Here is a 57,671-nt window from a genome sequence, read left to right on the forward strand (position 1 = left end):
GGTACGTCTGCCCGTCGCCTTCCGGGCATACGGCTGTCAGTTGGGAGGTCGGGCTCTTTTGCGGGAGCCCTACGCGACGGGCATGACGTACCGGCACGGCCCCGCCCCCAGGTTGAGTCGCGACCGCGGGGGCGCCCCGTCAGGGGCGCGGGGAACTGCGCGACAAGCCCCCACCGGGCTTGCACTCTTCGCACCGGGCCGAGGCACCCCTTCGGGGTTAGGGGGTCTGGGGGCGCAGCCCCCTGGGATGGGACGGGTAGGGGCGGCGGGGGCGAGGAAAAGGTTGGTTATGGCTGATTGCGGTGGCGGGCCGCTCGGGCGATGGTGACGACGGCCTTTTCCAGGGCGTACTCGGGGTCGTCGCCGCCCCCCTTGACACCGGCGTCGGCGTCCGCGACCGCGCGGAGGGCGACCGCGACACCGTCCGGGGTCCAGCCCCGCATCTGCTGGCGGACCCGGTCGATCTTCCAGGGCGGCATACCCAGCTCACGGGCGAGGTCGGCGGGACGCCCCCCGCGCGCGGAGGAGAGCTTGCCGATGGCCCGTACACCCTGCGCCAGCGCACTGGTGATCAGCACGGGGGCGACGCCGGTCGACAGGGACCACCGCAGGGCTTCGAGCGCTTCCGCCGCCCGCCCCTCGACGGCCCGGTCGGCCACCGTGAAGCTGGAGGCCTCGGCCCGCCCGGTGTAGTAGCGCCCGACGACGGCCTCGTCGATCGTCCCCTCGACGTCCGCGACGAGCTGGGTCACGGCGGACGCCAGCTCCCGCAGATCGCTTCCGATCGAGTCGACGAGGGCCTGGCACGCCTCCGGTGTGGCCGACCGCCCCAGCGCACGGAACTCGCTGCGCACGAAGGCCAGCCGGTCCGCCGGCTTGGTCATCTTGGGACAGGCGACCTCTCGCGCCCCCACCTTGCGCGCGGCGTCGAGAAGGCCCTTGCCCTTGGCCCCGCCCGCGTGCAGGAGCACCAGCGTGATCTCCTCGGCGGGAGCGCCCAGGTACCCCCTCACGTCCTTGATCGTGTCGGCCGACAGATCCTGCGCGTTGCGCACGATGACGACCTTGCGCTCGGCGAAGAGCGACGGACTCGTCAACTCGGCCAGCGTGCCCGGCTGCAACTGGTCCGACGTGAGGTCCCGTACGTCCGTGTCCGCGTCGGCGGCCCGCGCGGCGGCCACCACCTCCTGCACGGCTCGGTCGAGCAGGAGGTCCTCCTGCCCCACGGCGATCGTGAGGGGGGCGAGCGGGTTGTCGTGTGCAGAGTTCCTGGCCATCGCGGTCAAGCATCCCACGCACCACTGACAACGGGCTCCGGCCGGTGATCGACCGGAGGGCGGGGGGCGCGGGGGCGGGCGGGGGACGGTTACGGCTCGTGGCTCACGGCTCTTGGCTCACGGTTCCTCGCGCCAGCCGTCCCACTCGCCCGCGAACTCGTCCAGTTGCCCGGCGTCGAGCCGGCCGTCCGCGTCCCGCAGTACCAGCAGCCACTGCGCGTCCTCGGCGTCGTCCTCACCAGCCAGGGCGTCCCGTACGAGCTGCGGCTCCTCGTCGAGCCTGAACCGCTCCCCGAGCGCCTGTGCCGCCTCCTCGGCGGCATCGCGGTCGGGCAGCACCAGCACATGTCTCACGTCACTCACGGGGACATTTTCCGGTACGCGTGCGGCATCTTGAACCAGGGCCGGGGGGGCGGGGTCGGGGTCGGCCGACCGGCGATCCCCGGTCAGCTCTTGGGTACGACCTGCACATCCAGGGCGACCCGGATGCTGGGGCCGACCACGGCGATGCCTCGCGCGAGCATCGTCTGCCAGCTCACCGTGAAGTCGTCGCGGCGCAGTTCGGTGGTGGCCCGGCAGGCCGCCCGCACCTCGCCCTCCATACCGTTGCCGACCCCGAGATACTCCGTGTCGAGCGTGACCGTACGCGTCACCCCGTGCAGCGTCAGCGCCCCGGTGACCGCCCACCGGTTGCCGCCCTTGTACACGAACCGGTCGCTGTAGAACTCCAGCGTCGGAAACCGGTCCACGTCCAGAAAGTCCCCGGACCTCAGGTGATCGTCCCGCATCTTCACGTTGGTGTCGATGGACGAGGCGTCGATGATCACGTGCATGGCCGACTGCTCCATGCGCTCGGCCATGCGCATCACACCCGCGAAGGTGTTGAACCGCCCATGCACCTTGGCCAGCCCGATGTGCCGCGCGGTGAACCCGATCGAGGAGTGCGTCGGCTCGATCTCCCAGTCCCCCGGCCCGGGCAGCGCGGGCGGCCGGGAGACGTGCAGGGTCACATCGCCGAGCGAGACCACCATGCTCTCGGTGACCGTGGCGTCCGCCCGGTAGGGGGCGTAGCCCTCGGCCGACACCGCGATCCGGTACTCACCTGCGGGAACCGTCGCTATGAAGGACCCGAACGGGTCCAGTCCCCCGCCGACCACCTTGCGTCCCGAGGCGTCCATGACCGCGAACTCCGCGTGCGGCACCGGCTGCCGGACCGGATCAAGCACCCGGCAGCTGAGCACTCCGGCCCCGGCGGGCATCGGTACAGCGGCGAGACCACCCGCCCGTCGCGCCCGGTTCGTACGGTTTCCCAGCCACCTGCCGAGCATCTGCGACACACCCTCGCGCGACCTGAACGACGTGAATTCACCTGTTGTCGAGGAGGCATTCGACCACTGATGCGACTTTCGAGGCAAGACTCGACCACATAGCGGGAATCCGGCACATGTGCTGGGACTATGCATGAGTACCCCGAATTAGCCGTTCCGCTTATGTCCTCCACTCAAGCACTCACTTTCCTCACTACCGGGACGCGCTCCAGCACGATCCCGAACCTCTCCCGGTACGCCTCCAGAACCTCCTCGTCCATGGCCAGATCCGACGCCGTCTTCTCGCCGTCCGGGCTGGTGACCGTGAGCGTGCGTCCGCTGAGCGTGATCCGCCCGCCGTCTTCGGTGACCCGCGAACAGACCAGCGACTGTGTGAAGTGCGACACAGGGGAGGTGCTGTGCCACCAGGCTCCGGCCGCGAAGTCGCCGAGCACCCGGGGCCGGCTCTCCAGCCGGTACTGGGACCGGCCGTTGCGCACCACTTCGAGGTCCCCGAACAGCCCCGCGCTGCCCTGCACTCCGGCCGGATCCGCCCCGGCCACGATCACCCGGAACGCACCGCCCGGATCCGCCTGCTCGCCCCGCTCCTCGATGGCCAGCGGGTAGTGGCTGTGCGCCCCGAACCCGACATCGACCAGCCAGTCGCCTCCGTCCACCGTCCGCACCCGCAGCGCGAGATGGTCGTACGGAATCCCCAGCCGCTCCTCCTCCCCGTACACCCGCGCCGCGAGCAGCGTCACATCGAAGCCCAGCGCCCCGAGCAACGCCCCGAACGCCCCGTTCAGTTCGTAGCAGAAGCCGCCCCTCCGGGCGCCCACCACCTTGTCCACGAGCCGTTCCTCCTCCAGCACGATCTTCTCGCCGAGGTGGATCGACAGGTTCTCGAACGGCACGGTCAGCAGATGCCGCAGCTGGAGTTCGCGGAGTACGTCGGCAGTGGGCCAGGCGGGGTGGGCGGCGCCGATTCGGCGGAGGTAGGCATCGGCCTGTGCGGGTTTCATGACCTCAGTCTCGCGCGACCTGCAGCCGATCCCCCCATCCGGCAACCGCGACCGCTCCTCCCTCGTCCGTACGCAGCACCTCCGCGCCCCCTGCCCGCAGCGCCGCCAGCGTGCTCGGTGCCGGGTGTCCATAGGGGTTGTCGGCACCGCAACTGATCAACGCGAGGCGTGGCGCCACCCGGCGTATGAGCTCCGGGTCCTGGTAGGCCGACCCGTGATGGGCGACCTTGAGAACGTCCACGGCACCCAGTCCTGCCCCGGCCGGTGATCTCAGCAGCGCCTGCTGTGCGGGCGGTTCGAGGTCTCCGAGCATCAGCAGCGTCAGCCCGGCCGACCGCACCAGCAGCGTGACGCTCGCGTCGTTCGCGCCCTCGGGTCCCGGGGCCGGGCGCGGTGGCGGCCACAGCACCTGCCAGTCGAGCGCACCCGTACGGCGCCGCTCCCCCGCCACCGCCGGTGTCACCGGGATGCGGCGGGCCGCGGCCTGCCGGTGGACGGACTCCACCTGGTCCAGCGGCTCCGCGAAGCCCGTCGTCTCGATCGCGCCCACCGAACGCCCCCGCAGCACGCCCGGCAGGCCCGCCACATGGTCCGCGTGAAAGTGGGTCAGCACGACGAGCGGGATGCGTGTGATGCCGAGCGCGCGCAGACAGCGGTCCACCAGTATCGGGTCGGGTCCCGCGTCGACCACCACACCGGTGCCGTCGCCCGCCGCGAGCACCGTCGCGTCCCCCTGCCCCACATCGCACATCGCGACTCTCCAGCCGGGCGGCGGCCACCCGGTGATCACCCGCGTGAGGGGAGGCGGCTGCACCAGCACGAGCAGAAGCAGCACTCCGCAGGCAGCGCTCAGCCAGGGGTGCCTCAGGAGCCTCCGGAAGACGAGCAGGGCCACGGCGATGGCGCACGCGAGCAGCAGCGCGCCCGTCCAGCTGCCCGGCCAGTCCACTCCCCCGCCGGGCAGGGCCGCCCCCGTGCGGGCGATGTCCGCGATCCATCCGGCGGGCCAACTCGCGCACCACGCCAGCGCCTTGGCGACCGGCATCGCCCACGGAGCCGTGGCCAGCGTCGCGAAGCCCAGCACCGTGGCCGGCGCGACCGCGAACTCCACCAGCAGGTTGCACGGCACCGCCACCAGGCTCACCCGGGCCGAGAGGACGGCGACGACAGGCGCGCACACCGCCTGCGCGGCACCCGCGGCCGCCAGTGCCTCGGCCAGTCGGGGCGGCACTCCGCGTCTCCGGAGCGCGGCGCTCCACCTCGGAGACAGCGTGAGCAGGGCACCGGTCGCGAGCACGGAGAGCAGGAAGCCGTAGCTCCGGGCCAGCCAGGGGTCGTACAGCACCAGCACCAGCACCGCGGTGGCCAGCGCCGGGATCAGGGACCTGCGGCGGCCGGTGGCGATGGCCAGCAGCGCGATCGCTCCGCAGGCCGCGGCTCGCAGCACGCTGGGGTCCGGCCTGCACACGATCACGAAGCCGAGCGTGAGCACACCGCCGAGCAGGGCCGTCACCCGTAGCGGAATGCCGAGCCGGGGCGCGAGTCCGCGTCGCTCGGCGTGCTGGGCCCGGCCGGCCGGCCCGATGAGCAGGGCGAGGACGATCGTGAAGTTGGCGCCGCTCACCGCCAGGATGTGGGTGAGATCGGTCGCCCTGAACGCCTCGTCCAGCTCCGGCGTGATCCGTGAGGTGTCCCCGACCACCAGTCCCGGCAACAGCGACCGCGCGTCCGGCTCCAGCCCGTCGGTCGCCGCCCGCAGCCCGGCCCGCAGCTTCCCGGCGAACCGCTGCGTACTCGACGGCTCCTCGACCACCTTCGGCGGCCCGCCGCCGCGCACGCGCAGCACCGCCGCGATCCGGTCGCCGTCCCCGAGCGGGGGCACGACCCGTGCCGTCACCCGCAGCCGGGTGGAGGGGAGGAGGGAGAGCCAGGGAGAGCCCTCTCGTTCACGAGCCGCCCGCGGGCCCGCGTCCACGATCAGCAGTACCGGTGTTCGCGTCTCCGTCGCCGTCCCGTCCGGCTTGTCGACACGGCGGACCTCGGCGTTGAGCAGGATGGCTGTCGGGGCCGCGTGGTCGCCTCTGATCCGGGGGCGGGTGAGGCGCGGGTCCGAGGTGACCTCGGCTTCGGCGGTCACCTCGGCATACTGACGCGCCAACTCCGGGACCGGGCCCCGGCGCAGGTCCGCACCGTGCAGGCCTCCGGAGGCAGCCGCCGCCGCGACGCAGAGCAGCACGGCGGCGACGGAGGCATTCGGCCACGACCACCACAGGCCCCGCCACCCGCCACCACGGCCCAGCCCCGATCGCCGCCCGGGCCCAGGCCCAGACTCCGGCTCCGGCTCCGGCTCCGGCTCCGGCTCCGGCTCCCCACGCGTACGGCTCCGACGGGTGAGCAGCAACGCTCCGGCCACGACCGCGCAGGTGATCGCCAACCCGGTGACCCACCCCGGCGGCGCGTCCAATGTCAGTGCCGCGGTCGCCCACGCCGCCAACGCCGGTGGCACCAGCCGCAGATCCGTCGGCCCCTCCTGCCGAGGGTGTGCGGCACCGAGCGGATTGCCGGCGGCGACGTGCACGGCCGGGCGACGGTCGTGAGTGGCGGCGAGCCGGTGCTGGGCCACGACGGGTGCCGAGAAGGCCCGCGGCGCCCCCGGCACCGCCGCACCCCGAATCTCCGGGCCCGTCATGGCCGTACGAGATTCTGCAGATCCGCGAAACGGCGGTCGCCGATACCGTTCACCTCGCGGAGCTCGTCGACCGAGCGGAAGCCGCCGTGCTGGGTGCGGTAGTCGATGATGTGCTGGGCGAGGACGGGGCCGACGCCGGGCAGCGTGTCGAGCTGTTCCAGGGTGGCCGTGTTGAGGCCGACCGGAGCGGCCGCGGCACCGGCGGCGGCTCCACCGGCCGCGACACCGGGGCCTGCCGCCGCGCCCGGACCCACCGCGCCCGGTGGCGCACCGACCACCACCTGCTCGCCGTCGACCAGCAGCCGCGCGCGGTTGAGGCCGTCGGTGGCCGTGCCGGGACGGACCCCGCCGGCCGCCCGCAGCGCGTCGGCGACCCGCGAACCGGCCGGCAGCCGATGGACACCGGGCTCGCGCACCTTGCCGCCGACGTCCACCACGATCGCGGCGCCGGCCGCGCCCGCGGGGTCCTGCGCGGCGGCCGAGGCTCCCGGCGCCGCGTCCGGCCGGCCCGCGCCTTCCTCCCCATACGGAACCGCGGCCCGCACCACTTCCGGCGCTCGCACGGGCTGGGTCCGTCCCGACCAGAAGTGCTGCACGGCGAAGACCGCCGCGACAAGGAGCACCACCGTGAGCGCGACCGCGCTCCTGCGCTCCAGCCCGCACCTGGACTGCAGCCACAAAGGCATCCGCTCCCGGGCGGCATGCCCGGCCCGCTCCCGCCATGCGGCGGTGTCCCGGGGCGCGTCTTCACCCACCTCCGGTTCCGGGCTTGCGATCACAGCCGGGCCGGCGTCACTCCACCCGGGAGCGGACATCGGTTCATCCAGCGCCCTCGGCGGCCCATGCCTCGACTCACCGCGCTCTCTTGCCCGTTCGGCGAAGAGTGCCTCCGCGCGCAGGCGCAGCGCCTCTGCCGAGGCTGCTCGGCGACGGGCCCTGCTCCGGTAGGGCTGGTGACGGCGGTGTCGCGTACGGCTGTCGGAGACCGGGCTCCGGCCGGGCCCGCTGGTGGCTGTCGCTGTCCGTGAAGGTGAAGGTGATCGAAGTGCCATGCGACGAGAATCGGGCATCCCGGCCCGCCGCGATGATCTTGCTCAATTCCCGGGGATTACTGCCCAGTTGTGGATAACTCCGTCACCCGTACGGTGAACGAACAGGCGCACTCGCACCAGCGCCGGCACCGGCTCCGGCACCCCTCACCGGGGAGAGACAACCGCCCCGAGCAACCCGGGCCCGGTGTGCGCCCCGATCACCGCCCCGACCTCGCTCACATGCAGATCCGCCAGCCCCGGCACCCGGAGCCGCAACCGTTCCGCGAGTGCCGCCGCCCGCTCGGGCGCGGCAAGATGGTGAACCGCGATGTCGACCTGCGCGCTGCCTGCCCGGTCGGCCACGATCTCCTCAAGGCGGGCGATGGCCTTGGTGGCCGTCCGTACCTTCTCCAGGAGTTCGATCCGCCCGCCGTCCAGCTGCAGCAGCGGTTTCACGGCCAGCGCGGATCCGAACAACGCCTGCGCCGCCCCGATCCGGCCGCCCCGGCGCAGATAGTCGAGCGTGTCGACGTAGAAGTACGCGTATGTACCGGCGGCCCGCTTCTCCGCCGCGGTGACCGCCTCGTCGACCGTGCCGCCCGCCTCCGCGGACTCGGCCGCGGCCAGCGCGCAGAAGCCGAGGGCCATGGCGACCATCCCGGTGTCCACGACCCGCACGGGAACCGGAGCCTCACGGGCGGCGAGGACCGCCGCGTCGTACGTACCCGAGAACTCCGCGGACAGGTGGAGCGAGACGATGCCGGTGGCCCCGGACTCGGCGACCCTGCGGTAGGTCTCGGCGAAAACCTCGGGGCTGGGCCGGGAGGTGGTGACGGACCGTCGCTTCTGCAGCGCCTGGGCCAGCGACCGGGCCGAGATCTCGGTGCCCTCTTCTAGCGCCCGGTCACCGATGACCACGGTCAGGGGCACCGCGGTGATGCCGTGGCGCTCCATCGTCCGCGGCGGCAGGTAGGCCGTTGAATCGGTGACGATCGCGACATGGCGGGACATGAGCTGGAGATTACCCGTCGGGGCGCGCGGGCGGCAGCCCGGCCCCTCTCGCCTCCGGCCGGACGACCGGGATCAGGTCAACCGGATGAGGTCAGCCGGCTCAGGTCGTGCTCTCGGGGCGGGGCTTCTTCTCCCAGGGGTACGTGGGCCGTTGCCTCGCCGGATTGATCGCGGGCCGGGCGGGCTCCTCGGCCGTGCGGGCCCCCGGGCTCTCCGGCCAGGTCTGCTGGTCGGCGGCAGCCGTGGCCGGTGCCTCCGGCCACGGCGGCGGGGTCTCCGCGCGCTCGGGGGACGGCTCCGTCGTCCAGTGCCGCAGTGCGCCCGCCTCCATGTCGATCTGCGTGCTCAGCGAGTCCAGGTCGTCGCTCACGAAACGCTGGGCTCGGTCGCGTGCCGCCCAGCGCAGTGCGTCGGCCGACTTGGTTATCTGCTCCGTGCGCTCCCGCAGCGCCGGCAGCCGCTCGGCGAGGCGGGCCCGGTCCGGCTCGCGCTCCAGCCGCTTCAGTTCGTCGTCCAGCTCGTGGCCGTGCGCGCTGAGCCGCTTGAAGAGTGCGAGGGACTCCTTCAGCGACTCGTCCTCGGCCACGCCCGCCTGCAGCGCGTCCTGGGTGGCCCGCATCGACGTGCGCAAGGAAAGCCGCAGTTGGGCGAGCTGGCCCTGCGGTCCCGGCTGGGCGACACTCTTCGCCCTGAGCGTGGAGTCCTCCACCGTGCGGCGGGCCTGGTCGACGGTGCGGTTCACCCCGCGCTTGGCGGCGCCGACCACCTTCACCGTCGCGTACGCGCCCAGGACCACGAACAGGACGAAGATCAACGCCACGATTGCGACCACGGCTTCCATGACGATCCTCTCGGGTCCTGCATCCAGTGCCTGGCGACTCTCCACGGTAAACGGAAAAGGCAGGCCGAGGGTTCCAGCAGAACCCCCAACCTGCCCGTAGGGGACTTCCCCGAGCCGGGCAACCGCACCGCCCGGCCCGGGGAAACGCCTACGCGGGAACGATGTTCACCAGCTTCGGCGCCCGCACGATCACCTTGCGGATGCCCGCCCCGTCCAGCGCGGCGACCACCTTCTCGTCGGCCAGCGCCACCTTCTCCAGCTCCTCGTCCGAGATCGCCGGGGAGACCTCCAGGCGCGCCTTGACCTTGCCCTTGACCTGCACGACGCAGGTCACGGTCTCGTCCACGACGTACGCGGGGTCGGCGACCGGGAAGTCCCGGTGGACTACCGAGTCGGTGTGGCCCAGCCTGCGCCACAGTTCCTCGGCGATGTGCGGGGCCAGCGGCGCCACCAGCAGCACCAGGGAGTCGGCGACCGAGCGCGGCAGCGGTCCGCCCGCCTTGGTCAGGTGGTTGTTCAGCTCGGTGACCTTGGCGATGGCGGTGTTGAACCGCATGCCCTCCAGGTCCTGGCGCACCCCGTCGATCGCCTTGTGCAGGGCGCGCAGCGTGTCCGCGTCGATGTCGGCATCCGCGGTGTCGACGACGGTGACCTCACCGGTGCTCTCGTCGACGACGTTGCGCCACAGCCGCTGCAGCAGCCGGAACTGGCCCACCACCGCGCGCGTGTCCCACGGCCGCGACACGTCCAGGGGGCCCATCGCCATCTCGTACAGGCGCAGCGTGTCCGCGCCGTACTCGGCGAAGATCTCGTCCGGAGTGACCGCGTTCTTCAGGGACTTGCCCATCTTGCCCAGCAGCCGGGAGACCTTCTCGCCCTGGTGGTAGTACGCGCCGTCGCGCTCCTCCACCTCGGCGGCCGGGACCGCGATGCCGCGGCTGTCGCGGTACACGAAGGCCTGGATCATGCCCTGGTTGTACAGCTTGTGGAACGGCTCGGCCGACGAGATGTGCCCCAGGTCGAACAGGACCTTCGACCAGAAGCGGGCGTACAGCAGGTGCAGCACGGCGTGCTCGGCGCCGCCGACGTACAGGTCGACGCCGCCGGTCGGCTGCCCCTCGCGCGGGCCCATCCAGTACTGCTCGACCTCCGGGTCGACCAGCTTCTCGGAGTTGTGCGGGTCCAGGTAGCGCAGTTCGTACCAGCAGGAACCGGCCCAGTTGGGCATGGTGTTGGTCTCGCGGCGGTACTTCTGCGGGCCCCGGCCGTCGCCCAGGTCCAGGGTGACGTCGACCCAGTCCGCGTTGCGGGACAGCGGGGTCTCCGGGGACGTGTTCGCGTCGTCCGGGTCGAAGGTGCGCGGCGAGTAGTCCTCGACCTCCGGCAGCTCCAGGGGCAGCATCGACTCGGGCAGCGGGTGGGCGACGCCGTCCTCGTCGTAGACGATCGGGAAGGGCTCGCCCCAGTAGCGCTGCCGGCTGAACAGCCAGTCGCGCAGCCGGAAGTTGACGGTGCCCGCGCCGATGCCCTTGCGGGCCAGCCACTCGGTGATGCGCGCCTTGGCCTCGACGACGCCCAGGCCGTCCAGGGACACCTCGTCGCCCGAGGAGTTGACCAGCTTCGCGTCGTACGAGGCGAACGCGTCGTCCCAGGTGGTGGTGTCCGTTCCGCGGTCGTCCGAGGGCTCGACGACGCACCGCATCGGCAGCTCGAAGGCGCGCGCGAAGGCGAAGTCACGCGTGTCGTGCGCCGGGACGGCCATGATCGCGCCGGTGCCGTAGCCCATCAGTACGTAGTCGGCGATGAAGACCGGGATCCGCTCGCCGGAGACCGGGTTGGTCGCGTACACGCCGGTGAAGACGCCGGTCTTGTCCTTGGCCTCGGCCTGCCGCTCGACGTCGGACTTCGAGGCGGCCTGGGCGCGGTAGGCGGCGACGGCCTCGCCGGGGGTGGCGTGGCCGCCGGTCCACACGTCGTGTGTGCCCTCGGGCCAGGCGGCCGGGGTGAACTTCTCGACCAGCGGGTGTTCGGGCGCCAGCACCATGTAGGTCGCGCCGAACAGGGTGTCCTGGCGCGTGGTGAAGACCGTGATCGCTTCGCCGTCGACCGGGAAGTCGACGCGGGCGCCCTCGGAGCGGCCGATCCAGTTGCGCTGCTGCAGCTTGATGGCCTCGGGCCAGTCCAGCGCGTCCAGGTCGTCCAGCAGCCGGTCGGCGTACGCGGTGATGCGCATGTTCCACTGGCGCAGCTTGGCCTTGAAGACGGGGAAGTTGCCGCGCTCGGAGCGGCCGTCCGCGGTCACCTCCTCGTTCGCCAGGACGGTGCCCAGGCCGGGGCACCAGTTGACGGGCGCGTCGGAGGCGTACGCCAGGCGGAACTCACTCAGGACGTCGGCGCGCTCGGCGGCGGTCAGGGCACCCCACACGCGCGCGTGCCCGACGACACCCGGTACGGCTCGCTCGCCGCTCTCGAACTGGGCGACCAGCTCGGCGATCGGGCGGGCCCTGTCAGCCTCGTCGTCGTACCAGGAGTTGAAGATCTGCAGGAAGATCCACTGGGTCCACTTGTAGTACTCCGGGTCGATCGTCGCGAACGACCGGCGGTTGTCGTGGCCCAGGCCCAGCCGGCGCAGCTGGACCTTCATGTTCTCCATGTTGGCCTCGGTGGACGCACGCGGGTGCGTGCCGGTCTGCACGGCGTACTGCTCGGCGGGCAGGCCGAAGGCGTCGAAGCCCAGGGTGTGCAGGACGTTGTGGCCGGTCATGCGCTGGTACCGGGCGTACACATCGGTGGCGATGTAGCCCAGCGGGTGGCCGACGTGCAGGCCCGCACCGGACGGGTACGGGAACATGTCCATGATGAACTTCTTGGGCTTGGCGGCCAGCTCGGGGTCGCCGGCCAGGTCGCCCTTGGGGTTGGGCGCCGCGTAGGTGCCGTCGGCGTCCCAGAAGTCCTGCCAGCGTGCCTCGATCTGCTCGGCCATGGCAGCCGTGTAGCGGTGCGGCGCGGCCACCTCGGAGGCGGCAGCGGTATTCGTCTCGCTCATGATCCTCAAAGCTCCATAGATCGTCTCTGCCAGCGGCTCAGAAATGAAAAAACCCCTCGCACAGGAGGGGGCGCCGCGCCGATTCCGGCCACGGATTCATCGGTGGCCGGGATTGATCAGCGCGGCTCGCTAAGCAGAAGGCGTACGGCACGCATGGCGTCAGGGTACCGCAGCGACCGAGCGGGCCGCGACGCGCTTTCGGCTACGCTGCGGCACTGCGTGTCACGCTCGCGCCGGGTCGACAAAACTTGAACAAAGGTCAAAGGTTACTTCGCGTAAGGGCCACTAAGGGACATCACAACTCCCTCGTTGCCCTTTGATAACAACGCAATAACTCAAACCTCGTACCCTCCGGTATGGCTCGACCTAGAGTGCGGCAGCGGGACCGCTTTCCCGAACTGTTCGGAGTTGCCCCAATGAACTCTCGCCGCAACAACAGCACGCTCCCCCAACCGGGCCGCTCGGTCCGGGGCGGAGTGACGGCTGCCGCATTGCTGCTCATACCCCTGGTCGTCGTGATCGGAGGTGACGGATTCCGCGAATTCCTCAACTTCGGCGCGGGCGTCCTGTCCCTCGTCTCCCTCACCTGCTCGGTGCTCTGGGGGCTCATCGCCTCCGACCAGATCTTCCTCAACGCGCGCCAGCGACTGATCGCCCAGGCCGTGCACAGGGCGACAGCGGTGAGCTCGGTGGGCTTCCTTCTGCTGCACATCACGGTCAAGATCGCGCTCGACCACACGACGCTGGTCGGGGCCCTGATCCCCTTCGGCCTCGGCGTCAGCGGCCCCGAAGGGCTCATCGGCTTCGGCTCCCTGGCCGCCCTCCTGATGATCTTCACCGCCCTCACCGGCGCGCTGCGCAGCGCGTTCGCGTCCCCCGTACAGGTCGCCGCGCGCTGGCGCGCGGTGCACATGCTGGCCTACCCCGCCTGGTGCTTCGCACTCGTCCACGGCCTCTTCTCGGGACGCGAGGCGGCGCCGATCTTCGTGATCCTGTACGGCCTGGCCCTGGTCGCCGTCATGGGCGCGCTGGCCCTGCGGGCGGCGCCCCTGCCGTTCAAGCGGCAGGTCGCCAAGCGGGTCCTGGGCCTGCTCGACAGCGGGAACAGGCAGCCTCGCGAGGACTCGGAGGCACGCCGTGCCACCGGAGACGCCCGGTTGCCGGGCAGCGGTGGCCGGCCGGGCTTCCCCGACCCGATGGTTCCCCAGCAGCGGTCCTCGTCCCCGTCGGCGCCGCTGTACGAGTCCCCGCGGCGCGGCGCCCTCCAGGACTCAGCGTCCTTCACGGACACCGGATCCTTCACAGACACCGGGTCCCTCACGGACACCGGCGGCTTCGCGGCCGCGTACCGGGCCGTTTCCGGCGCCCCGCGCACACCCGATCCCTCGATGCCCGACCCGACCGAGCGCATTCAGTTCCCGATGGACGCGCAGCCCACGGAGACGATGCCGCGCGTCGACGGCAACGGGGCAGGCCGCTGGCCGACCCCCTCCCCGCCCCTGTACGAAGCCCCGCCGCGCCCCGCCGAGACACCGAACTACGACACGGGCTCCTACAGCACCGTGTCCTACGACACTCCCGCCGCCAACGCCTCGTACGGCGGGAGTGACTTGTACAACACCGGTGAGACGAACGACCCCCTCGGTACGTACAACCCGAATGACACGTACGACAGCGGTCCCGCCACTGAAACGCTGCCCGGTTCCTTCGAGGCACCAAGCAACGGCGAACCCTGGAACGCGCCTTCCGGAGGCTTTTAGTGAACGAGGCCCTTCCCGACGTCCCCGAAGTCCGAGTGGTGGGCCTTCCCCAGCTCACCTCCGGATTCGATCTCGTCGAGAGACTCGACCTGCCCATGCACCTGAAGGTGCACGGGCCGCTCGAACCGATGGGCGGAGAGCAGCTCGCCCAGCTCTCCGAGCGGATCTCTCTGAAGGGCCGTGGTGGCGCGGGCTTCCCGTTCCACAAAAAGCTGCGCTCGGTGGCCGAGGCGGCCATCCGTCGCGGCGTACGGCCCGTGGTCGTCGTCAACGGGAGCGAGGACGAGCCGGCCTGCCGCAAGGACACGGTGATGATCAACCGTGCCCCGCATCTGATCCTGGACGGGGCCCTGCTGGTCGCCGAGGCCCTCGGTGCCCGCACGCTGGTCGTCGGTGTGACCCGCGAGTCCACGCAGCGGTCGATGGAGGCGGCGCTCTCCGAGCGCGGGCTGACCAACCGGCGCGGGGCGACCATCCGCGCGCGCGTGCAGCGCAACCCGGTCCGGATGGTGACCGGCGCGGCGGCCTCACTGGTCCGCTCCATCGACGGCGGTCCCGCGATCCCGCCGGGCCGTAAGACCAGCGCGTCGCAGAACGGTGTCGGCGGCGCGCCCACCCTGCTGTCGAACGCCGAGACGTTCGCGCAGCTGGCGATCGCCGCGCGCATCGGCGCCGAGCGCTACGGCAACACCGGTCTGTACGACGAGCCCGGCACCGTCATGCTCACCGTCTCCGGAGCGGTCGCCCGCCCGATGGTGATCGAGGCCCCCACCGGCGTACCGCTGCGCTACATCCTGCAGCTCGCCGGCGCCCCGCCGATGCCGCAGGGCGTGCTGACCGGCGGCTACCACGGCAAGTGGCTGGACGCGGCGACGGTCAACGAGGCGATCGTCTCGCGCAACTCCCTGGACGCGGTGGGCGGGGCGCTCGGCGCGGGCGCGATCCTGCCGATCAGCACGGCGACCTGCCCGCTGGGCGAGTCACTGCGGGTGGCCCAGTGGCTGGCCGAGGAGAGCGCGGGCCAGTGCGGTCCCTGCTACCTCGGGCTGCCCGCCGCCGCGCGCGGCATGGAGGACATCCTCAACGGCGGTGGTCCGGCCGCTCTGGAGGCGCTGAAGCAGGTCGCCAACGCCGTGAAGCGGCGCGGTGCCTGCTCCCACCCGGACGGCTCCGCGATGTTCCTTGAGTCGACCATCAAGGCGTTCACGGACGACCTGGCCGCGCACGTCCTCGGCAACGGCTGCGGCAGGCCCGTGGAGGGCGTTCTGCCGCTCTTCGAGGGCGGTCAGCTCCCGACCGGTATCCCGGGCGGCCAGCCGGCGCTGGAGCAGGGTCCGAGCCGCCAGAAGATCTACGTCGACTGGACGCTGTGCCGCGGGCACGGCCTGTGCGCGGACATCCTCCCGGAGGTCTTCGAACTGGGCGCCGACGGCTTCCCGACCGTCGCGCAGGCGAACGTGCCCCGGTACGCGGAGGCGAAGGCGCTGCGCGCCGTACGCCGCTGCCCGGCGCTCGCCCTGCGCCTAGAGGAGGACACCCGCGGGGCCGCACCGCGGCAGAACCTGCCCGCCGTGCGCGAGGGTGGCGGCGGCGGTCGCCGCGCTCTGGGCCGCGGCCGCTGAGCGGCTGACACGGACGGCCCGGGAGACCGGGCCGCCGATGTCCCCGCACGAAGTCGGTTCAACTCGGTTCGACACCGAACTCAACGCGGAAGGCGGGCCATCCTGTTCGGATGGCCCGCCTTCATCTGCTGTGGAGCTAAGGAGATTTGAACTCCTGACCCCCTGCATGCCATGCAGGTGCTCTACCAACTGAGCTATAGCCCCTCGCGGTGTTCCACCGGGTCTCCCCGGCGGCGACGCCAACATTACACGGTCCTCCCGGTGCACCACCAAATCGTTTCCGGTGTGCGTACGGATGGCGATGGCGCCGCTGCCGGAGTCAGGCCGTGGCGAACGAATAGAACCGTTTGAGCGTGCAGTGCTCGTCGAGGAGCCGACCGTAGATCGGCTCGCCCTCCAGCTCGCGGTACGTCTCGATCGGGTCGCCTTTTATGATCAGCGCCCGCGCGCACTCCTCGCACCAGTACTGGTAGTCGTGGTTGACCGGTTCCATGTCGCGGACGATGGGCGTACCACTGCCGCACCAATCGCACTTTCGCCTGTGTGCACCCATCGATCAGCTCCAGCTGTGGCCGCAGGCCGTGCACACGTAGGAAATTCCGCCGTTGTCGCCGAGGACTTGGGCGACGTGGGCCGATCCGCAGGAAGGGCAGTCGAGGCGGGTGATCCGGTCCCGTAGCACCTCGGATTCGGGAAGGTCGACGACCTCCCCGAGGATGCTCGCAGGCATCGCCACTCCCTCCCGTCGGGCCGCGCCCCCTTCCGGCCGTTTGATTCTGCCATGGCCGGGCCAATACGGTCAGCGACGCCTTCGTACCAGTCCGGACACAGCACCCGTCGCGGCGGTCGCGGCCAGCGCGAACATGCAGACGAGAAGCGCGTCCGAAGAGGTATACGCCTGCGGAGCCCCAAGTGACTCAAGCCGATTCAAGAAGAGTGTGCCGAAAGCCGCGACGCCGATCAGCTGGCCGAGCTGAGTGACCGTCGCGAGCAGTCCGCTGGCGTCCGCCGCGTCCTCGGGCCGCACGGTGGCGAGTGCCCGCGTGAGCGTCGGGCTGAAAGCGAGCGCGAGCCCGATGCCGACGCCGGCGAACGCGGCGTACAGCCAGAAGCCGGCCCCCTGGCCGTCCCGCAATGCCAGGCCCACGGAGGCGACCGAGACCGAGGCGAATGCGAACCCCGCGGGAATCAGGGCGCGTTGCCAGGAAGCGGGCCAGGTGCGCCAGGTCAGCCCGACCACTCCGAAGACCACCGCGGTCGGCGCGAAGGTGAGCCCCGCGCGCAGCGCGCTGTAGCCGAGGCCGCCCTGGACGTGCAGGGTGAGCACGAAGAGGAAGCCGCCGTTGACCGCCATCACGGCCATGATCCGGAAGATCGCGAGCCCGATGCCGGGGTGGCGCAGCACCCGCGGCGCGATCAGCGGGGTGCCGCCGCGCCGGGCGAGCCGTGACTCGTACGCGCAGAACAGGGTGAAGAAGACCGCGGCGGCGGCGAGCGACAGCCAGGACCACAGGGGCCAGCCCTCCTCCTGGCCGAGCACCAGCGGCACCGTGAGCAGCGAGACGGACCCGCCCAGGAGCACGAGGCCGGGCAGGTCGAGGCGGTGCGGGCGCTCGGGGGCCCGTGCGTCGTCGCGCGGCAGGACGTGCGCGCCGAGCGCCAGGAGTACGAGGCCGACGGGCACGTTCACCAGGAACACCGGGCGCCAGCCCGTGCCGAACAGGTCCGCGCTGACCAGCACGCCGCCGAGCACCTGGCCTGCCGCGGCGCCGGTCGCGAGTACGGCCGAGTACAGGCCGAGGGCCCTGCCTCGCGCCTCGCCGGTGAAGTTCCGCTGGATCAGGCTGAGGACCTGCGGGATCATCAACGCCGAGCCGGCTCCCTGGATCAGCCGGAAGGCGATCAACTCGCCGGTGCCCTGGGCGAGTCCGCACGCCAGCGAGGCCGCCGTGAACAGCGCGAGGCCGGCGAGGTACACCCGGCGGTGGCCGAACAGGTCGCCCAGCCGGGCGCCGGTGATGAGCAGCACGGAGTACGTGATGGCGTATCCGGCGACCACCAGCTGCAATCCGGCGCCGGACGCGTCGAGTTCGGCGCCGATGGCGGGCACCGCGACATTGACGATGAAGACGTCGAGCAGGGCCATGAACTGGGCGGCGAGGACGATCGCGAGCAGCCGCCCGGGGCGGTTGTCAGTGCCGGGAGCTTTACTGGAGTCGGGACTTGGTCCGGGACCGGGTGTGGGTGCGGGGTCTGGGCCCGGCGGGGTTGTCGTCGTCATGGCATCGAGCGTGACGGCGGGCGGGTACGGGTGACGAGAGCCCGTCGATGCTGGTACTGACAGCACCTGGCAAGGGCTCGGCCCGGGGGCGACGATGGGGGATGTGACGACGATGGCCACGACACAGCGCCGCCGGCCAGAGCTGGCCGCCTTCCTGCGCGGCAGGCGGGCGCGGGTGACGCCGGCCGACGTGGGGATGCCGCCGGGTCTGCGTCGCCGTACGCCCGGGCTGCGGCGCGAGGAGGTCGCGCAGCTGTCCGGAGTCGGAGTCACCTGGTACACGTGGCTGGAGCAGGGACGGCCGATCAACGCGTCACCGCAGGTCCTGGACGCCGTGGCACGCACGCTGCGGCTTGACCAGCCGGAGCGCGAGCATCTCTACGACCTGGCGGAGGTGCCCTACACGCCGGGTCACGAGTCCACCGCGCTGACCGTGGGACCGGAGATACAGGAGATCATCGACGCCCTCGATCCACAGCCGGCGGTGGTCTACAACACGCGGTACGACATCCTCGCGACCAACCCCGCCTACCGGGACCTGTTCGTCGTGCCGGAGACGCCCCCTGCCGGAGGTTCCGTCCGCAACGCGCTGTGGACGCTGTTCACGGCGCCGGAGGAGAGCTGTCCCGTGGTGTTCCGGGAGAGCGAGCTGCCGGTGATGGTGGCGACGCTGCGGGCCGCGTACGGAAGACATGTCGGCGAGCCCGCCTGGGAGGGCTTCATACGCCGGCTGTCGAAGGCCAGTGCGCACTTCGACCGGCTGTGGCGGAACGGGGACGTGGCGCCGCCTGGGCCCCGGGTGAAGACGTTCCGGCACGCGGCGGTGGGAGAGCTGCGCATGACGTCGGTGTCGCTGTCGGTCAACGGGATGCCCGAGTGCCGGATCGTGGTCTACCGGCCGGACGACGAGGAGACAGGTGCGCGGGCGGCTCGGCTGCGGGATCTTCGAGAGCAGCGGCGGCAACAGCGGCAACAAAAGATCCCGTCCCCTGACGGGAACGGGATCATCCAGCTGCGAAGCTGATCTGTGGAGCTAAGGAGAATTGAACTCCTGACCTCCTGCATGCCATGCAGGCGCTCTACCAACTGAGCTATAGCCCCTCGCGGTGTTTCCGGCCCGGGGGCCGAACAAGAAGAACTTTAGCCTGCGACCAGCCGGAAAGTGAAATCCGCACCCGGCGGGCACCGAGGGCCGGACGGGCGCCCCTGGGCCGGGCCCCGAAGGGGCGCGGGGCTGTACCGACTTGCGGCTCCGCCGCGTGGGCGCGGCCGGCCACAACGGCCCCGCAGACGAAGTACCGCGCCCCGTAAGGGGCGCGGGGAACGGCGCGACCAGCCCCCACCGGCCCGCGCCCGCGGCGAAGCCGCACGTCGATGCAGCATCACCGTTCTTCCAGCGGAGCGCCTAGTCGTCGTCCCCCAGCACCGGCTCCGGCAGCGTGCCCGCGTTGTGCTCCAGCAGCCGCCAGCCACGGGCGCCCTCGCCGAGGACGGACCAGCAGCAGTTGGAGAGACCGCCCAGGCTCTCCCAGTGCTGGGACTCCAGGCCGAGGAGGCGGCCGATGGTGGTCCGGATGGTGCCGCCGTGGCTGACGACGACCAGCGTGCCGTTGTCGGGGAGCTTCTCGGCGTGCCGGAGCACCACGGGGGCCGCGCGGTCGGCGACCTCGCTCTCCAGTTCGCCCCCGCCCCGGCGCACGGGTTCGCCGCGCTTCCAGGCCGCGTACTCGTCGCCGTGCCGAGCGATGATCTCCTCGTGCGTCAGGCCCTGCCAGACGCCCGCGTACGTCTCGCGCAGTCCCTCGTCGTGCGTCACGTCGAGGCCGGTGAGCGCGGACAGCTCGCCCGCGGTGTTCGCCGCCCGCTGCAGGTCCGAGGCGACTATCGCGTCGGGGTTCAGGGACGCGAGCAGCCGGGCGGCGCGGCGGGCCTGGCCCACGCCGGTCTCGGTGAGCTCGACGTCCGTGGTGCCCTGGAAGCGCCGCTCCACGTTCCACGCGGTCTGCCCGTGCCGCCACAGGATGACGCGGCGCCCACGGCCCGCCGTCTTCCCGGTCTCGGACAGCGGCCTGCCGTCCGCCGCCGGAGACCCCGCACCGGCGCTCACCGCAGCTCTCCGCGCAGCTCGGCCTCGTCCTCCGAGTCCTGCAGCTTGGCGTGCTCCGCGCCCTTGCCGCGGGTCGCCTTGGCCTCGGCGGGCAGGTCGAGCTCGGGGCAGTCCTTCCAGAGCCGCTCCAGCGCGTAGAACACGCGCTCCTCGCTGTGCTGGACGTGCACCACGATGTCGACGTAGTCGAGCAGGATCCAGCGGGCGTCGCGGTCGCCCTCGCGGCGCACCGGCTTGGTGCCGAGCTCCTTGTTCAGCCGCTCCTCGATCTCGTCGACGATCGACTTGACCTGGCGGTCGTTGGGCGCGGAGGCCAGCAGAAAGGCGTCCGTGATCGACAGCACGTCGCTGACGTCGTACGCGATGATGTCGTGCGCGAGCTTGTCGGCGGCCGCCTGCGCGGCGGTGGTGATGAGCTCGATAGAGCGGTCAGTGGCGGTCACTACAAGGCTTTCCGTCGGCGGTCAGGGGTCCCCGAGGGGACACCCCAAGGGTCTCACGGACCGCCGACGGCACCCCACGTGATCGCCGGATCATGCCGCGGGCCCGGCCGGGGCCCGCCCCAGGGACCCCGGGCACCTCCCGATCACACCGCGGTCACCCGCTCGACGAGGCGCTGACCTCGTAGTTCTGCCCCAGCACCACCGACACATCGGCGTTCGACGTGACCTTGCCCTTCTGCACGGAACTCGTCGGCAGCCCCAGTGTCTTGGCGACCTCCTCCGCGTCCTGCTTCCTCGCGGCGTCGGCGTAGGTGATCTGCGACACGGCCTGCGCGGCGTCGGGCGTACCGCTGTCGACGAAGGTGTAGCCGCCGTTGAGCAGCACGACCCGGGCCTGCTCGGTGGCGTCCTCGTTGCCCGTGGCGTTGCGGATGCCGACCTGGACGGCCGCGCCCTTCTCGGGGCTCTTCGCGGTGCCGCCGAGCACGTCCTTGACGACGCTGTCGCTCGCCTGCGTGCTCAGCCTGCCGTCCGACTGGACCGGCAGCAGCGCTGTCTTGTAGTCGCCGTTCTTGGCCTGGTCGGCGAGTTTGGCCAGGAACGCGCCCAGGTCCTTGTCGCTCAGTGAGGGGTCGAGGATCTGCGCGAGCGTCTGCACGGTGGTCGTCGCGGCCTGCGGGTCCGACGACAGCTTGCGCAGCACTCCCTGCATGACCTGTCCGAACCGCTCCAGCTGCGCGTTCTGCGACTCCCCGGAGGCGCGGTACGTGGCGTACGCGACGGCCATCTTGCCGCTGAGCGTCTGGCCCTCGCCCTTGGTGACGAGGGGGGCCTCGCCCTTCTTCTTCGCGTCCGGGTCCGGCACGTCCGCATCGGTGTCGATGTCGATGTTGCCGACGAGCTCGACGAGGTTGTTGAGGTACGGGGTGTCGAGGCGCCAGGTGCCCTCGACGTCCGTCCCGAGCACGGTGTCGATCCCGTCGCGCGTCCCGGCGGAACCGTCGTCGTCGACCGACTTGGCGAGCGTGGTCGTGGTGCCGTCCTCGTCCGTGAGGGCAAGGGAGTTGGGCAGCAGAACGGTGGTGCCCCGCTTGGTCGTGGTGTTGTTGACGAGAAGCGCGGTCGAGGTGCCGCCGCCCTTGGTGTTGTGCAGATGGACGACGACCACGTCGCGCTTCTGGGCGCCGGCGGCGGCCGCCGTGCCGGACTTCGACTCCGCCGACGTGCCGGGCAGCTTCCCGGCGTACCAGAGGTAGCCCACGCCGCCGGCCGCGACCATCGCGAGCGCCACGACCAGGGCGACCACGCGGCCGCGGGCCCGGCGCCGGGCCTCCTCGCGCCGCTCGGTGCGGTTCTCGGTGAACTTCAGCCAGTCGATGACGTCTTCGGAGTCCTCCGGCGGCTCCTCGACGAAGGCGAACTGCTCGGTGCGGTAGTCCCGGGCCTCGTCCGTCCCGTCAGCGGGCGGCTCCGGCGACGGCCCGGCGGGTTCCGCGGGCCGCGCCTGCTGCGGGATGTAGGCGGTCTGCTCGGCGACCTGGGGCTGTTGCTGCCCGGTACCCGCGGCCTGCCCGTAGGGGTCGTACGCGGTCGGAGCCGCTCCCGCGGTTCCCGGAGTCCCCGTGCCGTAAGGGTCGTACGAGGAGGCCGGCTGCTGCTGTCCCTGCTGCCCGGCCGCGTACGGGTCGTACCCGTATCCCTGTCCGCCCTGTCCCGGGTGCTGCCCCTGCTGCTGCCCCCCGTAGGGGTCGTACGAGCCGTACCCCTGCGGGGCCTGGGAAGGCGGCGGGGCCTGCCGGTACACAGGCTGCCCGTACTCGTCGTAGCCGACGAGCTCGTACTGGTCGTCGCCGTACCCGGCGTCGTATCGGTCGTTCACCGGTGCCCCTCTCGGCTCACTCGCCGCGGTACAGCTCGCGCTTGTCGATGTAGCGCACCACGCCGTCCGGCACCAGGTACCAGACCGGGTCGCCGTTCGCGACCCTGGCACGGCAGTCCGTGGACGAGATGGCGAGCGCGGGGACCTCCACGAGCGAGACGCCGCCCTCCGGCAGCCCGGAGTCGGTCAGGACGTGGCCGGGCCGGGTGACCCCGATGAAGTGCGCCAGGGAGAACAGCTCTTCGGCGTCGCGCCAGGTGAGGATCTGGCCCAGCGCGTCCGCGCCGGTGATGAAGAAGAGGTCCGTGTCGGGGTTGAGCGCGCGCAGATCGCGCAGCGTGTCCGTCGTGTAGGTCGGACCGCCGCGGTCGATGTCGATGCGGCTCACCGAGAACTGCGGGTTCTCGGCGGTCGCGATGACCGTCATCAGATAGCGGTCCTCGGCCGGTGAGACCCGGCGGTCGGTCTTCTGCCAGGGCTGGCCGGTCGGCACGAACACCACCTCGTCGAGATGGAACTGGGCGGCGACCTCACTGGCCGCCACCAGGTGCCCGTGGTGGATCGGGTCAAACGTTCCGCCCATGACGCCCAGGCGACGCTTGCCCGGATTCGACGGGCCGTTTCCCGGGCCGCGCCGTACACCCTGCGCCATACCGCGCTCCGTGTCGCTCGCCGGACCGGTAGGCATGTCCTGCTCTCCCATGCGTGCAGACCCTACCGGCCCGGCCGACGGGCCCTGTCGCGCGGGCGTCAGCGGTCCCGGTTGAAGCGGGTGGTGATCCACAGCAGCAGCATCAGCGCGACGAAGGCACCGCCGCCGGTCAGGAGGGGGCTGAGGCTCTCGTGGTTGCCGCCGTGCTCCTCGCCCTCGGCGGCAAGTGTGACCAACTGGGCAGCGGTGCTGTGGAAGCTCATCTTCGGCAGGACCTATCCGATGGGGGTCCCCCCGCTCGAGCGAAGTCGAGAGTGGGGGAGGGCGGGATAAAGACTTCGGGACATCGTATGCGGGGGCTGTCGCCGACAGCACTCCGACTCCGCGGTCACTCCGACTCCGGCGTCGGGAACCTTCTGGCGGTCCTCAGTCGTCCCGTTTGTAGCCACGCAACAGGAACCAGCCGACCAGCACGCAGCCCACGACCATCACGATCAGCACGACCCGGAGGAGATTTCCCGCCCCCTGCTGCTCGGCGGCGCTCGCGGCCTGGGTGAGCCAGGACTCGGGGACATGCTCCATGACGTTCGACTCCTTCGCTGTACTGCCCGTCCACGGTATCTCCGCCTAGGCTGGGCCCCGCCTCGGGGGCCCAGAAGGCAATCCAACGCATGGGGGACCACATGCCAGAAGACAGCCACGAGAACGTACCGAGCAGGCAGCGCCGACGTTTCGAGGGGATCTCCTCCCGGGCGTACGAGCACCCCGCCGACCGCTCGGCCCTGGTCGCCCTGCGCAAGCTCAGCGGCTTCGACACCGTCTTCAAGGCGCTCAGCGGCCTGCTCCCGGAGCGCAGCCTGAGGCTGCTCTTCCTGTCGGACTCGGTGCGCGTCTCGGACGCCCAGTTCTCCCACCTGAACGACATGCTGCGCGACGCCTGTTACATCCTGGACCTGGAGAAGGTCCCGCCGATGTACGTCAACCAGGACCCGCAGCCGAACGCGATGTGCATCGGCCTGGACGAGCCGATCATCGTCGTCACCACCGGCCTCGTGGAGCTGCTCGACGAGGAGGAGATGCGTGCGGTCGTCGGCCACGAGGTGGGCCACGCGCTGTCCGGCCACTCCGTCTACCGCACGATCCTGCTCTTCCTGACCGGCCTCGCCCTGCGGGTGGCGTGGATCCCGCTCGGCAACCTCGCGATCATGGCGATCGTGACGGCCCTGCGCGAGTGGTTCCGCAAGTCGGAGCTGTCCGCGGACCGTGCGGGCCTCCTGGTCGGCCAGGACCTGAAGGCCTCGATGCGCGGCCTGATGAAGATCGCGGGCGGCAACCACCTGCACGAGATGAACGTGGACGCGTTCCTCGCCCAGGCCGAGGAGTACGAGGCCGGGGGCGACCTCCGCGACTCCGTGCTCAAGATCCTGAACGTGATGCCCCGCTCCCACCCCTTCACCACGGTCCGGGCGGCCGAGCTGAAGAAGTGGGCCGAGTCCCGCGACTTCCAGCGGATCATGGACGGCCACTACCCGCGCCGCGACGAGGACGGGAGCACCTCGGTCACGGACTCCTTCCGCCAGTCGGCGGCCAGCTACGCCAGCGATGTGAAGGACTCGAAGGACCCGCTGATGAAGCTGGTCAGCGACATCGCGGGCGGCGCGGGCGACCTCGGCGGCCGGGTGCGGCGCGGCTTCGGCGGCTTCGCGACCGGCTCGACCAAGACCCAGCCGCGAACCGAGACCCCCACCGACACCCCCGACGACGAGAGCCCCAACGGCAGCAACGGAAGCGGAACCACCTGATCACGTTCGGGCCGGGCGGTCCGAGCTGGAATCACAGCTTGGGCCGGGATCACGGCTTGAGCCGGGGTCACAGTTTGAGCCGGGATCACAACTTGGGCTGGGCACTGGCCGCCAGCGACCCGCACAGCGCCGTGGCACTGCCCGTGGCGTACGGGTCGGTGCCGGCCGGGCCGCCCGCCTTGCCCGTCTGTCCCGCGAGCAGCGGACGCAGCTGGTTCGTCGCGTCCTCGGCGCAGGCCAGCGGCCCGGCCTGGACGTACGAGACGACGACCTCGGTCTGCCGCATCCGCAGGTCGTCGCGGTCGAACCGGAAGTGCAGCTCGCGCCGGACGGTGAACAGCGAGGCCTTGGTGTCCTTGTCCGAGCCGGCCGGCCGCAGCGCGTAGACGAAGGTGTGGTCGGCGCTGACCTCAAGGGTGTCGGAGTCGGTCTCGGCGGCCGCCAGCGTGCCCTGCACCCGGATCTTGGGGTCGGCCAGCTCGACCTTTTTCGGGTCGAAGCGGACCAGCCAGCCGGTGGGCGCGTGCCGCCCGTCCGCGACGGGGTGCTCGAAGCTCTGGTCGAACTGGTCGAGCTGCTGCGGATCGAGCAGTATCCGTACGGACCGGGTGGCGCCGCCGGTGAGGACGTCCGGGTCGAGCGCGGACTCGACGAGGTAGTCCTTGGCCGTGGTCAGGGCGGTGACGACCTGGCTGTCCGAGAAGTGCTCGGTGCGCCGGGAGGCGGGCATCGTGATGCCGTCGGCGCCGATGCGGAACTGGTCGGCCGGGCTGTGCGCGTACAGCGCCTCGGTGTCGGCGGCGCCGGGCACGGCGCTCTGCGGCGCGAGCGGTATCACCGTCATCCGCAGCGGCTCGGGCGGCTTCGCGGTGGGGGTCTGGTACGGGTGGCGTACACCCATGTAGATCGCGGTGCCGAAGGCCACGGCGATCAGCAGGACGAGGATCAGCGCCTGCCGGGACAGTCCGCGGCGCAGTGGCGCGCGGCGGCGGACGGCCGGGGCGTGGTCGGCGATCCGCTCCTGGGCGGAGAACTCCTGGAGTCGGGCAGCACGGACGAACGACTCGTCGAAGACGACGGATCGGTACTCCTCCTCGCCACCGCCGGGGGCACCCTCGGGTGTCCCTTCAGGTGGGTCTCCAGGCCCGCCCATACATTCAGAGTAGGTCTCCTGGACCTCCGGTAAACGCCCTGGTACACGACAAGTTCTGACAGGTTCTCACCAGGGTCGTCACGGCATCCCGGACCGGCCCCGCAGGCTGCGGCGCAGGGATTTCAAACCTGTTCCGGGACCTGGCTTCGACCGGCTCCGGACCTGGTGTCACGGCGTGCGCGGCTCCGCCGAGAAGGCCGGCTGGGAGTAGTCGGCGGAGGCCGAGGGGCCCACTCCGGTGCCCTGTTCGAGTCCGGTGGAGGTGGGCGGCGTGACATGGTCCCGGCTGCCCGAGGAACCGCCCCGGTAGACCGCCGTGAAGGCGAGCGCGACCATGCCGATGCCCATCACGAGGGCGAGCATCCAGGCGACGGGGCGATGCCAGCGGGCCTGTTTCCCGTACGTCCCCGGGCTGCCGTAGCCGCCGTGCAGGACGTCGCGGTCGTCGAGGTCGTCCAGCTCCGGGTCGTGGCCGAAATCAGGGCGGCCGTCGGGCCCGAAGCCGTCCTCGTAGAGCTCGTCGTCGCCGCGCATGCCCCGGGAGTGCGCCCGGCGCGCCTCCGCCTCGGAGGCCTCGGCTCTCGCCTGCGCGGCGGACAGGAGGCGCTCGACGGCGGTCGGCTCGTGAACCGTAGCCGCCCGTACGAAGGCCTCGTCGAAGACCACGGAGGCGAACTCTTCGTCCGCACCCCCGCGGTCGCGGTCGTCGTCGGGCTCCCAGCCGTCAGGAAACGGCGTGCCCCCCACGTCCTCCGGCACGGATCCAGAGTAGACCGGGGTGGTCAATTTGGGCAGACGGTACGGAAATTCATCCGCCTGGCGAGACGTTTTCCCCGAGTGTTCCGCGGGATTCCCCGCGGGTCTCTCCGGGCGGGCTCAGCGCCGGATGTGTCCGTCGCCCGTGACGATGTACTTCGTGCTCGTCAGCTCCGGCAGCCCCATCGGCCCCCGCGCGTGCAGCTTCTGCGTGGAGATGCCGATCTCGGCGCCGAAGCCGAACTGGCCGCCGTCCGTGAAGCGCGTGGACGCGTTCACGGCGACCGTCGTCGAATCCACCAACTGGGTGAACCGGCGGGCCGCCTGCTGCGAGGTGGTGACGATCGCCTCGGTGTGCCCGGAGCTCCAGAGCCTGATGTGCGCCACGGCCTTGTCGAGCGAGTCGACGACGGCGGCCGCGATGTCGTACGACAGGTACTCGGTGTCCCAGTCCTCGGTCGTGGCCTCCACGACGGTCGCCCTGGAGTCCTTGGCGTACGCGAGGACACGCTCGTCGGCGTGCACGGTGACCCCGGCGTCCGCGAGGGCGTCGAGGGCGCGCGGCAGGAACTCGGGCGCGATGTCCTGGTGCACCAGGAGCGTCTCGGCGGCGTTGCAGACGCTGGGCCGCTGCGCCTTGGAGTTGATCAGGATGTCGATCGCCATGTCGAGATCGGTCTGCGCGTCCACGTACACGTGGCAGTTGCCGGTGCCCGTCTCGATGACCGGGACGATCGACTCCTGGACGACCGTGCGGATCAGCGAGGCGCCGCCGCGCGGGATGAGCACGTCGACGAGGCCACGGGCCCGCATCAACTCCCGTACGGACTCCCGGCCTTCACCCGGTACGAGCTGTACGGCGTCGGCGGGCAGGCCCGAGCCGCCGACCGCGTCGCGCAGCACCCGGACGAGCGCGGTGTTGGACTCGTACGCCGAGGACGAGCCGCGCAGCAGCACCGCGTTGCCGGACTTCAGGCACAGGGCGGCCGCGTCGACGGTCACGTTCGGCCGGGCCTCGTAGATGATCCCGACCACGCCGAGCGGGACGCGGACCTGCCGCAGGTCGATGCCGTTCGGCAGGGTCGAGCCGCGGACGACCTCGCCGACCGGGTCGGGCAGCGCCACCACGTCGCGCACGTCGGAGGCGATCGCACGGATCCGCTCGGGGGTGAGCGTCAGCCGGTCGATGATCGACTCGCTGGTGCCCGCCTCCCGGGCGCGCTCGACGTCCTTGGCGTTGGCCTCGACGATTTCGCTCGTACGGACTTCCAGCGCGTCCGCGATCGCGAGCAGCGCGTCGTCCTTCTCGGCCCGCGGCAGCGGAGCGAGGTCGGCGGCGGCGGCCTTGGCACGGTAGGCGGCCTGGGTGACCGGGGACATCGAGTCGTACGGAGAGAGCGTGGTCATAACACGCAGGGTAGTGCGCCCGCGAGAGCCGCTCAGCCGTTGTCCCATACCGCGAGACGCGGGCCGACACAGGCTTTAGTCCCGCTTTAGTCCGGCCCTAGAAAGGGTGTACGCCCACGGGGGTCGCCGGCAGGGGCCCGTAGCCCTCCGCGATCCGCTGGTGGTAGGTCTCGCGGTCGATGACCTCCAGGCCGACGATCTCCCAGGGCGGCAGCTTCGCGGTCTGGCGGTGCTCGCCCCACAGGCGCAGCGCGACCGCCGCCGCGTCGTGCAGATCACGGGCCTCCTCCCAGTAGCGGATCTCCGCGTGGTCGTTGGCGTACCGGCTGGTCAGCAGAAAGGGATGGTCGTGGGCCAGCTGTTCGAGCGCTCGCCTGACCTCCTTCAGCGGGGCCTCGCCGCCCGAGACGCTCAGCGTGACGTGCCACAGCCGCGGCAGGTCACGCGGGTCCTCGCCCTCGTACGTGTCGCCGGCCGCGACGCTGGTGAGGGCCCGCTCCTCGCCGACCGGACGGGAGCCGACACCACCGCGGGACGCCGCCGCCCCAGGGCGCACTCGTCTCACGACGGCCTCCTTTACGCATGGGTCCGCTCGGACTCCGGGGGTCTCCCTGAAACAAAGTTGAGCAGGTGGGGCGGCTCCGTGGGGCGGTTTTACGGAACGTCCACCGGCGAGGGCCGCCCTTTCGGCCGTTTACGGGTGCAGCAGCACCAGATCGTCCCTGTGTACGACTTCCCGTTCGTACGCGGGACCCAACTCGCGGGCCAGCTCGTGCGTGGAGCGGCCGATCAGCTGCGGGATCTCTTTCGCGTCGAAGTTGACCAGGCCCCGGGCGACCGCGTGCCCCGCGCTGTCGCGCAGCTCGACGGGGTCGCCCGCGACGAAGTCGCCCTCGACGGCCGCGATGCCCGCGGGCAGCAGCGAGGTGCGCCGCTCGACGACCGCGCGCACCGCCCCGTCGTCGAGCGTGAGCGCGCCCTGCGGGGTGGACGCGTGCTGGAGCCACAGCAGCCGGTCGGCGGAGCGGCGCCCGGTGGCGTGGAAGTACGTGCCGGTGTCGCGCCCCGCCAGGGCGTCGGCCGCGTGCACGGCGGAGGTGAGGACGACCGGGATGCCGGCCGCGGCCGCGATCCGGGCCGCCTCGACCTTGGTGACCATGCCGCCGGTGCCGATACCCGCCTTGCCCGCGCTGCCGATGTCGACGTGGGCGAGGTCCGCCGGGGTGCGCACCTCCGCTATCCGCGACGTGCCGGGCCTGCTGGGGTCGCCGTCGTACACCCCGGCCACGTCGGACAGGAGGACCAGCAGGTCGGCGCGTACGAGGTGGGCGACGAGTGCGGCCAGCCGGTCGTTGTCGCCGAAGCGGATCTCGTCCGTGGCAACCGTGTCGTTCTCGTTGACGACCGGCAGGGCGCCCATCGCGAGGAGCTTGTCGAGGGTGCGGGAGGCGTTGCGGTGGTGGGCGCGGCGGCTCATGTCGTCGGAGGTGAGCAGCACCTGGCCGACGCGGATGCCGTAGCGGGCGCAGGAGGCGGTGTAGCGGGCGACCAGCAGGCCCTGGCCGACGCTGGCGGCGGCCTGCTGGCGGGCGAGGTCCTTGGGGCGGCGGCGCAGGCCCAGGGGGGCGAGACCGGCCGCGATGGCACCGGACGAGACGAGGACGATCTCCCGCTCCCCGCCGCTGCGGCTCTTGGCGAGTACGTCCACGAGGGCGTCCACGCGGTCGGCGTCGAGGCCTCCCATCGCGGTGGTCAGCGACGAGGACCCCACCTTGACGACGATCCTGCGCGCTTCCGCCACGTCCTGTCTTGCTGCCGCCTGCGTTGCCGCTGACACGCTTTACCCCAATGTTCCGACCAGCCCGGTCTGTGCAATCTACGGGAGGGCGGGCCCTGGACGCCCCCGCGTTTCGAGTGGCGGGACGCCATGGGTGATCATAGGAACCAAGAAGCGGGCAGTCATTGGAAGACGTATCCCGCGCCTCACTGGTTCCCTTCCGTTTCATCCGATTTTCGGTGGTACGTCCTACGGAAGATTGCTAGGCGGGGCGCGGAAGTCATACGGTCAGTGGTCAACCTCTTCTTTTGCGAAGCCTTACCGGCTTCGTGAGGTCACCACCTCCCACGCGCTTCTCCCCCCATCCGTCGCACCCCTCGCAGGAGCCCATTCCGTGCCCTCCGCCGGACTCGCCCCCCGCCGCATCGTGCAGCTGTCCGCACTGTTCGCGATGTTCGCGCTCTTCACGGCCCAGATCATCTCCGCTCTGCTGCCGAACGTCCCGGTGTTCATCGCCGCGAGCGCGGGCGGCCTCGCCCTCGACGTGTATCTGCAGTACCGCAACCCCGGACTGCTGGCACTGCTGAGCAAGGTCCGCTTCGACATCACGGTCCGGCAGCTGCTGCGCGACATGCTGATCCTGGTGGGGCTCCTGAGGATCGAGGACATCAACCCGACGCGCGAGCAGGCGCCGCTGCTGATCGCCCTGTGCGTCTTCTACGCCCTGCACTTCGCCTGCCAGGCCGCCGCGATCATGGTCCGCCGCACCCGTACGCTGCCGATCGTCACCCGCAACATCGACGCGTCCGCGCTGCACCTGACCGCCGCGCCGCCGCGCATCCTGGCCCGCCGGCCGGGCCACCGCCTGCTCACCTTCTCCATCCCGACCACGATCGGCCTGATGGTCACCGCGGCCACCACGGACGCGTACTGGGGCGGTATCGGTCTCGGCGTCTCCATCGCCATGATCGGCGGCGGCACCTTCTTCCTCGCCACCTGGCTGCTCCCGAAGAAGCGCGCCAAGAGCGAGCAGAAGGTCATGGAGTGGCTGGACAAGTGGCTGGCCGGCTACCAGCCGACCGTGGCCATGTACTTCTCGGGCGGTACGACCTCCGCGTACCAGGCGAACATGTGGCTCTCCACCCTCTCCGCCGTCGACGCGAAGCCGCTGATCGTGCTGCGTGAGCGGTTCATGGTGCAGAAGATCGACGCGACCGACGTGCCGATCATCTGCTTCCCCAAGGTCTCGACGATGTTCTCGCTGGAGAACTCGACGCTGAAGATGATGCTGCACCCGGCCAACGCCGCGAAGACCTCGCAGGTCCTGCGCATCCCCACGGTCAAGCACGCCTTCATCAACCACGGCGAGAGCGACAAGCTGTCCTCCTGCAACCCGTACGCGAAGGCGTACGACGAGGTGTGGGTGGCAGGCCCCGCGGCCCGCGAGCGGTACGCGCTGGCCGAGGTCGGCGTCGAGGACAAGGACATCGTGGAGGTGGGCCGCCCGCAGCTGGCGCCGATCCGCCCCTTCTCCGGCGCGCCCACCGGCACATACACGACCGTGCTGTACGCGCCCACCTGGGAGGGCTGGGACGGCAACCCGGGCAACACGTCGGTGGTGCTGGCCGGCGAGAACGTCGTCCGCGGGCTCCTCGCCGACGAGGGCGTACGGCTCCTCTACAAGCCGCACCCGATGACCGGTTCCGTCGACCCGCGCGCGGGCGCCGCGAACGAGCGCATCAAGGCGATGATCCGCGAGGCCAACACCAAGCGGTCGGGCGCCCGTCCGGACGCCGGTGCCGCCGCCGAACTGACGCGCCGCACGGCCGAGTTGGACAAGCTCACGTCCACCGCCTTCCGGGAGAGCGCGGACGAGATGGAGCGGATGCTGATCCAGGGCACGCCGCGGGGCAGCCGCGAGGCCGCCATCGTCGAGGCCACGCTGGCCTGGGAGAAGGCGTACTGGGCGTCCTTCCCGGAGTGGGAGCACCAGATCATCACGGACGCGCGGCCGGCCATCTTCGCCTGCTTCAACCAGGCGGACCTGCTGATCAGTGACGTCTCGTCGGTCGTCTCCGACTGGCTGTCGAGCGAGAAGCCGTACGCGGTCGCCAACACCTCGGGGATGCCCGAGGCGGCGTTCCGTGCGGGCTTCCCGACGGTGTCCGCCGGCGTCATCCTCACGCCGGGCGCCGAGGGCGTACCGGCGCTCCTGGAGTCCGTGCGGCACCCGGAGAAGGACCACTTCACGGCGGCCCGCGCCGAGCTCAAGGAGCACCTGCTCGGCCCCTCCGACCCGCCGTCGCTGGCCCGCTTCAACGCGGCGATCGACGACCTGTGCACGGCGGCCGACGAGCGGCGCGGGCGGATGGAGTCGCGGCTCGCCGCGGAGATTCCCTCGCCGCGGTCCGCGGCGGAGGATGCCGCTGAGGAGGCTGCGCAGGAGCCCAACGGTGCGGAGGACTCCGTCAATGCTTAGCCGTTGACGCGTGAGCGAGTGAGAACGAGGGCCCCGGAGAATCTCCGGGGCCCTCGTTCTCGTGCGTGGTGTTGCGTACGTGTTCGGCTGCGGGCCGGTGGGGGCTTGTCGCGCAGTTCCCCGCGCCCCTTACGGGGCGCGACCAGCCCCCACCGGCCTGCACGATGCCTAGCCCTCGAACGGCTCGAAGTCGTCGAATTCCTTTTCCGAGTCGTCCCGCTCCGCCTGCTTGTCGCGGCGGCGGGTGACGGCGGGGCGCGGGGCCTCGAAGCGGTGGTCCTCACCACGGCGGCCCAGCATTTCGGCACCGGCCATGACCGTGGGCTCCCAGTCGAAGACGACCGCGTTGTCCTCGGGGCCGATGGCGACGCCGTCGCCCGAGCGGGCGCCCGCCTTCATCAGGGACGCTTCGACGCCGAGGCGGTTGAGGCGGTCGGCGAGGTAGCCGACGGCCTCGTCGTTGCTGAAGTCGGTCTGACGGACCCAGCGCTCGGGCTTCTCACCGCGCACGCGGAAGAGGCCGTCCTCCTCCTGGACCACCGTGAAGCCGGCGTCGTCGACCGCCTTCGGGCGGATGACTACGCGGGTGTCCTCTTCCTGGGGCTTCGCCGCGCGTGCCTTCGCGACCACGTCGGCGAGGGCGAAGGACAGCTCCTTCAGGCCGGTGTGGGCCACCGCGGACACCTCGAAGACGCGGTAGCCGCGTGCCTCCAGGTCCGGGCGGACCATCTCGGCCAGCTCCTTGCCGTCCGGTACGTCGATCTTGTTGAGGACGACGAGCCGCGGACGGTTGCCGAGGCCGCCGTACTGCTTCAGCTCCTCCTCGATCATGTCGAGGTCGGAGATCGGATCACGCTCGGACTCTAGGGTCGCGGTGTCGAGGACGTGCACCAGGACCTCGCAGCGCTCGACGTGGCGCAGGAACTCCAGGCCCAGGCCCTTGCCCTGGCTGGCACCGGGGATGAGGCCCGGCACGTCGGCGATCGTGTAGACCGTCGAACCGGCCGTCACCACACCGAGGTTGGGGACGAGGGTCGTGAACGGGTAGTCCGCGATCTTCGGCTTGGCGGCCGACAGCACGGAGATGAGCGACGACTTGCCCGCGCTGGGGAAGCCGACGAGCGCCACGTCGGCGACCGTCTTCAGCTCAAGGACGATGTCCTGGAGGCCACCGGGCACGCCGAGGAGCGCGAAGCCGGGCGCCTTGCGGCGGGCCGAGGACAGCGCCGCGTTGCCGAGGCCGCCCCGGCCGCCCTCCGCGGCCACGTACGTCGTCCCGTGGCCCACCAGGTCCGCGAGGACGTTCCCGGCCTTGTCATGGACGACCGTGCCGTTCGGCACCGGCAGGACCAGGTCCTGGCCGTCCTTGCCTGACCGGTTGCCGCCCTCGCCGGGCTTGCCGCTGGTGGCCTTGCGGTGCGGGGAGTGGTGGTAGTCGAGGAGCGTCGTGACCGACTGGTCGACGACCAGGATCACGTCGCCGCCACGGCCGCCGTTGCCGCCGTCGGGTCCACCGAGCGGCTTGAACTTCTCCCGGTGGACGGAGGCACAGCCGTGGCCCCCGCTACCCGCGGCGACATGCAGCTCGACGCGGTCCACGAAGGTGGTCATGGGATGTGCCTCCAGTTACGTACGAAAAATCTCTGCTCAGCAGATTCCAGATCAGTTGATCTCTGCTCAGTTGAAACACGCGAAAGGCGGACCCGCTTCCCGAACGGGAAGTGAGGTCCGCCTCGCGAAAGATCCGGTCAGGCGACCGGAACGATGTTCACGACCTTGCGGCCACGGTGCGTACCGAACTCGACCGCACCGGCGGCCAGCGCGAACAGCGTGTCGTCCTTGCCACGGCCGACGCTCGCGCCGGGGTGGAAGTGGGTGCCACGCTGGCGGACCAGGATCTCACCGGCGTTGACGACCTGACCGCCGAAGCGCTTCACGCCGAGCCGCTGAGCATTGGAGTCGCGACCGTTCCGGGTGGACGATGCGCCCTTCTTGTGTGCCATCTCTCCTCAGTCCCTTACTTCGCAGCCGCGGGGATCTCAGTGACCTTGATCGCCGTGTACTGCTGGCGGTGGCCCTGACGACGGCGGTAGCCGGTCTTGTTCTTGTAGCGAAGGATGTCGATCTTGACGCCCTTGTGGTGGTCCACGATCTCGGCCTGGACCTTGATGCCGGCAAGCACCCACGGGTCGCTGGTGACCGCGTCACCGTCGACAACGAGCAGGGTCGAGAGCTCGACCGTGTCGCCGACCTTGGCCGTGGGAATCTTGTCAACCTCAACGGTGTCGCCGACAGCAACCTTGTGCTGGCGACCACCGCTGCGCACGATGGCGTACACGCGGATCTCTCTCTCACTCGAAATCGGAATCCCCGCAGTCCAGCCGCCGACAGAAGCAGGCGGCCTCTCCCGGGGCGCGAGCCATCGGGAGGAAGAGGTTTACGGGAATGCGGCATATCTATGGACACGCCGAGGGTCAAGGTTACGGGGCCCCGACCTGGGGGTCAAACCGGGTCCGGGCCGTGCCCCGACCCGGTCCGCGCGGGGCCTACGCGATCGGCTTCTCGCCGTCCGCGGGCAGCGGCTTCACGCCCTTGCACAGGTCCGTGGCGTCCGCGGTGCCCGGGTAGGCGACCTTGGCCACCCGGTCGAAGTGGATCCGGTACATGTCGTGCACGGAGTCGTCGTCGACCTTCACGATCGACTCGTCGTTCTCGCGCAGCGCGGGGCCCGTGTAGTTCCCCGAGCCGGTGAAGCTGACCTTGTTCTTCACGCCGTCGTACATGCCGTCGACGAGGATGTACTTGGAGTGGATGATGTACGGCACCGAGAGCTTCTGGCCGGGGTTCAGCGGGTCCCGTTCGTCGTTGTAGCAGCGCACGGTCGGGCCGCCGGTGGTGTGCATCTTCTCCCAGGTCCCCGCGGTACCGCCGGTGCTCTTGGCGCTGTCCGACTCCGCGTAGACGATGCTCACGGAACAGCCCGCCTTCTTCAGCGAGACCAGCTTCTCGGCGATCGCCAAGCGGGTGATCTTGAAGATCGCCACCCGGACCCTGGTCGACTGGGTGACGCCCGCGGTGTCCTTGTACTTGCAGGTGACGTTGTTGAGCACCGAGTACACCGTGTCGGTGTCCCGGGTGTTGCCGGCCCGCGGGAAGAAGTACGCCTTGTAGCGGCCGTTGCTCACCGTGCGGTAGTTCCAGGACTGCCAGTCCTGCCCGACCATCGAGTCGAAGTAGTCCGCGTACGCGTCGTACATCGTCGGGTTGTTGGGCAGCAGCAGCGCGTCGTTGAAGAAGCGGGTGTGCGCGGACGGCGTGGAGTTCGACGTCGTCTCGACGACCACGTTCGTGGCGCCCTGGACCGCGGAGAACAGCCAGAACTTGTTGTGCATGATCGACTGCCCGAACTTCGGGTCGCCGAGACAGGACTTGTTCTCCGGACAGGTCGAGACGTACGAGCCCTGCGTACGGTCCGTGCCGAGCCCCGAAGCGAGCGTGCTGTACGCCGTGTTGGCCGGGCGGTCGCTGATGCTGGACTCGTCGAGCAGGACCTGCACGTTCACGCCGCGGTTCCTGGCGGCGACGAGGGCGTTGACGACCCCGGCCTCCCAGATGTGGTAGACCGCGACCTTGATCGTGGAGCCGGGCAGCGCGGCGTCGGTCAGCTCGATCAGCCGTGTGCGGATCACGGTCTGCTGGGCGGTGTCCGTACTGAGCGGATCGTTGAAGATCGGCCCCTCGGTCCACGTCGGGTTGTCCACGGCATCCGCGGTCCCCGCCGACGTGGCGACCTGGACACCCGCCGCGGAGAGCACCGTGGCCAGCGCGACGGCCTGCCGCCCTCCCCTGACCGGCTTCACGGCACGGTGCCGCCCAGTGCCCTGCAGGCGCACGCGCGCCATGAGATCCCCTCCCTGACACGTGTGAGCGTTCTCCCCAACGCGCACGCGTGTGTTCATGCGAATGACCGAGTGAGTTTTGCACGCAGATGATCGCGTTCCAAGAGGCGGGGGGTGAATGTGAGATCTGTGATGCCCCTGAAAACATGTCAGGGCATACCAAACCGGGCGGCCCGTACGGCAGTTCACTCCCCTGGTCAGGAGTACGCCGACGCCCCCTGACCGGCGGAGTGACCGCTGGTCAGGGGGCGTCGTGGACGAGGCGCGTGCCTCGGGTGCGGTGCTCAGTCCTCGTCGGTGGCGGCCGAGACCGTGGACGGCGTCTGCTGTGACGCCGCCGCGGTCTTCTTCGACGTCGACTTCGCGGCCGTCTTGGCGGTCTTCGTCGCCTTCTTGGCCACGGTCTTCTTGGCGGCGGTCTTCTTGGCCGTCGTCGTCTTCTTGGCGGCGGTCTTCTTGGCGGCCGCCTTCTTGGCCGTCTTACGGGCCGTCTTCTTGGCCGGGGCCGCCTCCTGCTCGCCGGAAGCCTCCGTGGTGGCCTCCGCGGGCGCCTCGGCCGGCTTCTCGGCCGCCTGTGCCGGAGCCTCCGCCGGGGCCGAGGGGACGACCATGACGGCCGACTCCTCGGACGCGGTGGGCGCGGTGGCCTTACGGACCGCACGACGGCGCGCACGGGGCGGCGCGGCACTGTCGGCGACGGGCTCCGCCTTCGGCTCGGCCTCGGCGACCGGCTCGGCCTTGGGCTCGGCGGGCGCGGCGACCGGCTCGGTGACGGTCACCACGGTCTCCTCGGCCGCGTTGGGCGAACCGGCCGGCGCGGAGACCTTGCGGGTCGCCCGACGGCGGGTACGGCCCTTGGGCGCGGCGTCGTCGGCGGCCGGGGCCTCGACGACCGGCGCCTCGACGACCGGATCCTCGGCGGCGACGGGCTCGGCGTGCGCGACGGCCGCCGGCTCCGGCTGCACGGGGCGCGCGGTCTCCTCCTCCGGCGTCACGGTCTGAGCGGTCGGAGCCTCGGCCCGGCGCTCGGACCTGCGGGACTCGGACCTCGGAGCACCCGCCGGAGCGGACGCGCGCCGGCTGGTACGGCGCCGCGAGCGGCCACGGGTGGCCGCGGCCTCGGCCTCGGCGGCGCTGCTGTACAGATCCTCGTCCGGCACGAAGGCGGGTTCGGGCAGGGCGACGGGCTCGGCGACCTCCGCGGCGACCTCGTCCACGGTCTCAGCCGCCTCGATCGTCTCGATCGGCTCGATCGTCTCCGGCTCGTGCGTGTGCTCCTGCTCGGCGCCGCCACGGCCGCGCTTCTTGCGCTTGCCGCCGCCTCCGGCGGAGGTCGGCTGCTCCATGTGCACGATCACGCCACGGCCGTTGCAGTGCACGCAGGTCTCGGAGAACGACTCCAGCAGGCCCTGGCCGACCCTCTTTCGGGTCATCTGGACGAGGCCCAGCGAGGTGACCTCGGCCACCTGGTGCTTCGTACGGTCGCGTCCCAGGCACTCCAGGAGGCGGCGCAGCACCAGGTCGCGGTTGGACTCCAGGACCATGTCGATGAAGTCGATGACGACGATGCCGCCGAGGTCGCGCAGCCGCAGCTGGCGCACGATCTCCTCGGCCGCCTCCAGGTTGTTCCTGGTGACCGTCTCTTCGAGGTTGCCGCCCTGACCGGTGAACTTTCCGGTGTTGACGTCGATGACGATCATGGCTTCGGTCTTGTCGATCACGAGGGAGCCGCCGGACGGCAGCCAGACCTTGCGGTCGAGCGCCTTGGCGAGCTGCTCGTCGATCCGGTACGTCGCGAAGACGTCGACCTCGGAGGTCCACCTCGACAGGCGGTCGGCCAGGTCGGGCGCGACATGGGCGACGTACCCGTGGATGGTCTCCCACGCCTCGTCGCCGCTGACGATGACCTTGGTGAAGTCCTCGTTGAAGATGTCGCGGACCACGCGGACGGTCATGTCCGGCTCGCCGTAGAGCAGCGTCGGCGCGTTCGAGCTGCCGCCGCTCTTCGCCTTCTTCTGGATGTCCTCCCACTGCCCCTGCAGCCGCTCGACGTCACGGCGCAGCTCGTCCTCGCTGGCGCCCTCGGCCGCGGTGCGCACGATGACGCCCGCGTCCTCGGGGACGATCTTCTTGAGGATGGTCTTCAGACGCGCGCGCTCGGTGTCGGGCAGCTTGCGGCTGATGCCGGTCATCGAGCCCTCGGGCACGTAGACCAGGTAGCGGCCGGGCAGCGAGACCTGGCTGGTCAGGCGGGCACCCTTGTGGCCGATCGGGTCCTTCGTGACCTGCACGAGGACCGACTGGCCGGACTTCAGCGCGCTCTCGATGCGGCGGGGGCCGTTGGCCATGCCCAGCGCCTCGAAGTTGACCTCACCGGCGTAGAGCACCGCGTTGCGGCCCTTGCCGATGTCGATGAAGGCGGCCTCCATCGACGGCAGCACGTTCTGGACCTTGCCCAGGTAGACGTTGCCGACGTACGAGGTCGACTGCTCCTTGTTGACGTAGTGCTCCACGAGCACGTTGTCCTCAAGGACGCCGATCTGGGTGCGCTCGCCGCTCTGGCGGACGACCATCACACGCTCGACGGCCTCGCGGCGGGCCAGGAACTCGGCCTCGGTGATGATCGGAACGCGACGGCGGCCCTGCTCACGCCCTTCACGACGGCGCTGCTTCTTCGCCTCCAGGCGAGTCGAGCCCTTGATGGACTGCACCTCGTCCGAGGCGTCGGTCCGCTCTTCCTTCTTGGTGCGCGGCTCACGGACCTTGACGACCGTGCGCTCGGGGTCGGCCTCGGCCGGCTCGGCGTCGACGGGCGCGTCACCGGCACGACGGCGACGGCGGCGACGGCGACGGCTGCTGCTGGAGCCGCCGGCGTCCTCGCGGTCGTCCTCGTCGGCGTCCTCAGCGTCCTCGTCGGTCCGCCCGGCGGTGTCCTCGGCGTCCTGGCCCGTCTGCTCGGACGCGTACTCGTCGCTGTCCGCGGAGTCACCGTCCGACTCGGCGGACTCACCCCGGCGACGGCGCCGGCCACCGCGGCGACGGCGCCGACGCGAGCCGGTGTCCTCGGACTCGTCACCCTCGGCGGCGTCCTCGGCGGACTCCTCGTCGCCCTGCTCGTCGATCTCGGGGGCCGTGGGGGTCTCGACGACCTCCGCGGCGGCGGGCTCCTCCGCCACTGCCTTCCGGCGGCGGCGCCGACGCGGTCCGCCGGTCTCCTCCTCGGGGGCGGGAGCCTGCTGGACCTGCTGCTGGACCGGCTCGGCGGCCTCCTCGGCCTCTTCCGGCTCCTCGACGGACCCGGCAGCGGCGGCGGCCGCGGCGCGCTCCGGCGTCTGGAACATCGGCTCGGTGAAGACGGGCGCCTGGAACACGGCGACGGCGGGTCGCCGCGCCGGACGGCGCCCGGACTCCTCCTCGGTCTCCTCGGGCTCCACTGCCTTCTGCGGCGCGGGCGCGGAGAAGCCGCCGGCCGCCTTGCGCGTGGCCCGGCGCCTGGCACGCCGCGGGGTGGCGTCCTCGGTCTCGGCGGGGGTCTCGGCCTCGGCGGCCCGGTCGTTCCTGGCAGCGGCCACGGGGGCCTCCCTGCGCTCGTCGCGGACAACGGCCTCGGTGGGCTCGGTCGCGGTGGATGCCGCGGCGCGTTCCGCCTTCGGCGTGGTGGCGCGGCGGGTGGGCTCGGCGGCGTCCTCTGCGGGCGCCTCCGCTGTCTCGGATGTCTCCGCCTGCGGCGCGCCGGCGGGCGCGGTGGCGCGGCGCGTGGCACGACGGCGCGTACGGCGAGGAGCGGCGTCCTCGGCCTCGACGGCCGGGGCCTCTTCGGCGGCCGGGGCGGGGGTGGTGGCCTGGGCGCCGACGGGCTCATCGGCCTCGTCGGACGCGGTGGTCACGGGGGTTTCGGTGGCCACCGGGGCCTCGGTGTCGGCCGCCTGCGGCGCCCCCGCGGGAGCGGACGCACGCCGAGTGGCACGACGACGCGAACGCGGCGCCGGGGCTACGGCCTCCTCGGCCACAGGCTCAGCGGCAGACACCGGCACCTCGGGCTCCGCCTCCACGGCCGGAGCGACGGCAACCGTCTCAGACACGGGCGCCTCGCCGCCTGGCGCGGCAGCAGACCCGCTGGTCTCCGCCGACTCGGCGCCCTGCGGCGCGCCGGCGGGAGCGGACGCACGCCGAGTGGCACGACGACGCGAACGCGGAGCGGGAGCGGCCTCTTCGGCCACGGGCTCAGCGGCGGACACCGGCACCTCGGGCTCCGCCTCCACGGCCGGAGCCGCGACAACGGTCTCGGACACGGCCGCCTCATCACCCGACGCGGCGGACCCACTGGTCTCCGCCGACTCGGCCGCCTGCGGGGTACCGGTGGGAGCAGACGCACGCCGAGTGGCACGACGACGCGAACGCGGAGCGGGGGCGACCTCTTCGGCCACGGGTTCCGCCACCGGTTCGGGTTCCGCCACTGGTTCGACCACGGCCTCAGCGGGCGCGGTCTCCACCTGGGCGGCCGCCGTCTCGACGGTCTCGGCCGTCTCAGCTGTGTCTTCGGGCTCCTCCGTCGCGAGATCGGCGGAGCTCACGGCCGGTATGGCCGGCGCGGTGGTCTCTGCCGCGGCCTCGGAGGCCGCCGAGGGCGGTCCTGCGGGCCGCGACGCGGCACGGCGGCGCCTGCGCGGCGGCAGCGTGTCGCTGGGGGTGTTGTTCTCGGAACCCTCAACGGGTTCGGTCGGCTCGAGCATGCGGGTGGATCTCCCGTCAGGCTCCCGGGCGCCGCACCTGGTCCGGTGACGTCCGCGGCTCGCGCGATGCGCGGTGCCGCCGTCCGGGGCGCGGGCGCCGCACGGGAGCTCTCTGTGTCCTGTCTCGCCGGTTCCGTACGCCATGTGTGCGTACGGCCTGGCGAAAGTCTTCTGGTCGGTGCGCTGCCCGACCCAGGTGGCTCCCGGATACAAGGGCGGCGCTTCGACGTACGTCCTTACGCGGGACCTTCCGGCACCGGCGCCTTCGCGGCGGCAGTGATCGCGTCCCCGGAAAAAGCTCCTGGGGCGGCTGCCACTGCCTCGCGGTCGGGCGCGAGCGGGTCGGTCACCGTGCCGGTCTCTTCATCGAAAAGCCCCTGCGCCAGCCTGGTCACCGCTGCGGGGACCGGCGGCGCCAGGTCGGCCACAGCTCGGAGACCGGACAGGACGTCGTCGGGTCGAACGGCAGGCGTCACGTGCCGAACAACCAGCCGCAGTATCGCACAGGGCTGGTCGGTCGGCCTATCGGCCTGTGGACTGTCGGCCTCGGACTGCTCAGACCGTGCCGTGTGCACCTCCAGGCTCGCGACAGCGCCGCGGGCGTCGAAGGTACGCATGCCGTTCTTCGTCTTGCGCTGTACCTCGACCGCGTCGGCCGACTTGAAGGCGTCGACCGCGCGCTCCGCGTCCTCGGGTGCCACGCCGTCGAGGCGCAGTTCCCACACGGAAGCCGTGAGCCGGTCGGCGAGACCCGACGTACGGGCCTCCACCGCGTCGATGATGTCGAGCCCGGCGGGCAGCGACTCGTCGAGGAGCTCGCGCAGCTTGTCGGGATCGCGCGCGTCGGTGAGCGCGATCTCCAGGTACTCGGCCTCACTGCCCGTGCCGGTGGGTGCGGCATTGGCGTACGACACCTTCGGGTGCGGCGTGAACCCCGCCGAGTACGCCATGGGCACCTCGGAGCGGCGCAGCGCACGTTCGAAGGCACGCTGGAAGTCACGGTGGCTGGTGAACCGGAGGCGGCCGCGCTTGGTGTAGCGCAGTCGGATGCGCTGCACCGCGAGTGCGGGCGGCGGGCCTTCGGGCTGTCGCTTGCCCAGTGTCGTTCAGTCCTTCGTGAGAGCGGTCGTACTGCTACCTAGAGTACGTGTCCCGTCGGCCGGCGGTTCCCGCCGGGAGCGACCGGGCCCGGGTCACAGGTGCCCGCCGGGCTTGGCCAGGCTCACCGGTTCGGGATCGCTCCGGGGCTCGGCCAACGGCACCGGATCGGGTTCCCGGGGTGCTCCGAACAGCATCCGCCGGATGTCGGCCCGGGTCTGCCGGGCCGTCTCACGGGCGCTCGCCAGGGCCTGCCGGGTGGCGCGCCCCACACTCCGGGCGGCCTGCGCCGCGGGCCGCCAGACGGTGTCCCGTACGAGGTGTCCGACGGGGGTGAGCACGCACTTGTACACCCATCGCACCGGCTCCACGAAGATCCACCGGAAGAGTCGTCCGAGGAACCGCCCGACGGCGAGCGACACATACCCGGCGACCCGCCACGCGTGCCCCAGTGCCTCGCCGATCTCGCGGGCGACCACGGCGAGGGCCCGCCCGACCGGCGCGAGCACCCATCGCCACAGGGCGACCGCGGGCACGACGAAGATCCACCGCAGGAGGGTCCCGATCCCCACCGCGAGCAAGGTCACCCCCGCCCAGATCCCGCGCCCCACCCATGTCATACCGGCCCACAGTCCCCCACCGACCCATGTCATGCCGCCCCACAGACCCCCACCGACCCATGTCATGCCGCCCCACAGACCACGGGAGACCCACACGACGCCGGCCCACACGCCACTGGCGACCCACACGACCCCGGTCCAGATCCCCCGGGAAACCCATGTCACGCCCGCCCACACACCGAGGCAGACCCATGTGATCCCACCCCACAGACCCCGCGCGACCCAGGCCAGCCCGGCCCCGAAGCCCAGGGCCGCCCAGGCGATTCCCCGCCCGATCGGCGCGAGCAGCCACCGGTGCAACGCGCCCGCGGGGGTGACCACCAGCACCCGCCACAGCCAGGCGCACCCGGCCCCGATCCCCCGCAACACCCACACGACACCGTGTCCGAGCGGCGTCAGCACCGCCTCGTACAGCCACCCGGCGGGCACGACGAGCAGCACATGGCCGAGCCAGACCAGCGCCTTCCCCACCGGCACGACCACGTACCGCCACAACCCCACCCACGGCCAGACGAACACCGCCTTGCCCAGCCACAACAGCACGTGTCCGAGACCGGTCAGCAGCCACCCGATCGCCCGCCCCACCGGCCGGAACACCGTATCCGTGAGGAACCGCCCGACGACGACCAGCGCGTCCCACACCATCCGCACCGGCAGGACCAGCAGGAACACCACGATCCGCACCGGAATCCGGATCGCGACGGCAAGGCACCCCTCGGGAGCGGCCCCCTGCCGCGGCACAGGCGCCGCGGCGGCCACAGGTGTCCCGGTCCCAGCGGTCGCAGAGCTGCTCGCAGGCGTCTCGGGGAGCGCGGGCGACGCGGGCGGTGGCGACTTTTCCAGGTCCATGACGGCGAAGACGCGTCAGCGGCCGGTATGGATCCAGAAGCGCAGCTTTCCGCCCCGTTCGTCCTCGAACTCTCCACCGTTGGCCTCGATGACCTTGCGGGATCCGATGTTGGTGCCGTCGCAGGTGACGAGGATCCGGTCGAGCCCGAGACCACGCGCGTGCGGCAGGACGTCACGGAGCATGGCCGTGGCGTAGCCCTTCCTACGCCCCGTGGGACGTACGCCATAGCCGATGTGACCACCGAAGTCGCGCAGATGCGGAGTAAGACGGTGACGTATCTGAATCCGGCCCAGATACGTGCCCCCGTCCACGTACCAGAACCAACTGCCCGGCACGAAGCCCGCCGGGCGCCGGCCTTCCGCCAGCTCCTCCTCCCGGACCGCCGCGACATAGCGCGCGAACCCGTCCGGCTCCTGCCAGTCGCCGCCGTACACGGCGAGCTCCCGCTTGAGGGTGTTTCCGAAGTGCTCGCCCTCGTCGAGGTTCTCGCGTACGGCATCCAGAAAGGAGCTCCGGAAACGGGCGTCGGGCCTGACAAGCTGCGGCATCACCTCATTGTGCCGCGCCGCGCACACCGCCTCAGTGCGTGTGCCCGCTACCCGCGGGCTGCTTGACCGTCAGCGGCAGCAACTTCTTGCCCGTGGGACCGATCTGGATGGAAGTGTCCATCTGAGGGCACACCCCACAGTCGAAACAAGGCGTCCACCGGCAGTCCTCGACCTCTGTCTCGTCGAGGGAGTCCTGCCAGTCCTCCCACAGCCAGTCCTTGTCGAGGCCGGAGTCGAGGTGGTCCCAGGGGAGGACCTCCTCGTAGGTGCGCTCGCGGGTGGTGTACCAGTCGACGTCCACACCGACGGCAGGGAGCGTCTTCTCGGCGCAGGCCATCCACCGGTCGTACGAGAAATGCTCGCGCCAGCCGTCGAAGCGGCCGCCGTCCTCGTAGACGGCGCGGATGACCGAGCCGATGCGGCGGTCGCCGCGGGAGAGCAGGCCCTCGACGATGCCGGGCTTGCCGTCGTGGTAGCGGAAGCCGATGGAGCGGCCGTACTTCTTGTCGCCGCGGATCTTGTCGCGGAGCTTCGTCAGACGGGCGTCCGTGTCCTCGGCGCTCAGCTGCGGCGCCCACTGGAACGGCGTGTGCGGCTTGGGGACGAAGCCGCCGATCGACACCGTGCAGCGGATGTCGTTCTGGCCGGAGACCTCGCGGCCCTTCTGGATCACGTTCATCGCCATGTCGGCGATCTGCATGACGTCGTCGTCGGTCTCGGTCGGCAGGCCGCACATGAAGTACAGCTTCACCTGGCGCCAGCCGTTGCCGTAGGCCGTCGCGACGGTCCTGATCAGGTCCTCTTCCGAGACCATCTTGTTGATGACCTTGCGCAGGCGCTCGGAGCCGCCCTCGGGGGCGAACGTCAGGCCCGAGCGGCGGCCGTTGCGGGTCAGCTCGTTGGCCAGGTCCACATTGAACGCGTCCACGCGGGTGGACGGGAGGGAGAGACCGACCTTGTCCTCCTCGTACCGGTCCGCCAGGCCCTTCGCGATGTCGCCGATCTCCGAGTGGTCCGCGGACGACAGGGAGAGGAGGCCGACCTCCTCGAAGCCCGTCGCCTTCAGGCCCTTCTCGACCATCTCGCCGATGCCGGTGATCGAGCGCTCGCGCACCGGGCGCGTGATCATGCCCGCCTGGCAGAAGCGGCAGCCGCGCGTGCAGCCGCGGAAGATCTCCACCGACATGCGCTCGTGGACCGTCTCGGCGAGCGGGACGAGCGGCTGCTTGGGGTACGGCCATTCGTCCAGGTCCATGACCGTGTGCTTGCTGACCCGCCACGGGACGCCGCTCTTGTTCGGTACGACGCGGGCGATGCGGCCGTCGGAGAGGTACTCGACGTCGTAGAACGCCGGGATGTACACCGATCCCGTCCTCGCGAGGCGGAAGAGGACCTCCTCGCGGCCACCGGGCCGGCCCTCCGCCTTCCAGGCGCGGATGATCGCGGTCATGTCGAGCACGGCCTGCTCGCCGTCGCCGATGATCGCCGCGTCGATGAAGTCGGCGATCGGCTCGGGGTTGAAGGCGGCGTGGCCGCCGGCCAGCACGATCGGGTCGTCGAGCGTGCGGTCCTTGGCCTCCAGCGGGATGCCGGCCAGGTCCAGCGCCGTCAGCATGTTCGTGTAGCCCAGCTCCGTGGAGAAGCTGAGGCCGAACACGTCGAAGGCCTTGACCGGCCGGTGACTGTCCACTGTGAACTGCGGCACCTTGTGCTCGCGCATCAGCTCTTCGAGGTCCGGCCACACGCTGTACGTGCGCTCGGCGAGCACGCCCTCGCGCTCGTTCAGTACCTCGTAGAGGATCATGACGCCCTGGTTGGGCAGTCCGACCTCGTACGCGTCCGGGTACATGAGCGCCCAGCGGACGTCACAGGCGTCCCAGGGCTTGACCGTGGAGTTGAGCTCTCCTCCGACGTACTGGATCGGCTTCTGCACATGCGGGAGCAGAGCTTCGAGCTGCGGGAACACCGATACAGCGGTTTCGGCAGGCATCTCGCGAACTTTCGTGAGCTGACAAGGGGGACCCTCAACACTAACCCGCCCGGGGGTACCTCTCAGACGCCCATCCCGCCCCGGATCGTGCCCCACGCCCCGGGCAGCGCGGCCTCCACCGACGCGGCGGCCTGCTCCTCCCTCGCGTACAGCACCCCGTACGTGAAGGCGCTCTCGCCCGCCGCGTGGGCCTGGGTCGCGACATCACGCAGGGCGAGCCGGGCCATCACGCTGTCCTGGTGCTCGCCGAGCAGCCCTTGCAGCGACTTCATCGACTTGACCAGGCCCGAGGCGGGGCCGCCAAGCGCGGGGGCGGCGGTCTCCGCCGCGTACCGGGTGCGCTTGGCCTTCTTGCGGGCGTCGTGGACGGCGAGGTCGCGGTCCGGGCCCGGGGGCAGCTCGATGGCCTGCCCGACCAGGGCGGACAGCTTGTCGAAGTCCTTGCGCACGGCGGTGGCGATGACCTTCTCCGGTCGGCCCGAGGCCGCCTTGAGCAGCGGTGGACCGGCGACGAGCGCGTCCAGGGCGCCGAGCAGCTCCAGGTACCGCCGGCCGTCGAGGACCGAGATCAGATGGCGCCGGGAGCCGGAGCGGCGGGCGTGCGACCAGGTGCGCAGGCGGGTGCGGACGGGCCCGGTGAGCAGGGTGCGCGGGAGTTCGTCGAGGGCCCCGGTGAGCCGCTCGGTGAGGACTTCCTGGTCGCGGTCGACGCCCAGTTCGCCGGCCAGCCACTTCAGCTCGTCGCCGATCGGGTCGGTGACGGTCCGGTCCAGTACCTTCCCGTACGAGCGGAAGGCGCTGCGCATCCGGCGGGTGGCGACGCGCATCGCGTGCACGGAGTCGAACACGTCGCGGCGTACGGCGGGGTCGAGCTCGACGATCGCGTCGCGCTGGGCCCGGACGTACGCGAGGACGTGGTCCCCGGCGGTGACGGGCTCCTCGGCGACCGGCGGGGCCTCGGGCTTCTTCCGTCCCGTCTCCCCCAGCGCCCTGGCCAGCTTGGACGCCGAGCTGGAGCGGCGGACGCCGGCCTTGCGGAGTTTCTTCTCGACCTTGTCGAGGAAGGCGGGGTCGCCGTCGTCGGCCAGCTCCACCTCGATCTCGGTCCACTCGGCGGTGCCGGTGCTGGTGCCGGTGCCGTCGCCGAGCCGCTCGGCGCGTACGCGGTCGACGCTGATCTCGGCGAGCAGGCCCCCGGAGGCGTCGACGAGGTGGCGGACGTCACGGGCCGACAACAGCCGTACGACAGGGACGAGTTCGGCGTCGCGCACCCGGGAGCGGAGGAGCCCGGTGAGGGTGCGCGGCACGGTGTCGGACAACGGCGCGTGGATCTCGTCCCGTACGCCGTCGGAGACCGGGATCTTCAGATGCCAGCCCGCATCGTCGCCACCGGTGCGGCGGCGCAGGGTGAGGGACGCGGCGGCGAGCCGCTGGTCGGCCGTGTCGTAGTAGGTCGCGTCGAGTTCGGCGACGCCCTTGTCGATGACGGCCGAGACACCGGAGACCCGCGTCAGGTCCGGTAGGTCCGCCAGTCCGGCATTCTCGTCGGCTTCGTACTTACGCTCGATCTCCCGCTTGCTGTCCGCCATAAACCGAATCTAGTCGCGAATCCCGCACATGGGCAGTCCATGGGTGGTTCCCCGGGAGTTCACTACGCGGACATCGGCCGTTGCACTCGAATCGACTGCAGCAGCCCCACCGCCACCCAGACCGCGAACATCGACGAACCTCCGTACGAGACGAAGGGCAGTGGCAGACCCGCCACCGGCATGATGCCGAGGGTCATGCCGACGTTCTCGAAGGACTGGAAGGCGAACCAGGCGATGATTCCGGCGGCGACGATCGTGCCGTACAGCTCGGTCGTCTCGCGGGCGATGCGGCAGGCCCGCCACAGGACGATGCCGAGCAGGACCAGGATCAGTCCGGCGCCGATGAAGCCGAGTTCCTCGCCCGCGACGGTGAAGACGAAGTCCGTCTGCTGCTCGGGCACGAACTGGCCCGTGGTCTGGGAGCCCTTGCCGAGCCCGGTGCCGGTGAGGCCGCCGGAGCCGATCGCGATGCGGGCCTGGTTGGTGTTGTAGCCGACGCCGGCCGGGTCGAGCTCGGGGTTGGCGAAGGCGGCGAAGCGGTTGATCTGGTACTCGTCGAGGATCTTGAGCTGCCAGACCGCGATCGCACCGAGGGCGCCCGCGCCGATCAGCCCGAAGACCCAGCGGTTGGAGGCGCCGGAGGCGAGCAGCACGCCGAGCACGATGATGACCATGACCATGACCGAGCCGAGGTCGGGCATGAGCAGGACGATCAGTATCGGTACGGCGGCGAGGCCGAGGGACTGCAGGACCGTGCGGTGGTCCGGGTGCGGTTTGTCGCCCGCGTCGACCCGGGCCGCGAGCAGCATCGCCATGCCCAGGATGATCGTGATCTTCACGAACTCGGAGGGCTGGAGCGAGAAGCCGCCGCCGATGACGATCCACGCGTGCGCGCCGTTGATCGTCGCGCCGAGCGGGGTCAGCACGAGGAGGATCAGGAAGACGGAGATCCCGTACAGGATCGGTACGGCCGTGCGCAGGGTGCGGTGGCCGAGCCAGACCGTGCCGATCATCAGGGCGAAGCCGATTCCGGTGTTGAGCAGGTGCCGGAACAGGAAGTAGTACGGGTCGCCGTTGTTGAGCTCGGTGCGGTTGCGGGTCGCCGAGTAGACGAGGGCCGCGCCGATCAGGGAGAGGGCGATGGCCGCGAACAGTATCGGCCAGTCGAGTCTGCGGGCCAGCGAGTCGCGGGCGAACAGCCGCGACAGGCTGGACCGTTGGGGCCCGTATCCGGAGACGGAGAAGCCGTTGGCGCCGGTCATGTGGTCGTCCTCCGCCGCCTCTTCGGACGGGCTGTGCACCTTCGTGTGCCGCCGCGTCGGGCGTCGCGCCTTCGGGTGTCGCGGTTGTTGCCGGTGTTGGGGTTGGGCACGGTGCCGGCCGGGTTGTCGCCCGTCACCGGCTGCCCGCCCTCCTCGGTGGCCTGCTCCTCCTTCGGCGGCGGGTACGCCCCGACCTTCGGGGAGTCGATCGATCCGTCCGTCTCGATCTTCGGCAGGCTCTTCTGCGGGGTGTAGAGCAGGGCCTTCTTCTTGTCGATCGTGCCGTCCTCGGAGACGCCGTAGAGCGCGTTGTAGATCTTGCGCACGGCGGGGCCCGAGGCGCCGGAGCCCGTACCACCCTGGGAGATGGTCATGACGACCGTGTAGTCCTTGGTGTACGTGGTGAACCAGGAGGTCGTCTGCTTGCCGTAGACCTCGGCCGTACCCGTCTTGGCGTGCATCGGGATCTCGTCCTGCGGCCAGCCGCCAAACCGCCAGGCGGCCGTACCGCGGGTGGCGACTCCTTCGAGGGCACCGTCTATCTCGCTGAGGGTCTTCCGCGTCATCGGCAGCTTGCCGTGCGACTTGGGCTTGACCTCCTGGACCGTCCTGCCGTCGGGGCTGATGATCGCCTTGCCGACGGTCGGGTCGTAGAGGGTGCCGCCGTTGGAGATCGCCCCGTAGATCGTCGCCATCTGGATCGGGGTGACGAGTGTGTCGCCCTGGCCGATGGAGTAGTTGACGGAGTCACCGGCGCGCATGCGGTTGCCTTCGAGGCAGTTCTCGTACGCGATCTGCTGGGCGTAGGTGCCGCCCTTCTTGCCGTACTTGCACCAGGCGTCCTTGTTGGCCTTCCAGTAGTCCTGCTTCCACTGGCGGTCGGGGACGCGGCCGGTGACCTCGTTGGGGAGGTCGATGCCGGTCTCCTTGCCGAGGCCGAACTGGTGGGCCGTCTTGTAGAACCAGTTGTTGGCGTTCTTGTCCGGCTTGATGCCGCCGTCCCGCTTCCACTCCTCGTGCGCGAGCCGGTAGAAGACTGTGTCGCAGGAGACCTCCAGGGCCTGGCCGAGGCTGATCGGCCCGTACCCCTTGGACTCGAAGTTCTTGAAGACCTGGCCGCCGATGGAGTACGAACTGGAGCACTGGTAGGGGCCGTTGAAGGAGTAGCCCGCGTTGATCGCGGCGGCCGTCGGGATGACCTTGAAGACCGAGCCGGGGGCCGACTGACCCTGGATCGCGCGGTTCAGGAGCGGGTAGTTGGAGTCCTTGCCGGTGAGCTTGGTGTAGTCCTTGCCGGAGATGCCGCCGACCCAGGCGTTCGGGTCGTACGACGGGTTGGACGCCATGGCGACGACACGGCCGGTCTTGGCCTCCATGACGACGACCGCGCCGGAGTCCGCCTTGTAGTTCTCGCCGGTGTTGTCGTCGAACTCGTCGCGGGCGGCCTTCATCGCCTGGTTCAGCTCGTACTCGGCGACGCGCTGGACGCGGGAGTCGATGCTGGTGACGACGTTGGCGCCGGGCTCGGCCTTGTCGCTCTCGGCCTCGCCGATGACGCGGCCGAGGTTGTCGACCTCGTAGCGGGTGACGCCCGCCTTGCCGCGCAGCTCCTTGTCGTACTGGCGCTCGAGGCCGGAGCGGCCGACCTGGTCGGAGCGCAGGTACGGCGAGTCGGTGTCCTCGGCCTTGGTGATCTCCTCGTCCGTGACGGGCGAGAGATAGCCGAGGACCTGCGCGGTGTTGGCCTTGGCGGGGGCGGCGTAGCGGCGGACGGCCTGCGGCTCGGCGGTGATGCCGGGGAAGTCCTCGGCGCGCTCGCGGATCTGCAGGGCCTGCTTGGCGGTGGCCTCGTCGGTGATGGGGATCGGCTGGTAGGGCGAGCCGTTCCAGCAGGGCTGCGGCGTCTTCGAGTCGCACAGCCGGACCTTCTCGATGACGTCCTTGGCCTTCAGACCCAGCACGCCGGCGAGCTTGGTGAGGACCGCTTTGCCGTCGTCGTCCATCTTCAGCAGCTCGGTGCGGGACGCGGAGACCACCAGCCGGGTCTCGTTGTCGGCGATCGGCACACCGCGGGCGTCGAGGATCGAGCCGCGCACGGCGGGACTGACGACCTGCTGGACGTGGTTGCCCGAGGCCTCCTTGGCGTACTCGTCGCCGTTGCGGATCTGGAGGTACCAGAGACGGCCGCCGAGAGTGGCGAGGAGGGACAGGACAAGGATCTGGATGACGACGAGCCGGATCTGGACCCGTGGAGTCCGGCCGGTCTCGGGAATGTTCGTCACTGCGGCTGTCTCCCCCTCTCAGAGCACGTACGAGTCATACGAGTACACGGCCAAGCTGTGTGCGCGGGCGGCCGGTCGGCACGCGCCCACGGTCTCCTGCTGCCCCGTTCTCACAGCCGCTTGACCCCCTTGATGCGTCCCGCGCGGGCCATTCGCGCTCTCGCGGCCTTCACGCGCAGTCCGCCGCGCTGGTTGCCGATGCGCAGGCCCGTGCCGGAGGACAGCCAGCCCGCGGACACGTCGGTCGTCTTGGCCGAGCCGCCGGCCTCGGCGAGCGGATCGTTCTCGGCGCGCCGGGCCAGCGCCATGATCCCGGGGACCACGAACGGGGCGAGCAGCAGGTCGTACAGGGCGGCCGTGAACAGCAGGCTGCCCAGGCCCACATGGCGGGCGGAGGTGTCGCCGACGAGGGCGCCCACTCCCGCGTACAGGAGCGTGGAGCCGAGCGCGGCGACGACGACCACGGCCATCGGGCCGGTGGCCGACTTGAGCTGGCCGTTGTCGGGTTTGGCGAGTCCGGCGAGGTAGCCGATGACGCACAGCACGAGGGCGTAGCGCCCGGCGGCGTGGTCGGCGGGCGGGGCCAGGTCGGCGAGCAGGCCCGCGCCGAAGCCGATGAGGGCGCCGCCGACATGGCCGTAGACCAGGGCGAGGCCCAGCACGGTCAGCAGCAGCAGGTCCGGGACGGCGCCCGGCAGCTGGAGGCGGGCGAGCACGCTCACCTGGATCACCAGGGCGACGATCACCAGCGTCGTGGAGAGCAGCATTCGGTTGAAGCGCATGGAAGTTCAGCTCCTACTGCTCTTGCTGCAGACCGTCGGCGGGCACCTGGGCGGACGGTGTGACCGTCACGGTCACCGTCGGCGTGGGGGTCGGCTCGGGCTTGGGCGGCAGGACCTCGTCACGCGGGTCCTTGCGCGGGGCCTGTACGACGACGCCGACGATGTCGAGCTTACTGAAGCCGACGAACGGCCTGACGTAGATCGTGCGGGTCAGGTCGCCGCCGGAGGGGTCGACGCGGGACACGATGCCGACGGGGACGCCGGGCACGAACGGCCGGTCGGCCTGCGAGCCGAACGTGACCAACCGGTCGCCCTCCTTGATCTTGGCCTTGCCGTTGAGCATCTCCACGCGCAGCGGGCGGTCGCCCTGGCCGGAGGCGAAGCCCAGTTCGTCCGTCGACTCCATGCGCGTACCGACGGTGAAGTCGGGATCGTTGGCGAGCAGCACGGTGGCGGTGTTCGGTCCGACGGTGGTGACGCGCCCGACCAGGCCGTCCCCGTTGAGCACGGTCATGTCGCGCCTGATGCCGTCGTCGGCACCCACGTCGATGGTGACGGTCCAGGAGAAGCCCTGCGCCGCGCCGATGGCGATGACCTCGGCGCCCTTGATGCCGTACTGCCCGGCGCCCGCCGTCTTGAGCATCTTGTCGAACTGCTTGAGGCGGCTGCGGTTGCGGTCGTCGCTGCCGAGTCTCGCCTTCAACGCGGCGTTGTCACGTTCGAGTTGGGCGATGCGGTCGTGCCGGTCGCCGGAGTCCCGCACGGCCTCGATCGCGTTGCCCACGGGATCGACGGCGGACGCCACCCCTTCCTCGATCGGGCCGAAGACCGTCGCGGCGGCCTGCCGGGCACCGTCGACCGGTGTGTCCTCACCACCGCGGATATCCACCGTGATCAGAGCGAACGCGATGGCGATCAGCAGCACCAGGAGCAGCCGGCTCTCTCGTGTGTCCCTCACGTGCGGCGGCCGTGCCTTCCTCGTCGGAATTCATGTATGACCCACCCGGAAGATCCCGGAGGGTGGAACCCACGGGCGGTATGGGGAGCTTATGCCTCAATATCAACGATCCGCCGCACGAGAGGAGATCGTCTCGTACGGCGGAATCGAAGAGTTACGTCATCTGCGCGGCTGGGCGTCCAGCACCTGCTGGAGCGCCTCGAACTCCTCCACGCACTTGCCGGAGCCGAGCGCCACGCTGTCCAGCGGGTCCTCGGCGATGTGGATCGGCATGCCGGTCTCGCGGCGCAGCCGCTCGTCGAGGCCGCGGAGCAGCGCACCGCCGCCGGTGAGCACGATCCCGCGGTCCATCACGTCGCCGGACAGCTCCGGCGGGCACTTGTCGAGGGTGGTCTTGACCGCGTCAACGATGGCGTTGACGGGTTCCTCGATCGCCTTACGGACTTCGGCGGCCGAGATGACGACGGTCTTGGGCAGCCCGGACACGAGGTCCCGGCCACGGATTTCGGTGTGTTCGTCATTGTCGAGGTCGTACGCGGAACCGATCGTGATCTTGATCTGCTCAGCCGTCCGCTCACCGAGAAGGAGCGAGTACTCCTTCTTGATGTGCTGGATGATCGCGTTGTCCAGCTCGTCGCCGGCCACCCGGATGGACTGTGCCGTGACGATTCCGCCGAGCGAGATGACCGCGACCTCGGTGGTGCCGCCGCCGATGTCCACCACCATGTTGCCCGTGGCCTCGTGGACCGGCAGGCCGGAACCGATGGCCGCGGCCATGGGCTCCTCGATGATGTGCACCTGGCGGGCGCCGGCCTGGGACGACGCCTCGATGACGGCACGACGCTCGACGCCGGTGATGCCCGAGGGCACACAGACGACAACGCGAGGACGGGCCAGATACCGCCGCTTGTGGATCTTCAGGATGAAGTAGCGCAGCATCCGCTCGGTGATCTCGAAGTCGGCGATGACACCGTCCTTCAGCGGACGCACGGCAACGATGTTGCCGGGAGTCCGCCCGATCATCTTCTTCGCTTCCGCGCCGACCGCGAGAATTCCACCGGTGTTGGTGTTGATCGCGACGACGGACGGCTCGTTGAGTACGATCCCGCGACCCCTGACGTACACCAGCGTGTTGGCGGTCCCGAGGTCGACAGCCATGTCACGGCCGATGAACGACATTGAGTTCCCCATCAGGATTCGTCTGGCCTTCCCAAGTGGAGCTTTTGATGGCTTTTTAGGTCGGCGAGGGTGAGCGCTGTGACGTGAAGGCTTCCATCGTAGTCTCGCCTGCACGAACACTGCGCGAGGGTCTTCGCCATTGTCAGCAGATGACACGCCGCCCCGCTTCTGGAGACGAGCCAACGGAGGTACGCGTTCCCCCGATCGGCACGCATATGCCAGAAGGCGGCCACTATTCCGCGGCCGTCCCAGGTCAGACGCGCACGTGGCTGACAAGGCGTCAGAAGATTTTTCGGTACGCCGGGCGGGTGGCCCGGGGCCTGCCTGGCCACCCGGGCGTGGCGCCGGGCAGCGCCCCGGCCGACCCGGGTGCCGAGCGGAGGGTACTGCCGGTCAGGTCAGGCGAGGCCCGGGAAGAAGATCTTCATCTCACGGTCGGCGGACTCCTCGGAGTCCGAGGCGTGGATCAGGTTCTCCCGGACGATCACCCCGAAGTCACCGCGGATGGAGCCGGGAGCGGCGGCGATCGGGTCGGTCGGGCCCGCCAGCGCCCGTACGCCCTCGATGACGCGCTCCCCCTCGACGACCAGCGCCACGACCGGGCCGGAGGCCATGAACTCGACCAGCGGCTCGTAGAACGGCTTGCCCTTGTGCTCGCCGTAGTGCTGCTCCAGCGTCTCCTGGTCCAGCGTGCGCAGCTCCAGCGCGGTGATCTGCCAGCCGGCCTTGCGCTCGATGCGGCTGATGATCTCGCCGGTCAGGCCACGACGGACCGCGTCGGGCTTGAGAAGGACGAGGGTGCGCTGGCTCACGGTGGTGGCTCCTTCAGGTCACAGATGTGCGGGTGACCGAGATTACAGGGCGTGTCCGGGTGCTTGTTACGCAGCGTCAGGTGATAGGGGAAGCTGCCTCACTACTCAGCCCGTCCGGCGTTTGAGGACGAGGCCGTCCAGGCCGATAAGCGGGGGTCTGGGGGCGCAGCCCCCAGGGTTCAGCGCACCCGCACCTACGCAGCATGCCCTTCCGCCTCAGCCTGCGCAGCAAACCGCTCCTTCGCCTCCTCGACCTTCCGCCCGAAGTGCACCGACGCCCACCACAGGACAGCGAAGAGCGCCCCCAGGAAGAACATCGTCGGCACCACGAACCCACTCGCGATCAGCGCGATCTGCAGCGCCCAGCCGAGCTGCACACCCCCCGGCCGCGTGATCATCCCGCAGAGCAGCAGGCACAGCGCCATGGCGACCCCGCTGACCGTCCAGACCGTGGTCATGGACAGGTCGGGGTCCTTCATGGCGACCAGTCCGGCGAAGCCGATGACGAACACCTCGCCGATCAGCGTCGAAGCACAGAGCGTACGCACAGGTCAGCCCCTCCCCAGGAGCAGTCGGGCCTCGCCGACGGTGATGACGGAACCGGTGACGAGGACGCCCCCGCCCGCGTACTCGGCCTCTTCCTCGGCCAGGGTGACCGCGGCCTCCAGGGCGTCATCCAGCCGCGGCTCGACCTGGACCCGGTCCTCGCCGAAGACCTCCACGGCGAGCCCGGCGAGCGTGTCCACGTCCATGGCACGGTGGCTGGAATTCTGCGTGACGACGACCTCGGTGAGGATCGGCTCGAAGGCCTCCAGCAGCCCCCGTACGTTCTTGTCGCCGCTCGCCCCCACCACACCGATCAGCCGGCTGAAGTCGAAGACCTCGCGGACGGCCTCGGCGGTGGCGCGGGCGCCCGCCGGGTTGTGCGCGGCGTCCAGGACGACGGTGGGCGAGCGGCGGATGACCTCCATGCGACCCGGTGAGGCGACCGAGGCGAAAGCCTTGCGGACCGTTTCGATGTCGAGCGGCTCGGGCCGCTGGGAGCCGACGCCGAAGAACGCCTCCACGGCGGCGAGCGCCACCGCGGCGTTGTGCGCCTGGTAGGGCCCGTGCAGCGGCAGGTACACCTCTTCGTACTCCCCGCCGAGCCCCCGGAGTGTCAGCAGCTGCCCGCCGACGGCGACCTGGCGGCTCACGACGCCGAACTCGAGCCCCTCGCGGGCGACTGTGGCATCGACCTCGACGGCCTTCTTGAGCAACACCTGGGCGGCGTCGACGGGCTGCTGGGCCAGGATGACGGTGGCGTCCTGCTTGACGATCCCGGCCTTCTCCTTGGCGATGTCGCCGGCGGTGGTGCCGAGCCGGTCGGTGTGATCGAGATCGATGGGGGTCACCACGGCGACATCCCCGTCGATCACGTTCGTCGCGTCCCAGCTGCCGCCCATCCCCACCTCCACGACGGCCACGTCGACGGGCGCGTCCGCGAAGGCCGCGTACGCCATGCCCGTGAGCACCTCGAAGAAGGAGAGCCGGAACTCCTGCCGGGAGTCGACCATCTCGACGTACGGCTGGATGTCCCGGTACGTCTCGACGAACCGCTCCGCCGTGATCGCCGACCCGTCCAGGCTGATCCGCTCGGTGATCGACTGGACGTGCGGCGAGGTGTACCGCCCGGTGCGCAGGTCGAAGGCGCCGAGGAGGGCCTCGATCATGCGGGCGGTGGACGTCTTGCCGTTGGTCCCGGTGATGTGGATGGAGGGATACGCGCGCTGCGGCTCCCCGAGCACGTCCATGAGCGCGGCGATGCGGTCGACGGACGGCTCCAGCTTGGTCTCGCCCCACCGCGTGGCGAGCTCGCCCTCGACCTCGCGCAGCGCCTTGTCGGTCTCGGGGTCGGCCGGGCGCCCGGGAACGCCGGTCTCCGGCGGCCCGCCCTGCGTCCGCAGGGTGCGGCTGCCGGCCTCGATCACGGCCAGATCGGGGTCGCGCTCGGTCTCCGCCTCGACGATCTCGTCGAACGAATCGAACGGACCGGACGGGTCTGACTCACTGCTGTCGTGCGGGAGCTCACTCACACGCCCAGTCTACGGAGGACCACCGACAGCGGCTCGGCCCCGGGGTGCCGCGCGCCCGCACCGAGGGCCCCGGAACCGTGCTCGGCTCCGGGGCCCTGGGGCGTACGTCCGTGTCTAGGCCGCCGGCAGGCGCTCCAGCTGGCTCTGGATGCGGGCGATGTCCTCGTCCGCCTTGGCGAGCCGCGTACGGATCTTGTCCACGACCTGGTCCGGGGCCTTGGCGAGGAACGCCTCGTTGCCGAGCTTGGCGTTCGCCTGGGCCTTCTCCTTCTCGGCCGCGGCGAGGTCCTTCGCGAGGCGCTTGCGCTCGGCCGCCACGTCGATCGTGCCGGAGAGGTCGAGCGCGACCTGCGCGCCCGCGACCGGCAGGGTGGCCGTGGCCGTGAAGTCGTCACCCTCCGGCTGGAGGCGCAGCAGCTGGCGGATGGCCGCCTCGTGCGGGGCCAGCGCGGTCCCGTCGAGGGCGAGCCGGGCCGGGACCCGCTGGCCGGGCTGCAGGCCCTGGTCGGCACGGAAGCGGCGGACCTCCGTGATGACCTGCTGGAGCGTCTCGATCTCCCGCTCGGCGCCGGAGTCGCGAAAGCCGCTGTCGGTGGGCCACTCGGCGATCACGAGGGACTCGCCGCCCGTGAGCGTCGTCCACAGCGTCTCC

General features: G+C 70.8%; 47 protein-coding genes and 2 tRNA genes (1 of these 49 running past the window's edge). 5 read left to right on the forward strand and 44 right to left on the reverse strand.

Going from position 1 to position 57,671, the window contains the following annotated elements:
• Positions 1-287: 287 nt before the first annotated feature.
• The 9 genes from holA to leuS all read right to left on the reverse strand — a co-directional run bounded on the left by holA (position 288) and on the right by leuS (position 12,224).
• Complete coding sequence (gene holA, locus AB0I18_RS26660; RefSeq protein ID WP_363108107.1) at positions 288-1,277, reverse strand: DNA polymerase III subunit delta; 990 nt, start codon at positions 1,275-1,277, stop codon at positions 288-290.
• A gap of 117 nt (positions 1,278-1,394) precedes the next feature.
• Positions 1,395-1,640, reverse strand: coding sequence for a hypothetical protein (locus AB0I18_RS26665; RefSeq protein ID WP_363108108.1), 246 nt, complete (start codon positions 1,638-1,640; stop codon positions 1,395-1,397).
• 83 nt (positions 1,641-1,723) lie between these two features.
• Complete coding sequence (locus AB0I18_RS26670) at positions 1,724-2,605, reverse strand: YceI family protein (RefSeq protein WP_363108109.1); 882 nt, start codon at positions 2,603-2,605, stop codon at positions 1,724-1,726.
• Positions 2,606-2,778: 173 nt separating this feature from the next.
• Positions 2,779-3,606: an arylamine N-acetyltransferase gene (locus tag AB0I18_RS26675; protein WP_363108110.1), complete on the reverse strand. Its 828-nt coding sequence runs from the start codon at positions 3,604-3,606 to the stop codon at positions 2,779-2,781.
• Between the two features lie 4 nt (positions 3,607-3,610).
• Positions 3,611-6,184 (reverse strand): ComEC/Rec2 family competence protein, encoded by a 2,574-nt coding sequence (locus AB0I18_RS26680; protein WP_363108157.1) that lies wholly within the window; start codon positions 6,182-6,184, stop codon positions 3,611-3,613.
• Between the two features lie 107 nt (positions 6,185-6,291).
• The gene (locus AB0I18_RS26685) at positions 6,292-7,347 is read right to left on the reverse strand and encodes a ComEA family DNA-binding protein (protein ID WP_363108111.1); all 1,056 of its coding nucleotides are present in this window, start codon (positions 7,345-7,347) and stop codon (positions 6,292-6,294) included.
• Between the two features lie 144 nt (positions 7,348-7,491).
• A complete protein-coding gene (locus AB0I18_RS26690) occupies positions 7,492-8,337 on the reverse strand; it encodes a DegV family protein (RefSeq protein ID WP_363108112.1) in 846 nt (281 codons plus the stop codon).
• A 100-nt stretch (positions 8,338-8,437) separates the two neighbouring features.
• Positions 8,438-9,178 carry a hypothetical protein gene (locus tag AB0I18_RS26695; protein WP_363108113.1) on the reverse strand — a complete coding sequence of 247 codons (741 nt, stop codon included), beginning with the start codon at positions 9,176-9,178 and terminating at the stop codon, positions 8,438-8,440.
• Positions 9,179-9,326: 148 nt separating this feature from the next.
• Entirely contained in the window at positions 9,327-12,224 is a 2,898-nt protein-coding gene (gene leuS / locus AB0I18_RS26700) for a leucine--tRNA ligase (RefSeq protein ID WP_363108114.1), read from the reverse strand.
• Between the two features lie 416 nt (positions 12,225-12,640).
• Here leuS and AB0I18_RS26705 point away from each other — a divergent pair, with 416 nt between their 5' ends.
• The gene (locus AB0I18_RS26705; RefSeq protein ID WP_363108115.1) at positions 12,641-13,984 is read left to right on the forward strand and encodes a cytochrome b/b6 domain-containing protein; all 1,344 of its coding nucleotides are present in this window, start codon (positions 12,641-12,643) and stop codon (positions 13,982-13,984) included.
• Positions 13,984-15,606: an NADH-ubiquinone oxidoreductase-F iron-sulfur binding region domain-containing protein gene (locus AB0I18_RS26710; protein WP_363108116.1), complete on the forward strand. Its 1,623-nt coding sequence runs from the start codon at positions 13,984-13,986 to the stop codon at positions 15,604-15,606. The genes AB0I18_RS26705 and AB0I18_RS26710 overlap by 1 nt, the downstream gene beginning before the upstream one ends.
• A gap of 131 nt (positions 15,607-15,737) precedes the next feature.
• On the opposite strand, the gene AB0I18_RS26715 is transcribed toward AB0I18_RS26710, so the two are convergent.
• From AB0I18_RS26715 to AB0I18_RS26730, 4 genes are all read right to left on the reverse strand, one after another.
• Positions 15,738-15,810, reverse strand: a tRNA-Ala gene (locus AB0I18_RS26715).
• A gap of 115 nt (positions 15,811-15,925) precedes the next feature.
• Complete coding sequence (locus AB0I18_RS26720) at positions 15,926-16,159, reverse strand: hypothetical protein (RefSeq protein WP_010986886.1); 234 nt, start codon at positions 16,157-16,159, stop codon at positions 15,926-15,928.
• Positions 16,160-16,162: 3 nt separating this feature from the next.
• Complete coding sequence (locus tag AB0I18_RS26725; protein ID WP_363108117.1) at positions 16,163-16,336, reverse strand: hypothetical protein; 174 nt, start codon at positions 16,334-16,336, stop codon at positions 16,163-16,165.
• Positions 16,337-16,405: 69 nt separating this feature from the next.
• A complete protein-coding gene (locus tag AB0I18_RS26730) occupies positions 16,406-17,782 on the reverse strand; it encodes an MFS transporter (RefSeq protein WP_363108158.1) in 1,377 nt (458 codons plus the stop codon).
• Between the two features lie 199 nt (positions 17,783-17,981).
• Here AB0I18_RS26730 and AB0I18_RS26735 point away from each other — a divergent pair, with 199 nt between their 5' ends.
• Positions 17,982-18,911, forward strand: a complete 930-nt coding sequence (locus AB0I18_RS26735; RefSeq protein ID WP_363108118.1) for a helix-turn-helix transcriptional regulator — start codon at positions 17,982-17,984, stop codon at positions 18,909-18,911.
• A gap of 4 nt (positions 18,912-18,915) precedes the next feature.
• Here AB0I18_RS26735 and AB0I18_RS26740 read toward each other — a convergent pair.
• The 7 genes from AB0I18_RS26740 to AB0I18_RS26770 form a co-directional block, all read right to left on the reverse strand.
• Positions 18,916-18,988 (reverse strand) — tRNA-Ala (locus tag AB0I18_RS26740).
• Between the two features lie 304 nt (positions 18,989-19,292).
• On the reverse strand, positions 19,293-19,952 hold the full coding sequence (locus AB0I18_RS26745) for a histidine phosphatase family protein (RefSeq protein WP_363108159.1): 660 nt from the start codon (positions 19,950-19,952) through the stop codon (positions 19,293-19,295).
• 38 nt (positions 19,953-19,990) lie between these two features.
• Positions 19,991-20,437: a ribosome silencing factor gene (rsfS, locus tag AB0I18_RS26750; RefSeq protein WP_363108119.1), complete on the reverse strand. Its 447-nt coding sequence runs from the start codon at positions 20,435-20,437 to the stop codon at positions 19,991-19,993.
• A 154-nt stretch (positions 20,438-20,591) separates the two neighbouring features.
• Positions 20,592-22,316, reverse strand: a complete 1,725-nt coding sequence (locus AB0I18_RS26755; RefSeq protein WP_363108120.1) for an LCP family protein — start codon at positions 22,314-22,316, stop codon at positions 20,592-20,594.
• Positions 22,317-22,332: 16 nt separating this feature from the next.
• Complete coding sequence (nadD, locus tag AB0I18_RS26760; protein ID WP_363108121.1) at positions 22,333-23,019, reverse strand: nicotinate-nucleotide adenylyltransferase; 687 nt, start codon at positions 23,017-23,019, stop codon at positions 22,333-22,335.
• Positions 23,020-23,066: 47 nt separating this feature from the next.
• Complete coding sequence (locus AB0I18_RS26765; protein WP_363108122.1) at positions 23,067-23,231, reverse strand: hypothetical protein; 165 nt, start codon at positions 23,229-23,231, stop codon at positions 23,067-23,069.
• 163 nt (positions 23,232-23,394) lie between these two features.
• Entirely contained in the window at positions 23,395-23,550 is a 156-nt protein-coding gene (locus tag AB0I18_RS26770; RefSeq protein ID WP_363108123.1) for a hypothetical protein, read from the reverse strand.
• 89 nt (positions 23,551-23,639) lie between these two features.
• Between AB0I18_RS26770 and AB0I18_RS26775 the strand changes: the two genes are divergently transcribed.
• A complete protein-coding gene (locus tag AB0I18_RS26775; protein ID WP_363108124.1) occupies positions 23,640-24,770 on the forward strand; it encodes a M48 family metallopeptidase in 1,131 nt (376 codons plus the stop codon).
• A gap of 85 nt (positions 24,771-24,855) precedes the next feature.
• Here AB0I18_RS26775 and AB0I18_RS26780 read toward each other — a convergent pair whose 3' ends face one another.
• The 5 genes from AB0I18_RS26780 to proB all read right to left on the reverse strand — a co-directional run bounded on the left by AB0I18_RS26780 (position 24,856) and on the right by proB (position 29,887).
• Positions 24,856-25,923, reverse strand: coding sequence for a hypothetical protein (locus AB0I18_RS26780; protein WP_363108125.1), 1,068 nt, complete (start codon positions 25,921-25,923; stop codon positions 24,856-24,858).
• Between the two features lie 168 nt (positions 25,924-26,091).
• Positions 26,092-26,682, reverse strand: a complete 591-nt coding sequence (locus AB0I18_RS26785) for a hypothetical protein (RefSeq protein WP_363108126.1) — start codon at positions 26,680-26,682, stop codon at positions 26,092-26,094.
• A 117-nt stretch (positions 26,683-26,799) separates the two neighbouring features.
• Positions 26,800-28,086, reverse strand: a complete 1,287-nt coding sequence (locus AB0I18_RS26790) for a glutamate-5-semialdehyde dehydrogenase (RefSeq protein ID WP_363108127.1) — start codon at positions 28,084-28,086, stop codon at positions 26,800-26,802.
• A gap of 97 nt (positions 28,087-28,183) precedes the next feature.
• Positions 28,184-28,642, reverse strand: coding sequence for a hypothetical protein (locus tag AB0I18_RS26795; RefSeq protein ID WP_363108160.1), 459 nt, complete (start codon positions 28,640-28,642; stop codon positions 28,184-28,186).
• A gap of 138 nt (positions 28,643-28,780) precedes the next feature.
• Positions 28,781-29,887 (reverse strand): glutamate 5-kinase, encoded by a 1,107-nt coding sequence (gene proB / locus AB0I18_RS26800; protein WP_363108128.1) that lies wholly within the window; start codon positions 29,885-29,887, stop codon positions 28,781-28,783.
• 370 nt (positions 29,888-30,257) lie between these two features.
• Here proB and AB0I18_RS26805 point away from each other — a divergent pair, with 370 nt between their 5' ends.
• Positions 30,258-32,342 carry a hypothetical protein gene (locus AB0I18_RS26805; protein ID WP_363108129.1) on the forward strand — a complete coding sequence of 695 codons (2,085 nt, stop codon included), beginning with the start codon at positions 30,258-30,260 and terminating at the stop codon, positions 32,340-32,342.
• A 168-nt stretch (positions 32,343-32,510) separates the two neighbouring features.
• Here the strand turns inward: AB0I18_RS26805 and obgE are convergent, their stop codons facing one another.
• From obgE to AB0I18_RS26900, 19 genes are all read right to left on the reverse strand, one after another.
• Complete coding sequence (gene obgE, locus AB0I18_RS26810; protein WP_363108130.1) at positions 32,511-33,953, reverse strand: GTPase ObgE; 1,443 nt, start codon at positions 33,951-33,953, stop codon at positions 32,511-32,513.
• 137 nt (positions 33,954-34,090) lie between these two features.
• Positions 34,091-34,345, reverse strand: a complete 255-nt coding sequence (gene rpmA, locus AB0I18_RS26815; RefSeq protein ID WP_006374707.1) for a 50S ribosomal protein L27 — start codon at positions 34,343-34,345, stop codon at positions 34,091-34,093.
• Between the two features lie 14 nt (positions 34,346-34,359).
• Entirely contained in the window at positions 34,360-34,680 is a 321-nt protein-coding gene (gene rplU / locus AB0I18_RS26820) for a 50S ribosomal protein L21 (RefSeq protein ID WP_329223829.1), read from the reverse strand.
• 208 nt (positions 34,681-34,888) lie between these two features.
• A complete protein-coding gene (locus AB0I18_RS26825; RefSeq protein ID WP_363108131.1) occupies positions 34,889-36,244 on the reverse strand; it encodes a phospholipase D-like domain-containing protein in 1,356 nt (451 codons plus the stop codon).
• Between the two features lie 281 nt (positions 36,245-36,525).
• Positions 36,526-40,974 (reverse strand): Rne/Rng family ribonuclease, encoded by a 4,449-nt coding sequence (locus AB0I18_RS26830; RefSeq protein WP_363108132.1) that lies wholly within the window; start codon positions 40,972-40,974, stop codon positions 36,526-36,528.
• Between the two features lie 236 nt (positions 40,975-41,210).
• Positions 41,211-42,032, reverse strand: coding sequence for a TIGR03936 family radical SAM-associated protein (locus tag AB0I18_RS26835; RefSeq protein ID WP_363108133.1), 822 nt, complete (start codon positions 42,030-42,032; stop codon positions 41,211-41,213).
• A gap of 135 nt (positions 42,033-42,167) precedes the next feature.
• The gene (locus tag AB0I18_RS26840) at positions 42,168-43,376 is read right to left on the reverse strand and encodes a hypothetical protein (RefSeq protein ID WP_363108134.1); all 1,209 of its coding nucleotides are present in this window, start codon (positions 43,374-43,376) and stop codon (positions 42,168-42,170) included.
• Between the two features lie 180 nt (positions 43,377-43,556).
• Entirely contained in the window at positions 43,557-44,090 is a 534-nt protein-coding gene (locus tag AB0I18_RS26845) for a GNAT family N-acetyltransferase (RefSeq protein ID WP_363108135.1), read from the reverse strand.
• 31 nt (positions 44,091-44,121) lie between these two features.
• Positions 44,122-46,080, reverse strand: coding sequence for a TIGR03960 family B12-binding radical SAM protein (locus tag AB0I18_RS26850; RefSeq protein WP_363108136.1), 1,959 nt, complete (start codon positions 46,078-46,080; stop codon positions 44,122-44,124).
• 62 nt (positions 46,081-46,142) lie between these two features.
• Positions 46,143-47,669, reverse strand: coding sequence for a CYTH and CHAD domain-containing protein (locus AB0I18_RS26855; protein WP_363108137.1), 1,527 nt, complete (start codon positions 47,667-47,669; stop codon positions 46,143-46,145).
• Positions 47,670-47,731: 62 nt separating this feature from the next.
• A complete protein-coding gene (rodA, locus tag AB0I18_RS26860; protein ID WP_363108138.1) occupies positions 47,732-48,931 on the reverse strand; it encodes a rod shape-determining protein RodA in 1,200 nt (399 codons plus the stop codon).
• Positions 48,928-51,213: a penicillin-binding protein 2 gene (gene mrdA / locus AB0I18_RS26865; RefSeq protein WP_363108139.1), complete on the reverse strand. Its 2,286-nt coding sequence runs from the start codon at positions 51,211-51,213 to the stop codon at positions 48,928-48,930. Before mrdA ends, rodA begins: the two co-directional genes overlap by 4 nt.
• A gap of 110 nt (positions 51,214-51,323) precedes the next feature.
• Positions 51,324-51,995 (reverse strand): rod shape-determining protein MreD, encoded by a 672-nt coding sequence (gene mreD / locus AB0I18_RS26870; RefSeq protein ID WP_363108140.1) that lies wholly within the window; start codon positions 51,993-51,995, stop codon positions 51,324-51,326.
• Between the two features lie 13 nt (positions 51,996-52,008).
• Positions 52,009-52,953: a rod shape-determining protein MreC gene (gene mreC / locus AB0I18_RS26875; RefSeq protein WP_363108141.1), complete on the reverse strand. Its 945-nt coding sequence runs from the start codon at positions 52,951-52,953 to the stop codon at positions 52,009-52,011.
• Positions 52,954-53,112: 159 nt separating this feature from the next.
• Positions 53,113-54,132, reverse strand: coding sequence for a rod shape-determining protein (locus AB0I18_RS26880; RefSeq protein ID WP_037747701.1), 1,020 nt, complete (start codon positions 54,130-54,132; stop codon positions 53,113-53,115).
• Between the two features lie 398 nt (positions 54,133-54,530).
• On the reverse strand, positions 54,531-54,944 hold the full coding sequence (gene ndk / locus AB0I18_RS26885) for a nucleoside-diphosphate kinase (protein ID WP_363108142.1): 414 nt from the start codon (positions 54,942-54,944) through the stop codon (positions 54,531-54,533).
• A gap of 194 nt (positions 54,945-55,138) precedes the next feature.
• Positions 55,139-55,492 (reverse strand): DUF4233 domain-containing protein, encoded by a 354-nt coding sequence (locus AB0I18_RS26890; RefSeq protein WP_363108143.1) that lies wholly within the window; start codon positions 55,490-55,492, stop codon positions 55,139-55,141.
• Between the two features lie 3 nt (positions 55,493-55,495).
• Complete coding sequence (locus tag AB0I18_RS26895) at positions 55,496-57,019, reverse strand: folylpolyglutamate synthase/dihydrofolate synthase family protein (RefSeq protein ID WP_363108144.1); 1,524 nt, start codon at positions 57,017-57,019, stop codon at positions 55,496-55,498.
• A gap of 114 nt (positions 57,020-57,133) precedes the next feature.
• A protein-coding gene (locus tag AB0I18_RS26900; protein WP_363108145.1) for a valine--tRNA ligase crosses the window boundary here: on the reverse strand, positions 57,134-57,671 show its 3' end. It continues 2,093 nt past the right edge of the window; the window shows 538 of its 2,631 coding nt (coding positions 2,094-2,631); the start codon falls outside the window, past its right edge — the gene reads right to left on this strand; it ends in the stop codon at positions 57,134-57,136.

This window comes from Streptomyces sp. NPDC050704, assembly GCF_040654355.1.
Taxonomy (GTDB): Bacteria; Actinomycetota; Actinomycetes; order Streptomycetales; family Streptomycetaceae; genus Streptomyces.

What these genes read in the sequence shown, in the direction of transcription:
- AB0I18_RS26790 (WP_363108127.1), bottom strand. Translation starts at nt 28,086, where the DNA reads ATGACCACGCTCTCTCCGTACGACTCGATGTCCCCGGTCACCCAGGCC.
- AB0I18_RS26720 (WP_010986886.1), bottom strand. Translation starts at nt 16,159, where the DNA reads ATGGGTGCACACAGGCGAAAGTGCGATTGGTGCGGCAGTGGTACGCCC.
- AB0I18_RS26845 (WP_363108135.1), bottom strand. Translation starts at nt 44,090, where the DNA reads ATGCCGCAGCTTGTCAGGCCCGACGCCCGTTTCCGGAGCTCCTTTCTG.
- AB0I18_RS26830 (WP_363108132.1), bottom strand. Translation starts at nt 40,974, where the DNA reads ATGCTCGAGCCGACCGAACCCGTTGAGGGTTCCGAGAACAACACCCCC.
- AB0I18_RS26690 (WP_363108112.1), bottom strand. Translation starts at nt 8,337, where the DNA reads ATGTCCCGCCATGTCGCGATCGTCACCGATTCAACGGCCTACCTGCCG.
- AB0I18_RS26780 (WP_363108125.1), bottom strand. Translation starts at nt 25,923, where the DNA reads ATGGGCGGGCCTGGAGACCCACCTGAAGGGACACCCGAGGGTGCCCCC.
- AB0I18_RS26825 (WP_363108131.1), bottom strand. Translation starts at nt 36,244, where the DNA reads ATGGCGCGCGTGCGCCTGCAGGGCACTGGGCGGCACCGTGCCGTGAAG.
- AB0I18_RS26850 (WP_363108136.1), bottom strand. Translation starts at nt 46,080, where the DNA reads ATGCCTGCCGAAACCGCTGTATCGGTGTTCCCGCAGCTCGAAGCTCTG.
- AB0I18_RS26735 (WP_363108118.1), top strand. Translation starts at nt 17,982, where the DNA reads ATGGGGGATGTGACGACGATGGCCACGACACAGCGCCGCCGGCCAGAG.
- AB0I18_RS26705 (WP_363108115.1), top strand. Translation starts at nt 12,641, where the DNA reads ATGAACTCTCGCCGCAACAACAGCACGCTCCCCCAACCGGGCCGCTCG.
- AB0I18_RS26725 (WP_363108117.1), bottom strand. Translation starts at nt 16,336, where the DNA reads ATGCCTGCGAGCATCCTCGGGGAGGTCGTCGACCTTCCCGAATCCGAG.
- leuS (WP_363108114.1), bottom strand. Translation starts at nt 12,224, where the DNA reads ATGAGCGAGACGAATACCGCTGCCGCCTCCGAGGTGGCCGCGCCGCAC.
- AB0I18_RS26765 (WP_363108122.1), bottom strand. Translation starts at nt 23,231, where the DNA reads ATGAGCTTCCACAGCACCGCTGCCCAGTTGGTCACACTTGCCGCCGAG.
- holA (WP_363108107.1), bottom strand. Translation starts at nt 1,277, where the DNA reads ATGGCCAGGAACTCTGCACACGACAACCCGCTCGCCCCCCTCACGATC.
- AB0I18_RS26695 (WP_363108113.1), bottom strand. Translation starts at nt 9,178, where the DNA reads ATGGAAGCCGTGGTCGCAATCGTGGCGTTGATCTTCGTCCTGTTCGTG.
- AB0I18_RS26775 (WP_363108124.1), top strand. Translation starts at nt 23,640, where the DNA reads ATGGGGGACCACATGCCAGAAGACAGCCACGAGAACGTACCGAGCAGG.
- AB0I18_RS26685 (WP_363108111.1), bottom strand. Translation starts at nt 7,347, where the DNA reads ATGGCACTTCGATCACCTTCACCTTCACGGACAGCGACAGCCACCAGC.
- AB0I18_RS26670 (WP_363108109.1), bottom strand. Translation starts at nt 2,605, where the DNA reads ATGCTCGGCAGGTGGCTGGGAAACCGTACGAACCGGGCGCGACGGGCG.
- AB0I18_RS26855 (WP_363108137.1), bottom strand. Translation starts at nt 47,669, where the DNA reads ATGGCGGACAGCAAGCGGGAGATCGAGCGTAAGTACGAAGCCGACGAG.
- nadD (WP_363108121.1), bottom strand. Translation starts at nt 23,019, where the DNA reads ATGGGAGAGCAGGACATGCCTACCGGTCCGGCGAGCGACACGGAGCGC.
- rpmA (WP_006374707.1), bottom strand. Translation starts at nt 34,345, where the DNA reads ATGGCACACAAGAAGGGCGCATCGTCCACCCGGAACGGTCGCGACTCC.
- obgE (WP_363108130.1), bottom strand. Translation starts at nt 33,953, where the DNA reads ATGACCACCTTCGTGGACCGCGTCGAGCTGCATGTCGCCGCGGGTAGC.
- rodA (WP_363108138.1), bottom strand. Translation starts at nt 48,931, where the DNA reads ATGACCGGCGCCAACGGCTTCTCCGTCTCCGGATACGGGCCCCAACGG.
- AB0I18_RS26880 (WP_037747701.1), bottom strand. Translation starts at nt 54,132, where the DNA reads ATGTCGTTCATCGGCCGTGACATGGCTGTCGACCTCGGGACCGCCAAC.
- AB0I18_RS26675 (WP_363108110.1), bottom strand. Translation starts at nt 3,606, where the DNA reads ATGAAACCCGCACAGGCCGATGCCTACCTCCGCCGAATCGGCGCCGCC.
- mreD (WP_363108140.1), bottom strand. Translation starts at nt 51,995, where the DNA reads ATGCGCTTCAACCGAATGCTGCTCTCCACGACGCTGGTGATCGTCGCC.
- AB0I18_RS26770 (WP_363108123.1), bottom strand. Translation starts at nt 23,550, where the DNA reads ATGGAGCATGTCCCCGAGTCCTGGCTCACCCAGGCCGCGAGCGCCGCC.